44 protein-coding genes (1 of these 44 cut by a window edge) are annotated in these 50908 nt (G+C 71.6%); 16 read left to right on the top strand and 28 right to left on the bottom strand.

Annotated features, from left to right (window positions below):
- The 5 genes from kdpB to AB0D53_RS35175 form a co-directional block, all read right to left on the bottom strand.
- On the bottom strand, positions 1–1610 hold a 1610-nt coding region (gene kdpB / locus AB0D53_RS35195), incomplete at its 3' end, for a potassium-transporting ATPase subunit KdpB (RefSeq protein ID WP_362453361.1).
- Positions 1607–3274, bottom strand: a complete 1668-nt coding sequence (gene kdpA / locus AB0D53_RS35190; protein WP_362453360.1) for a potassium-transporting ATPase subunit KdpA — start codon at positions 3272–3274, stop codon at positions 1607–1609. The genes kdpB and kdpA, both read right to left, overlap by 4 nt.
- Positions 3275–3286: 12 nt before the next feature.
- The gene (kdpF, locus tag AB0D53_RS35185; protein WP_362453359.1) at positions 3287–3376 is read right to left on the bottom strand and encodes a K(+)-transporting ATPase subunit F; all 90 of its coding nucleotides are present in this window, start codon (positions 3374–3376) and stop codon (positions 3287–3289) included.
- Entirely contained in the window at positions 3373–3498 is a 126-nt protein-coding gene (locus AB0D53_RS35180) for a hypothetical protein (protein WP_362453357.1), read from the bottom strand. Before AB0D53_RS35180 ends, kdpF begins: the two co-directional genes overlap by 4 nt.
- 127 nt (positions 3499–3625) lie before the next feature.
- The gene (locus AB0D53_RS35175) at positions 3626–6145 is read right to left on the bottom strand and encodes a DUF4118 domain-containing protein (protein ID WP_362453355.1); all 2520 of its coding nucleotides are present in this window, start codon (positions 6143–6145) and stop codon (positions 3626–3628) included.
- Between the two features lie 572 nt (positions 6146–6717).
- Between AB0D53_RS35175 and AB0D53_RS35170 the strand changes: the two genes are divergently transcribed.
- Entirely contained in the window at positions 6718–6939 is a 222-nt protein-coding gene (locus AB0D53_RS35170; protein WP_362453353.1) for a hypothetical protein, read from the top strand.
- A gap of 85 nt (positions 6940–7024) precedes the next feature.
- The gene (locus tag AB0D53_RS35165; RefSeq protein WP_362453352.1) at positions 7025–8131 is read left to right on the top strand and encodes a hypothetical protein; all 1107 of its coding nucleotides are present in this window, start codon (positions 7025–7027) and stop codon (positions 8129–8131) included.
- A 206-nt stretch (positions 8132–8337) separates the two neighbouring features.
- Here AB0D53_RS35165 and AB0D53_RS35160 read toward each other — a convergent pair whose 3' ends face one another.
- The gene (locus tag AB0D53_RS35160) at positions 8338–9081 is read right to left on the bottom strand and encodes a GNAT family N-acetyltransferase (protein ID WP_362453350.1); all 744 of its coding nucleotides are present in this window, start codon (positions 9079–9081) and stop codon (positions 8338–8340) included.
- Between the two features lie 12 nt (positions 9082–9093).
- The gene (locus AB0D53_RS35155; RefSeq protein WP_362453349.1) at positions 9094–9951 is read right to left on the bottom strand and encodes a class I SAM-dependent methyltransferase; all 858 of its coding nucleotides are present in this window, start codon (positions 9949–9951) and stop codon (positions 9094–9096) included.
- A 168-nt stretch (positions 9952–10119) separates the two neighbouring features.
- Between AB0D53_RS35155 and AB0D53_RS35150 the strand changes: the two genes are divergently transcribed.
- On the top strand, positions 10120–11589 hold the full coding sequence (locus AB0D53_RS35150) for a N,N-dimethylformamidase beta subunit family domain-containing protein (protein ID WP_362453348.1): 1470 nt from the start codon (positions 10120–10122) through the stop codon (positions 11587–11589).
- Here AB0D53_RS35150 and AB0D53_RS35145 read toward each other — a convergent pair.
- Positions 11537–12286, bottom strand: coding sequence for an HAD family hydrolase (locus tag AB0D53_RS35145; RefSeq protein WP_362453346.1), 750 nt, complete (start codon positions 12284–12286; stop codon positions 11537–11539). The two genes, AB0D53_RS35150 and AB0D53_RS35145, sit on opposite strands and share 53 nt — an antisense overlap.
- 11 nt (positions 12287–12297) lie before the next feature.
- Positions 12298–13476, bottom strand: a complete 1179-nt coding sequence (locus AB0D53_RS35140) for a serine/threonine protein kinase (protein WP_362453345.1) — start codon at positions 13474–13476, stop codon at positions 12298–12300.
- Positions 13477–13789: 313 nt separating this feature from the next.
- Between AB0D53_RS35140 and AB0D53_RS35135 the strand changes: the two genes are divergently transcribed.
- The 4 genes from AB0D53_RS35135 to AB0D53_RS35120 all read left to right on the top strand — a co-directional run bounded on the left by AB0D53_RS35135 (position 13790) and on the right by AB0D53_RS35120 (position 18006).
- Positions 13790–15082, top strand: a complete 1293-nt coding sequence (locus tag AB0D53_RS35135; RefSeq protein ID WP_362453344.1) for an extracellular solute-binding protein — start codon at positions 13790–13792, stop codon at positions 15080–15082.
- On the top strand, positions 15072–15986 hold the full coding sequence (locus AB0D53_RS35130; protein WP_362453343.1) for a sugar ABC transporter permease: 915 nt from the start codon (positions 15072–15074) through the stop codon (positions 15984–15986). Before AB0D53_RS35135 ends, AB0D53_RS35130 begins: the two co-directional genes overlap by 11 nt.
- Complete coding sequence (locus AB0D53_RS35125; protein ID WP_362453342.1) at positions 15983–16840, top strand: carbohydrate ABC transporter permease; 858 nt, start codon at positions 15983–15985, stop codon at positions 16838–16840. Before AB0D53_RS35130 ends, AB0D53_RS35125 begins: the two co-directional genes overlap by 4 nt.
- Positions 16841–16905: 65 nt before the next feature.
- Entirely contained in the window at positions 16906–18006 is a 1101-nt protein-coding gene (locus AB0D53_RS35120) for a radical SAM protein (RefSeq protein ID WP_362453341.1), read from the top strand.
- Here the strand turns inward: AB0D53_RS35120 and AB0D53_RS35115 are convergent.
- Genes AB0D53_RS35115 through AB0D53_RS35105 form a run of 3 tightly spaced genes read right to left on the bottom strand, consistent with a single transcriptional unit; the run spans position 17988 to position 20612 of the window.
- Positions 17988–18965, bottom strand: a complete 978-nt coding sequence (locus tag AB0D53_RS35115) for a galactokinase (protein ID WP_362453340.1) — start codon at positions 18963–18965, stop codon at positions 17988–17990. The two genes, AB0D53_RS35120 and AB0D53_RS35115, sit on opposite strands and share 19 nt — an antisense overlap.
- A 5-nt stretch (positions 18966–18970) precedes the next feature.
- On the bottom strand, positions 18971–19495 hold the full coding sequence (locus AB0D53_RS35110) for an NUDIX domain-containing protein (protein ID WP_362453339.1): 525 nt from the start codon (positions 19493–19495) through the stop codon (positions 18971–18973).
- A gap of 31 nt (positions 19496–19526) precedes the next feature.
- Positions 19527–20612, bottom strand: a complete 1086-nt coding sequence (locus AB0D53_RS35105; protein WP_362453338.1) for an NAD(P)-dependent oxidoreductase — start codon at positions 20610–20612, stop codon at positions 19527–19529.
- 215 nt (positions 20613–20827) lie between these two features.
- Between AB0D53_RS35105 and AB0D53_RS35100 the strand changes: the two genes are divergently transcribed.
- A complete protein-coding gene (locus AB0D53_RS35100; RefSeq protein WP_362453337.1) occupies positions 20828–22471 on the top strand; it encodes a hypothetical protein in 1644 nt (547 codons plus the stop codon).
- Between the two features lie 30 nt (positions 22472–22501).
- Here AB0D53_RS35100 and asnB read toward each other — a convergent pair whose 3' ends face one another.
- The 7 genes from asnB to AB0D53_RS35065 form a co-directional block, all read right to left on the bottom strand.
- Complete coding sequence (gene asnB / locus AB0D53_RS35095; protein ID WP_362453336.1) at positions 22502–24349, bottom strand: asparagine synthase (glutamine-hydrolyzing); 1848 nt, start codon at positions 24347–24349, stop codon at positions 22502–22504.
- Between the two features lie 393 nt (positions 24350–24742).
- Positions 24743–25306: a GNAT family protein gene (locus AB0D53_RS35090; RefSeq protein WP_362453334.1), complete on the bottom strand. Its 564-nt coding sequence runs from the start codon at positions 25304–25306 to the stop codon at positions 24743–24745.
- 469 nt (positions 25307–25775) lie between these two features.
- Positions 25776–27527 (bottom strand): CocE/NonD family hydrolase, encoded by a 1752-nt coding sequence (locus tag AB0D53_RS35085; protein WP_362453365.1) that lies wholly within the window; start codon positions 27525–27527, stop codon positions 25776–25778.
- A 204-nt stretch (positions 27528–27731) separates the two neighbouring features.
- Complete coding sequence (locus tag AB0D53_RS35080; RefSeq protein ID WP_362453333.1) at positions 27732–28676, bottom strand: LD-carboxypeptidase; 945 nt, start codon at positions 28674–28676, stop codon at positions 27732–27734.
- A complete protein-coding gene (locus AB0D53_RS35075) occupies positions 28673–30652 on the bottom strand; it encodes a prolyl oligopeptidase family serine peptidase (protein ID WP_362453332.1) in 1980 nt (659 codons plus the stop codon). The genes AB0D53_RS35080 and AB0D53_RS35075 overlap by 4 nt, the downstream gene beginning before the upstream one ends.
- A 21-nt stretch (positions 30653–30673) precedes the next feature.
- Positions 30674–32017, bottom strand: coding sequence for a M20/M25/M40 family metallo-hydrolase (locus AB0D53_RS35070; RefSeq protein ID WP_362453331.1), 1344 nt, complete (start codon positions 32015–32017; stop codon positions 30674–30676).
- Positions 32010–32843, bottom strand: coding sequence for a M55 family metallopeptidase (locus AB0D53_RS35065; protein ID WP_362453330.1), 834 nt, complete (start codon positions 32841–32843; stop codon positions 32010–32012). The genes AB0D53_RS35070 and AB0D53_RS35065 overlap by 8 nt, the downstream gene beginning before the upstream one ends.
- Positions 32844–33048: 205 nt before the next feature.
- Here AB0D53_RS35065 and AB0D53_RS35060 point away from each other — a divergent pair, with 205 nt between their 5' ends.
- From AB0D53_RS35060 to AB0D53_RS35050, 3 genes are read left to right on the top strand one after another with little or no spacing between them, the layout of a single operon-like run.
- Positions 33049–33993: an ABC transporter ATP-binding protein gene (locus AB0D53_RS35060; protein WP_362453329.1), complete on the top strand. Its 945-nt coding sequence runs from the start codon at positions 33049–33051 to the stop codon at positions 33991–33993.
- Positions 33990–34964: an ABC transporter permease gene (locus AB0D53_RS35055; protein ID WP_362453327.1), complete on the top strand. Its 975-nt coding sequence runs from the start codon at positions 33990–33992 to the stop codon at positions 34962–34964. The genes AB0D53_RS35060 and AB0D53_RS35055 overlap by 4 nt, the downstream gene beginning before the upstream one ends.
- Positions 34965–35009: 45 nt before the next feature.
- Positions 35010–35411 carry a GntR family transcriptional regulator gene (locus AB0D53_RS35050; protein WP_362453326.1) on the top strand — a complete coding sequence of 134 codons (402 nt, stop codon included), beginning with the start codon at positions 35010–35012 and terminating at the stop codon, positions 35409–35411.
- A 65-nt stretch (positions 35412–35476) separates the two neighbouring features.
- On the opposite strand, the gene AB0D53_RS35045 is transcribed toward AB0D53_RS35050, so the two are convergent.
- Genes AB0D53_RS35045 through AB0D53_RS35035 form a run of 3 tightly spaced genes read right to left on the bottom strand, consistent with a single transcriptional unit; the run spans position 35477 to position 37634 of the window.
- The gene (locus tag AB0D53_RS35045; RefSeq protein ID WP_362453325.1) at positions 35477–36031 is read right to left on the bottom strand and encodes a DinB family protein; all 555 of its coding nucleotides are present in this window, start codon (positions 36029–36031) and stop codon (positions 35477–35479) included.
- Positions 36032–36063: 32 nt separating this feature from the next.
- On the bottom strand, positions 36064–36987 hold the full coding sequence (locus AB0D53_RS35040; RefSeq protein WP_362453324.1) for an alpha/beta hydrolase: 924 nt from the start codon (positions 36985–36987) through the stop codon (positions 36064–36066).
- A complete protein-coding gene (locus tag AB0D53_RS35035; RefSeq protein ID WP_362453322.1) occupies positions 36984–37634 on the bottom strand; it encodes a TetR/AcrR family transcriptional regulator C-terminal domain-containing protein in 651 nt (216 codons plus the stop codon). The genes AB0D53_RS35040 and AB0D53_RS35035 overlap by 4 nt, the downstream gene beginning before the upstream one ends.
- Positions 37635–37681: 47 nt before the next feature.
- On the opposite strand from AB0D53_RS35035, the gene AB0D53_RS35030 reads away from it, so the two are divergent.
- Positions 37682–39118, top strand: coding sequence for an amidase (locus tag AB0D53_RS35030; RefSeq protein WP_362453320.1), 1437 nt, complete (start codon positions 37682–37684; stop codon positions 39116–39118).
- Between the two features lie 31 nt (positions 39119–39149).
- Here the strand turns inward: AB0D53_RS35030 and AB0D53_RS35025 are convergent, their stop codons facing one another.
- From AB0D53_RS35025 to AB0D53_RS35005, 5 genes are all read right to left on the bottom strand, one after another.
- Entirely contained in the window at positions 39150–39656 is a 507-nt protein-coding gene (locus AB0D53_RS35025; protein WP_362453319.1) for a DinB family protein, read from the bottom strand.
- Positions 39657–39717: 61 nt separating this feature from the next.
- A complete protein-coding gene (locus tag AB0D53_RS35020) occupies positions 39718–40461 on the bottom strand; it encodes a class I SAM-dependent methyltransferase (protein WP_362453318.1) in 744 nt (247 codons plus the stop codon).
- A 111-nt stretch (positions 40462–40572) separates the two neighbouring features.
- Complete coding sequence (locus tag AB0D53_RS35015; RefSeq protein ID WP_362453317.1) at positions 40573–42990, bottom strand: SpoIIE family protein phosphatase; 2418 nt, start codon at positions 42988–42990, stop codon at positions 40573–40575.
- A gap of 189 nt (positions 42991–43179) precedes the next feature.
- Entirely contained in the window at positions 43180–45630 is a 2451-nt protein-coding gene (locus tag AB0D53_RS35010) for an MFS transporter (RefSeq protein WP_362453316.1), read from the bottom strand.
- 188 nt (positions 45631–45818) lie between these two features.
- A complete protein-coding gene (locus AB0D53_RS35005; RefSeq protein ID WP_362453314.1) occupies positions 45819–46262 on the bottom strand; it encodes an SRPBCC family protein in 444 nt (147 codons plus the stop codon).
- A gap of 149 nt (positions 46263–46411) precedes the next feature.
- On the opposite strand from AB0D53_RS35005, the gene AB0D53_RS35000 reads away from it, so the two are divergent.
- The 3 genes from AB0D53_RS35000 to AB0D53_RS34990 all read left to right on the top strand — a co-directional run bounded on the left by AB0D53_RS35000 (position 46412) and on the right by AB0D53_RS34990 (position 49823).
- Positions 46412–47452: an Rv2578c family radical SAM protein gene (locus AB0D53_RS35000; protein WP_362453312.1), complete on the top strand. Its 1041-nt coding sequence runs from the start codon at positions 46412–46414 to the stop codon at positions 47450–47452.
- Between the two features lie 152 nt (positions 47453–47604).
- Entirely contained in the window at positions 47605–49209 is a 1605-nt protein-coding gene (locus AB0D53_RS34995; protein WP_362453310.1) for an alpha/beta hydrolase, read from the top strand.
- Between the two features lie 56 nt (positions 49210–49265).
- Entirely contained in the window at positions 49266–49823 is a 558-nt protein-coding gene (locus tag AB0D53_RS34990; protein ID WP_362453309.1) for a GNAT family N-acetyltransferase, read from the top strand.
- 16 nt (positions 49824–49839) lie between these two features.
- Here the strand turns inward: AB0D53_RS34990 and AB0D53_RS34985 are convergent, their stop codons facing one another.
- Positions 49840–50421, bottom strand: coding sequence for an adenylosuccinate lyase (locus tag AB0D53_RS34985; protein ID WP_329817581.1), 582 nt, complete (start codon positions 50419–50421; stop codon positions 49840–49842).
- A 360-nt stretch (positions 50422–50781) separates the two neighbouring features.
- On the opposite strand from AB0D53_RS34985, the gene AB0D53_RS34980 reads away from it, so the two are divergent.
- Positions 50782–50908 carry the 5' end (the start) of a 3-hydroxybutyryl-CoA dehydrogenase gene (locus AB0D53_RS34980; RefSeq protein ID WP_362453308.1) on the top strand. 1655 nt of this gene lie beyond the right edge of the window, so 127 of the gene's 1782 nt are visible here — the first part of the coding sequence; the start codon lies at positions 50782–50784; the stop codon falls past the right edge of the window.

Below are 50908 nucleotides of genomic sequence, written 5' to 3'. Positions count from 1 at the left end.
TTGCCGCCCCCCTGCTCGCGCTTGATGAGCGCCATCTTGTCCTCGGGGGTGGCCTCGGCGAGGAAGTCGTCGACGCCGGCCTCCTGGGCGATGGCGCGCGCGGTCAGCGGGTTGTCGCCGGTGATCATGACCGTCTTGATGCCCATCCGGCGCAGCTCGTCGAACCGCGCCCGCATGCCCTCCTTGACGACGTCCTTGAGGTGGATGACGCCGAGGATGCGGGCGCCGGGCGCGTCGCCGCGCCGGGTCACTTCGCCGACGACCAGCGGGGTGCCACCGCTCGCGGAGATGCCGTCGACGATGCCGCCGACCTCTGCCGTGGGGTGGCCGCCGTTGTCACGGACCCAGCGCATCACGGCCGTCGCCGCTCCTTTGCGCAAGGACAGGTTCTCCTGAGGATCGTCGAGGTCGACACCGCTCATCCGGCTCTGGGCAGTGAAGGGTACGAACCGGGCCTGGGCCAGCTCTCCTTCGCTGCGTCCGCGGAGCGCGTACTGCTGCTTGGCGAGGACGACGATCGAGCGTCCCTCGGGCGTCTCGTCGGCGATCGAGGACAGCTGGGAGGCGTCCGCGAGTTCCTCGGTGCTCACACCGTTCACCGGGAGGAACTCGGCGGCCTGGCGGTTGCCGAGCGTGATGGTGCCCGTCTTGTCGAGCAGGAGGGTATTGACGTCGCCCGCGGCCTCCACCGCGCGCCCGGACATGGCCAGCACGTTGCGCTGCACGAGCCGGTCCATGCCCGCGATGCCGATCGCCGAGAGGAGCGCACCGATCGTCGTGGGGATGAGGGCCACCACGAGGGAGACAAGGACGACGATGGTCTGCTCCGCCCCTGCGAAGACGGCGAAGGGCTGCAGGGTCGCCACCGCGATCAGGAAGATGATCGTGAGGGATGCCAGCAGGATGTTGAGCGCGATCTCGTTCGGTGTCTTCTGCCGCGCGGCCCCCTCCACGAGTGCGATCATCCGGTCGATGAAGGTCTCCCCCGGCTTGGAGGTGATCTTCACGACGATCCGGTCCGAGAGGACCTTGGTACCGCCCGTGACGGCCGACCGGTCGCCACCGGACTCGCGGATCACCGGTGCCGACTCGCCCGTGATGGCCGATTCGTCGACGCTCGCGATGCCCTCGACCACGTCTCCGTCGCCGGGGATGATCTGCCCGGCCTCGACGACGACGTGATCACCCAGACGGAGAGCGGCGCCCGGGACTTCCTGCTCCGCGGCGTCGGTCGCGCCCGGCCGCCAGCCGGTGAGACGGCGGGCCGTGGTGGTCGTCCTGGCACGACGGAGAGTATCCGCCTGGGCCTTGCCGCGTCCCTCGGCCACTGCTTCGGCGAGGTTGGCGAACACGGATGTCAGCCAGAGCCACCCCGTGATCACCCAGGCGAAGACACTGGGTGATCCGATGGCCGACAGTGTGGTCAGTACCGCCCCGACCTCCACGACGAACATGACAGGGTTGTGGACCATCACACGCGGATCCAGCTTGCGCAGGGCGTCGGGGAAGGACGTCAGAAGCTGCCCGGGATCGAGCAGTCCGCCCGAGACCCGGTGCTGCTGACGCCCGGCGCCCGGCGGGGTGGGAGCGGGAGTGGCGGTCGTGGTCATCGGTGCAGGCCTTCCGCGAGGGGTCCGAGCGCGAGCGCGGGGAAGTAGGTCAGACCGACGACGATAAGGATCACCGCGCTCAGCAGTCCGACGAACTGCGGCCGGTGCGTGGGCAGGGTGCCCGCGGTGACCGGAACGGGTTGCTGTCCCGCGAGCGAGCCGGCGAGCGCCAGGACGAACACCATCGGCAGGAACCGGCCGACGAGCATGACCACACCGAGCGTGGTGTTGTACCAGACGGTGTTCGCGCTCAGCCCTGCGAACGCCGAGCCGTTGTTGTTCGCAGCCGACGCGAAGGCGTACAGGACCTCGGAGAAACCGTGCGGTCCGGAATTGAGCATGGCCGCCCGCTCTCCCGGGAGCGCCATCGCCAGCCCCGCGCCCACCAGTGCGACGACGGGCGTGGTCAGGATGTAGAGCGACGCGAACTTCATCTCCCGGCCCCGGAGCTTCTTGCCCAGGTACTCGGGGGTCCGGCCGACCATCAGTCCGGCGACGAAGACCGCGACGATCGCCAGGATCAGGATCCCGTAGAGCCCGGATCCGGCGCCGCCAGGTGCGATCTCCCCCAGCATCATGTTGAAGATCGTCATTCCGCCGCCGCCCGGCGTGTACGAGTCGTGGGAGGAGTTGACCGCTCCGCACGACGTGAGTGTGGTGGACACGGCGAACAGGGCCGAGGCCCAGATCCCGAACCGCGTCTCCTTGCCCTCCGTCATTCCGCCGGCCGCGTGACCGGCGGTGCTGCTGACGCTGTGCAGTTCGTTGGCGGTGACGACGGCGACCGATGCGCCCCAGATCAATGCCATCACGGCGACGACGGCGTACCCCTGGCGGTTGTCGCCGACCATCGTCCCGAAAGTCCGCGGGAGCGAGAAGGCGATGACCAGCATGAGGTAGATCTCGATCAGGTTGGTGAGGGCGTTGGGGTTCTCGAAGGGGTGCGCGGAGTTCGCGTTGTAGAAACCACCGCCGTTGGTGCCCAGTTCCTTGATGGCCTCCTGGGAGGCCACGGGGCCTCCGGTCAGGCCCTGGTGCCCGCCCGCGATGGTGGTGATGTCGTGGATTCCGTGGAAATTCTGGACGGTACCGGCAGCCACCAGAACGATCGCGAAGACGAAGGCCAACGGCAGCAGAACGCGAAGCACAATCCGTGTCAGGTCCACCCAGAAATTCCCGACACGATCGGTCTTCTTCCGGTTGAAGCCCCGGATCAGTGCGGCGACGACGGCCATGCCCACGGCCGCGGAGACGAAGTTCTGCACCGCCAGGCCCGCCATCTGGACCAGATGCCCCATCGCCGACTCACCGGAATACGACTGCCAGTTGGTATTGGTGACGAAGGATGCCGCGGTGTTGAACGACTGGTCCGTGGAAACCGGCTTCATTCCCAGGGACAGCAGGAGATGGTTCTGCAGACGCAGAAACGCGTACAGGAACAGCACCGATACGGCCGAGAAGGCCAGAATGCTCCGCAGGTAGACCGGCCACTTCTGGTCGGCGTCGCCGTCCACTCCGCCCGCCCGGTAGATCAGGCGCTCGGCCCGCCCGTGGTGATCAGCGGTCAGGACGCGGGCCATGTAGCCGCCCAGCGGGCGAAATGAGAGACCCAGCGCGATCACCAGGGCAAGTACCTGGAGCCAGCCCGCGAGGGTGTCGTTCATCCGGGATCTCTCCTAGAACTTCTCGGGGAAGATCAGACAGACGACCAGGTAGATCACGAGGCACGCGGCAACGGTCAGGCCGACGGCGTTTTCCACGTTCACAGGCGTCCGACCCCCTTGGCGACCAGGCCGATGAGGGCGAACACCACTGCCGTGAGGCCGATGTACGCGATGTCCGACATGCGCGAAGCACCCCGCAGAGTCATGAGGAACGGGAATTTCATGCCCTCCCGACCGGCATACGGAGTTGGTCCGGAGACGAGATGGATTCAATTCTGACGCTATATCAGTTGGCGCCGCGATTGCCCCGCAGCCCTGTGCGCCGATGGGATGACGGCGAAAGGCGTGTATTCACTCGTCACGGCCGGTTGTCGCGGTGCGGTCGGACGCGGAACTCGGAAAAGCGAGGATCACCGCGAAGCCGGGGCTCTCAGCGGCCGTCTCCAGGGTCCCGTCCATGGCCTCGGCCAAGTCGCGCGACAGCCGCACGGCCAGGCTGCCGGCCCTGGGACCCGGAGCCCGCAATGGCTCGGGGCCCACTCCTCGGCCCCGGTCGGACACACCGTCCTCCACCCGGATCCTCACGTGGCCCGCGTGGACCTCGGCGGTGACGACGGGAGGCCGGTCCGACGGGCTGTGCCGCAAGGCATCGGCCCCCAGAGCGGTCAGCGCGCGGGTGAGAAGAGCGGCGTCGGCGATCACGTCCGGCAGGCGCTCCGGCAGGCGCACGATGATCGAGTGGCCGCCGGGCCCGAGATCGTCCAGGGCGGCACCCAGCATCTCGTTGAGGTCCACCGGGCGGAGGTAGAGATCGAGTGCCCCGGCGTGCAGACGGCTCACATCGTCGAGGTCGGTGACCAGCTGCGCCGCTCGGTGCACCGCCGCGCGGGCGGTTTCCAGCAACTGCGCCTCCTCCGGGACCGTCGCGCCGGCGCTGCGGCGCCGCAGGCGCACGAGCGACTCCTCGGCCGTGTGCAGCGGAGCACGCAGATCACGTCCTGCCGCGAGGAGCAGGGATGCCCGGGTCCGTTCGGCGTCGGCGAAGGTGTCCGCGCCACCGGAACACCCGCTGATCCGCCCTCTCGCATGTGCCAGACCCAGTTCGGCGGCGCACGCGGCGAGAACGCGCCGGTCCTGCGTGCTCAGTCCCGAGCCGCGCACGGCCAGCGTGAGATCGTCGTCGACGGGGCTTTCCACATCCGCCTCGTAGGGCTTCTCCGGTGGCCGCTCCCCGGCGCTGGCGACCACGTACCAACGGGGCACGGGAGATGCTTCCGGATCCCTTTCGAGCAGGCTGATCGAACTGAGACCGAAGTTCTCCCGGATCTGCTCCACCAGTGCCGTCAGATCCTGGCCACGCATCATGGCGGCGGCCAGGCGGCTCAACGCCCTCGCCTCGGATGTCGCGCGTACGGCCTGATACGTACGCCGGGCAGCCGTTCCCGCTGCCGTGCCGACGAGAGCGGCCGTGGCGACGAACACCACGAGCGCGACGATCGCGTCGGGGCGCTCGACGGCCAGCGAGTGCACCGGGGCGATGAAGTAGTAGTCGGCGAGCAGCGCGGCGGCGACGGCGGCGAGCAGTGCGGGGTAGAGCCCTCCGACCAGGGCGACCACGACGACGGCGAGCAGATAGAGGATCAGGTCGCTGGAAAGGTCGAGACGGCCACGCACCGCGGTCAGCAGGAACGTCAGTGCGGGCAGCAGCACCACGGCGCCGGCCAGCGCCGCCCAGTACCGTCTCGGGCCCGTGCCGCGGCTCGGACGCGGAAGCCTCGGCGCCGCGGACCCTGCCGCCTCCCTGTGGGTGACGATGTGCACGTCGATGGGGCCGGACCCCTTGATCGTCCGCTCTCCCACGCCGGCTCTCAGGAGGGAGGCGAGGCGACCGTGCCGGCTCGCGCCCAGCACGATCTGGGTGACGTTCTCCGCCTCGGCGAACTGGAGCAGGGCATCGACGACATCCTCGCCCGTGGTCTGGTGGAAGCTGCCCCCGAGCGACTCCACGAGGGTGCGCTGGGCGTCCAGTACCGCCGGTTCGACGCCGGCGAGTCCGTCCTCCAGGACCACGTGGAGGGCCAGCAGCTCGGTTCCGGGGGTACGAGCGCTGATCCGCGCGGCACGGCGGACCAGTGTCTCGCCCTCCGGCCCGCCGCTCAGGGACACCAGGATGCGCTCCCGGGTCTCCCAGGGAGCGACGATGCCGTGTTCCGCGCGGTAGCGCTGCAGCCCTTCCTCCACCCGGTCGGCCAGCCACAACAGGGCGATTTCGCGCAGGGCGGTGAGGTTGCCCACCCGGAAGTAGTGCGTGAGGGCGGACTCGATGCGGTCCGGCGCATAGATGTCGCCATGGACCATGCGGCGGCGGAGTGCCTCCGGCGGCAGGTCGACCAGTTCGATCTGGTCGGCCCGGCGGGCCACCTCGTCGGGCAGAGTCTCCCGCTGTGTGACGCCCGTGATCTGCCGTACCACGTCGTTGAGGGATTCGAGGTGCTGGACGTTGAGCGTGGTGACGACATCGACGCCCGCGTCCAGGAGTTCCTCCACGTCCTGCCACCGCTTGGCGTTGTGGGCCCCCGGAACGTTGGAGTGGGCCAGCTCGTCGACCAGCGCGACCTGAGGACGGCGGGCCAGCACCGCGTCGAGGTCCATCTCGGTGAAGAGCGCACCGCGGTGGCTCAGCGTACGGCGGGCCACCGTCTCCAGACCGTCGGCCATGGCCGCGGTCGGCCGGCGCCCGTGCGGCTCGACGAAGCCGACGACCACATCCGCGCCCCGCGCACGCAGCCGCTGCCCCTCGGCGAGCATGGCGTACGTCTTCCCGACCCCGGGGGCGGCCCCGAGGTAGATCCGCAACCGTCCACGTGCCACCGGAGGACTCCTGCCCAGGTCACCCCCGTATCGCGTGCGCGCCCTTCCATGGTGCGCCCGTCGAAGCCGTTCCACTCGACGACACCGGCGATGGGGCTGCTCTGTCGCCGGCACCGGGCCCGCAACGCCCGGACGGCCGATCGATGTCCTGCACCGTTCGCCTCGCCGCACGTCGGGAGCACAACGGTGGCCACCCAGCCCACGAGCCTCCGGGCCGCCGCGTGGGTGCAGGAGTGTGAGCAGGAGTGTGAGCAGGAGCGCCTCGCGGACCGTGAACGAGAGGTGAGCGGACGCGCTCCCCACGGTGGCCTCTGCCACCCGCGCCAACCGCTTCGAGCCGTGCATCCGCACGGCCGGCACCCCGGCTCGGCGGCGTGGCAGGGGTGACGCGACGAGTGCCTCGCGACGTGGCGGAAACAGCCTGGCCGGAATGGACCGTCACACGGTGCGAACGCCTGCCGTTCACTGGGTGGAAGTGGTACGGCGGACGAGAGGTGTTCACAGTGCGGCCCACCCTGAGGTGCCTGTTATTCACGGCCGGGACCGGCCTCGCGGTCCTCGCGGTGGCGGCCGTGCACAACATCGCCGCTCCTCCGCTCGCCGTCACCGTGTACGCCGATGCCGTCGTCGGCCTGTCCTGGCTCATCGCCGCCTTTCTGCTCCTTCGCGGTCACCGGTCCCCGGATGCGCCCGGCGACCGTGCCCCTGGTCCCCGCCACCACCGCGCCGTACGGTTCTCCACCGACGGTGAGCCGGCCGCCCGTTCCCACTGGAACAGCCGCCACCGCCACTGATCCGGCCAAACTCCCGGCACACCGGGGTCCGTCGGTCCGCGCTCTGCGACCATGACCGACGACCGCCCATGCCGAGGAGCGCAGTGTGACCAAGGTGACCAAGCCCCATGTGAGTTCGGCCGTCATGACCCACCCCGTACGCCTCGCCCAGGCCCAGGACCTCGCCGACCGGCTGCGGCTCGGCGGCCTCGCCATGGACCCGGCCCCGACGGGCCCGCCCTCGGCCCTGCGCACCGCTCTGGTCGCCTGGTCGGCCGCGGCCCCGGATGCCAGTCACCACCTGGTCGTCCAGGACGACGTCGACGCCCCCGCCGAGCTCCTGGAGATCGTCACCGCGGCCGCCGGCCGGTTCCCCGACGAAGCGCTGGTCTTCTACACCAACTGGCACGCCCGCAACGGTGCGGCCGCCCGCCTCGCCGCTCTCGCCGGTGCCTCCTGGGTACGCGCCGTTCCCGACGAGTTCACGCCCTCCCTCGCCGTGTGCCTGCCGGCCGGGAGCGCCGCCGGCTTCCGCGCGTACGCCCGTGACAGCTCCGAACGCCATGACGACGAGCTGCTCTCCGTCTTCTTCCGGGGGCACGGCCGGATGAGCCTGCTCGCCGTACCGAACATCGTCGAGCACATCGGCACGACCAGCATCAACGACCACGCCGCACAGGGCATCCGGCTCGCCGCCTGTCCCACCTCGGCCGCCGACGCCGCACCCCTGCTGGCCCGGGGTCGCGTCCTGGAGGAGCCGAGCTGGATCCCGTACATGCGGTACGGCGAGGGCTACATCCGGCTGGTCGGGCAGGAGCACGGCGACGACGGCGGGCGTGGCCACCACCGCTGGCCCGACGCGCTGCCCGCGACCGGCCTCACGCAGGACACGGTCCGTGCCGCGCGGGACGCGCATCTGCCCGAGGACCTCGCGGCGGAGGTGGCCCGGACCTTCGGCGGCGCGTTCGCGCAGGAGTTGTGGACCCACTGTCTGCTGCTCGGGCGGCAGGCGGCCCGTGCCTCCGGCCGCCTGGGGCCACTGCCGGACGGGGTGCCCGCCGACGCGCTCGACCGGCTGCGGCGCTCCGCCGTCGCCACCGCCGGACCCGCCGGACTGCCGCCCGAGCGCCGCCCCGAGGCGGGCCCGGACGAGGTCCGTACGATGGCCGCGTTCGCGTGGACCGCCGTCCACGCGGGAGAAGGTCTCGACTAAGGGCTGTCCCGTCATCCCTGGTGGATCAGCGTGCGGCGTCGGACGCGGTGCATCGCAAGGCGGAGGGACGCCCGAATACTGGGCGTATTCGGGCGTTCCGACAACGCGGCGAGGTGCCGTGGCTGGCGTCGCACGCCCGCCAGGGGTTACGGGAGCCCTTAGGGCCGTCCCGTCATCCCCGGAGAGCGTGCGGCCTCTCGTTCCGTTCAGGCCCGGTGTGTGATCCACACCCCCGGTTCCCAGTACGAGGCCAGGTCCCGTGCCCGGTCGACCTGGAGCGGCGCGAGGCCGCCGGGGAAGACGTACTCCCCGTCCTCCGGGAGGGCCAGGCCCGTCCAGCCCTCCCACTCGGCGACCGTCCCGCTGATCCGCGAGGAACGCCCGGACGCCGCCGCGAGGGTGCCGCCCGCACCCACCTGGGTCCGGATCCACGGGTCGAACGGCGTTCCGTCGTCCCGGGTCCATGCCGCGTACCGCTCGATCGGCACCAGCGGATAGCGGTCCTTCCAGGTGGGGCGCACCGGCACCAGGACCGTCGCGAGTCCGGCGCGCCGCGCCGTCTCCGCCATCGCGTCGAGCAGCACCTTGGACAGCCCCCGGCCCTGACGGTCCTCGGCGACCTCGATGCCCAGCGCGCACAGCGCGTCCGGGGCGCGCCCGGCGTCGCGGTCCGCGAAGGCGCGCGCGATCGAGTCGTCCAGTCCGGGGCCGAGGTCCGCCGCGGTGCCGTCCCAGGTGCGGGGCAGGGAGCGGCCGGCACCCGCGATCACGTCCTGCTCGTCGTCGTACAGGACGAACTGGAACTCCGGGAAGTCGTCGAACAGCCGGTTCCAGTAGTCGCCGTTGATGTCTCCGTGCAGGTTGTACTCGGGCACCACGCCGGCGAACCGCTCGGGGATGCGGTCCCACAGCTCGGGCCGTTCCGAATGACGTACCAGTGCCAGGGCCATGCCGGCTCCTTCCTAGGCGGGGACCTCGATGTCCCAGACGACGACGATCGGGAGGCCCTCCCAGGCGGCGCGGGCGGCGTCGGCGATGAACTCCTCGTACCCCCCGGGCGCGAGACGCCCGTTGAACAGTGGTTCGTGGCAGCCGCGCACCCGCAGTCCCGCCCGGCCGAAGGCCTCCAGGTAGTGGCTCGGCAGATGGACGTGGTTGCGGACGAAGGCGAGTTCCTCGGAGCCGTGCGCGAAGAGGCACTGTCCCTGGAGCGCGATGACGAACGGGTGCAGGTCCGAGACGATGATCCGGCCGCCCGGCCGGACCACCCGGGCCAGCTCCTTCATGCCGGGGGCGAGGTCCGGAAGGTGTGTCATGGCCAGCGTGCAGACGGCGAGATCGACGGAGTCGTCGTCGAGCGGCAGCCGTTCCAGGTGTCCGGCGCGGAACTCGGCGTCCGGGGCGTGCTCGCGGGCCTTGGCGATCATCTGCGGCGACTGGTCGACGCCGATGACGCGGTGGCCGTAGGCGGTCAGCGCCCTGGTCTGGCGGCCGGTGCCGCAGGCGGCGTCGAGCGCCACGCCCGGTGCGATCCCGTCCAGGATCGTGCGGACGACCGGTTCCTCCACCTCGATGTACGAGCTGGGCAGCGAGTCGTACACCGCCGACCAGGACGCGTAACCCGCCGCCGCGTCGAGCTCGCTGACCTGGGCCCCGCCGTCCGGGAGCTTCTCCTCGTCGAGGGCGAAGCGGCGGATCTCCGCCACCCGGTCCTGGAGGAATTTCTCGTCGCCGTCCACGGCGTGGCGCAGCAGCGCGAGCCCCTCGATCCCCAGCACCAGTTCCCTTACACGGAATTCACCGCGGAATTCATTGCTCATGCGAGCCCCTCACCGGTCGTCGGACGGCCGTGCCCTATTCCGGATTCCGCCCTACCCAGAAGGCAGGACAGAGAGTCGCGATGCACTCGCCGTGTCCGAAAACAGGGCGCGAATGGCCGGTTGGCGGCGCCGTTGTCGCACCCGTGGCGGCTGCCTAGCATGAGCGACATGATTGAGGGATATCTCGGACACGAAAGCGTCACCGTCGGCGGTGCAGTGACACTCCATCTCTCCACCGATGCCCCGCGGTTCCGTCTGCGCTTCTACCGGCTCGGCCGGGAACTCGTACCCGTCGGGGAATCCGGGGAGTATCCGGGTGCACAGCACACGCCGCCGGTTCATCCCGACGGATTACCCGGACTCGCCTCGCCCGCCGACGACTGGGACTGGCCGCCGCTCACCGTTCCCGTACCGGAGGACTGGCAGCCGGGAATCCATCTGGTCGAATTCGTCGAATGCGGCTCCGGTCACCCCCGGAATCCTCCCCTCCTCGGCACGGAGCAGCTCGAAGGGCATGCACGGGAGTTCTTCGTCGTACGCCCCCGCGTCCCCGGCAGCCGTTCCCGCATCCTCTACAAGAAGTCCACCTTCACCCGGCACGCCTACAACCGCTCCGACCGGCCCGGTCTGGAACGCGCCGTCAGCCTCTACGACCACCCCGTCCACCGGGCCGGCGGTGGTGATGAACCCCGAGGTCACAAGGTCAGCCTCCACCGCCCCGGGGGTGTGATCGACCTCGCCTACTGGGACACGCCGTTCATCGCCTGGCTGGAACGCCACGGCTACCCCGTCGAGTACTGCACCGACCTCGATCTGCACGAGGACCCCGGGCTGCTCTCCTCGTACGACCTCCTGCTCAGCGTCGGGCACGACGAATACTGGAGCGCGGCGATGCGCGCCCACGCGGAGCGGTTCGTCCGCGACGGCGGGAACATCGCCTTTCTCAGCGCCAACACCTGCTGGTGGCGGGTGCATCCGACGGACCGGAACACCGCTTTCGTCTCGGACACCGATCACCACGTCGGCGACGAATATCCTCATCTGCCCGCCACCGACCAGTGGTGGGCGCCCGTTCCGGACGGGGTCGGGAATCCGGAGAACGCGCTCACCGGGGTGAGTTTCCGGAACGGTGGAATGTGGCCCGCCACGGAATGGCCCGGCGACCGTCCCCGCGTCGGATACACCGTGCAGCACGCCGATCACTGGATCTACGAAGGCACCGGATTACGTGACGGATCCGACGGCGGAACAGCGGACCGACTGGGGGCCGGTACGCCTCTCATCGGATACGAATGCGACGGAGCCGCATTCTCTTACGACGCGAACGGAATCGCCCGCGCCACCGGGGAGGACGGAACTCCGGACTCCTTCCTCGTTCTCGGAATTCACGTCCTCGAACCGGTGCACGAGGATTTCCATCATTTCAAATGGGGTCACTGGAACGGCCCCGTGCGCGAACCGTCCATCAGCAGCCCGCGTGCCGCGACGATGGGCCTCTACACCGCCGGCGGCACCGTCTTCACCGCGGGCACCACGGACTGGCCCGTGGTCTGCGGACACGAACAGGACGCGGCCGTCGTCCGTGTCACCCGGAACCTCCTCGACCGGCTCCGCCACCGGAGTCCACTGCCGGGATGAGCTCCCGCAGACCGGTGATCCGCGCCGCCCCCTCCGGCAGGGGCGGCGCGGCACCGTCCACCGCCCGGTCGGGCCGCCACAGGTGCACCGCCCGCATCCCCGCCGCCAGCGGACCGAGCACATCGGGCACCCACATGTCCCCGACGAACAGCACCCGGTCCGCCGGCAGCGCGCAACGCTCCAGCAGCGTGCGGTAGATCAGCGGATGCGGCTTGCGGGCGCCCGCCCGCGCCGAGCCCACCACCACGTCCACGGCCCCGCCGATCCCCACCGCCGCGACACACTCCTCCAGGTTCCAGAACCAGTTGGAGCACACCCCGATCAGCAGGCCCCGGGCCCGCAGCTCCGCAAGCACCCCGGGCACATCCGGGTAGAGGTCGAGCCGGACCGCCTTCATCGCCCGGTCGAGCTCGGCGACCAGGCCTTCGAGCCCGGCCTCCGGCACACCGCAGGCCCGCGCCCGGCGCCGCAGCCGGTCGCGCTCCCACGTCACGTACGCCGTCTCGTCGGCCGAGTGCGCGGCGTGCTCCTCGCCCTCGCCGGGGCCCACCGACCACTGGTCGCCCCAGAGTCCGGCCTGCGCCGTCAGGCCCCGGCGGGCGAAGATGCCGCGGTGGTCCGGCGGCAGCGGCTCCACCATCCGTACGAGCGTCCCGTAGAAGTCGAGGACGACCGCGCCGATCCCGTCCCTCCCCACCGCGGATCCGCCTAGAACCGGCCGTACCGGTGCGGGAAGTAGTCCTCCATGGCGCCGTCCCGCTCGATGTCGACGGTCGCGCAGTGCAGCCCGCCGCCGAACGGCCCGACCGCCCTGAACGGCACCGGCACGATCTCGAATCCGTACGAGGACAGCTGCTCGGCGAGCCGCACCTCCTTCTCCTCCACGCACAGCGTGTTCGCGTCGAGGTTCAGCATGTTCCCGGCGAGCCACGGACTGCAGAAGGACAGCTTCGGCGGATGGTCCCAGCTGGCCGGCTGCACGGCCTCCACGATCTCCCAGTCGTTGAGCTTGAAGAACTCCATCAGCTCGGCGTCGGCGAGCCGCTCGCCGCAGTGCAGCACGAGGCCGGGGCGCAACGGCACCCAGGTCGCGTCGATGTGCAGCGGATGCGTGTTGGTCGAGGTCACCGCGTGCACCCGGTGGTCGGGGAAGTGGCGGCGCAGCCACTCGTAGCCGCTCCTGTTGGTGACGAACGACAGCTGAACGAAGAGGTCCTTGCCGAACCGTGCCACGTCCGCGGCGTCGAAGAGCGGCTCCGCCTCGGTGAGCACCAGGTCGTAGTCGCGGACCCGGGCCAGCTGCTCCTCGGTCGGCAGGTCGTTGTACGTGTCCCAGAACCCGGTCCTGTAGGAGGCGTCCGTGAGCCGCGGCTTGGGCGCGGCCTCCCAGCGCATCCGGTCGTCGGCGTCGAACAGGCTCTGCAGCACCGGCCGGTAGCACAGGTACTCGAACCAGCGGCTGCGGTACGACATGGTCGCTTCGAGGACCTCGTTGCCGACCGTGAGCAGCAGGTCCCGGGGCGGCATGCAGCCGAACATCGAGTCGTGCGACCACTCGGGCGTGGACACCTCCTGACTGAAGTCGACCGGGGTGGGGCGGTCCACCCGGATGCCGCGGCCGCGCAGCATGTCCGCGAAGTCGTCGAGCTGCTCATCGGCCTCGGCCACCATGTCCGCCGGCATGGGGCCGTACGTCCCCAGCGGGAAGCCGTCGTCGGGGTAGTCGCGGCGCACCGCGTGTTCGGGGGCCTGCACCACGGTGCCCTCCGCGCGGCCGACGATCACATGCCGCAGCGGGTCCCAGCCGTTCCATGCGTTGACCCGCACGGGGCGCTCGGAGCCGGCGGGGGCGGAGGTGTCGGACGCGGTGGTCGTCTGCTCGGTCACGTACAAGCCCTTCGATCGGGGTCGTGGAGTGCCGCAGGGGCTCAAACTGCGGGCAGCGCACCGTCACCGTCAAGAGCCACTCGGCTACGCACCGAGGCATTCGCGTCACCGTGGCCGGAGTGCGGCCCCGTCCCCCGGGCGGCCGATTGCATCGGCGCAGCGCAGCAGGGTGACGCTGGGCCCTTGGTGGGAAGCACACCGTTGTCTTCCGGCCGAAACTCCGTGTCGCGGCGGGGAGCCCCGGTCCGCGGGGTAGTGAGAAGACCGTTGCCCGAGTCCCGTACGTCTCGATGAATCCCGCACGGAGGAATCCATGACACTGCGTCTGCCCCGCCGATCCGGGATCCTGGGAGCCCTGTTGCTGTTCACGGTGGTGGGGTGCAGCTCGGGAGAGGGCGGCGCGCCGGGCGGGAGCGCGGGCGGCGATCTGAAGGTGTGGCTGACCGTGGACGCCCGCGAGAGCTGGCCGGAGATGGTCGCCTCCGCCAACAAGCGGTTCGCGAAGCAGCACCCGGGCGTGAAGGTCGATGTCCAGTACCAGCAGTGGACGACGAAGAACCAGAAGCTGGACGCCGTCCTCGCGGGCCGGAACGTGCCCGACGTGGTGGAGATGGGCAACAGCGAGACCACCAACTACATCGTCAACGACGCCTTCGCGCCATTGGATCCGAAGACCTTCGAGCGGTCCGGGCAGTGGCTGCCCGCGCTCGCCGACGCCTGTCGCCACGACAACCGGACGTACTGCGTGCCGTACTACGCGGGAGCGCGCGTCGGCGTCTACCGGACCGACTACTTCAAGGGCGCCGGGATCACCCGCGCCCCGCGCACCTATCCCGAGCTGATCTCCGACCTGGACCGGCTCAAGGCGAAGTACGGTGCCGGGGACCGCGGCTTCTCGGCCTTCTACATGCCCGGCCGCTACTGGTACGCCGCCATGGGCTTCGTCAAGGACGCGGGCGGTGAGATGGCGGTGGAGAAGGACGGCCGCTGGCAGGGTGCCCTCTCCTCGCAGAAGTCCGTCGCCGGGCTCACCGCCTGGAAGAAGCTCCTGGACGACTACTACGTCGGCGACCGGGCGAAGGACAACGGCGACCAGCCGGCCGTCGTCGGGCAGGGCAAGGTGGGTGTCTTCTACGGCAACACCTGGGAGGCGCAGGCCGCCGCCGACGCCCGTTCCGGGGGCGACCCGCGTCTCAAGGACAAGTTCGCCACCTTCGCCTTCCCCGGTCCCTCCGGGCAGCTGCTCCCGCCGTTCCTCGGGGGCTCCACCCTGGCCGTGCCCGCCAAGTCGCGGAACCAGGAGCTGGCCGCCGACTGGATCCGTCTGTTCACCGACGGCGAGTCGCAGCGGAAGCTGATCGCCGCCAACACCCTCCCGAACAACACGGTGCAGCTGGCCGACGTCGCCGCCGGTGGCATCAACGGTCCGGCCGCCCAGGCCGCCGCGCGCGGCTGGGTCACCCCGCTGGCCCCCGGCTGGACCTCGGTGGAGAAGTCCAACGTCCTGCCCGAGATGCTGGAGCGCATCGCCACCGGAAAGGCGTCCGTGCGGGACGCCGCGCGCGAGGCGGACCAAAGGATCGACGCGGTGATCAATGAGCGCTGATCCGGCCGGGCGGAGGCCGCGCCCCCGACTGCCCTATCTGCTGATCGCCCCGTCCTTCCTCGCCCTCGTGGTGGTCCTCGGCTACCCGCTGGTCGACATGGTGACCCTGGCCTTCCAGGACATGACCCGCAAGGAGCTGTTCAGCGGTGCGACGCCGCCCTGGGCCGGTCTCGGACAGTTCCGGACGATCCTCGGCGACGGGTTCTTCTGGACGGTGGTGGCCCGCACGGCCCTGTTCACCGTCGTCTGCGTCGCTCTCACCATGACGCTCGGCCTGCTCATCGCGCTGCTGATGCGGCGGACGTCGTCCTGGGTGCGGGCGGTCCTCGCCGGTGTGCTCGTCGCGGTGTGGGCGATGCCGGTGATGGTCGCCGCGGCCATCTTCCGCTGGCTCTTCGACGCGGACTACGGGCTCGTCAACTGGCTCCTCTCGACGCTGCCCGGCGTCGACCTCGCCCGGCACAACTGGTTCACCGATCCCTGGCAGGGCTTCGCCGTGATCACCGCGGTGGTCGTGTGGGGTGCGCTGCCGTTCGCCGCCGTCAGCCTGCACGCGGCGCTCACCCAGATCCCGCCGGAGCTGGAGGAGGCCGCCCTCATCGACGGCGCCCGCCCGTCCCAGGTGTTCCGGTACGTCACCTTCCCCGCGATCAAGCCCCTCTTCGTGATGGTCACCACCCTGATGGCGATCTGGGACTTCGGCGTCTTCAACCAGATCTGGCTGATGCGCGGCGGGCAGCCGGAGCGCGAGTACTACCTGCTCGGCGTCTACTCCTTCATCGAGTCGTTCGCCGTCAACCGCTACAGCACCGGGGCCGCGATCGCCCTGGTCACCGTCGTCCTGCTGCTCGCCGGTGCCGTCGTCTACCTGCGGCAGATGCTGAGGCTGGGTGAGGCCGAATGAGCGCGGCACGCAAGGGGCACGGAGCAGCGGCCGTACGCCGGCCCCGACGCCGTTACGACCTGCTGGGCCTCGTCGTGGCCGCCGTCCTCGGGTTCCCGGTCTACTGGATGGTGCTCACCGCGTTCCGGCCCGCGACCGAGATCCTCAGCCTGCCGCCCGAGTTCTGGCCGAGCAGTCCCACGCTCGGCAACTTCGCCCGCGCGATGGGTACGGACACCTTCTGGCCCAACGTCCGCTCCAGCGCGGTCATCGGCCTCGGCACCGTGCTCGTCTCCCTCGTGGTCGGGACCCTCGCCGCGTTCGCCCTGGCCCGTTTCCGCTTCGCGGGCCGCAAGGCCTTCGTCGTGGTGATCCTCACCGTCCAGATGATCCCGCTCGCCGCCCTGATCATCCCCGTCTACCTGCTGCTCAACGACGCCGGTCTCACCGACAGCCTCGGCGGGGTGATCCTCGTCTACCTCGTCTTCACCCTGCCGTTCACCGTGTGGATGCTGCACGGCTTCATCGCGGCGATCCCGGCGGAGCTGGAAGAAGCGGCGATGGTCGACGGCTGCGGCCGGTTCGGTGCCTTCGTCCGCATCGTCCTGCCGCTGCTCGCACCCGGACTCGTCGCCACCTCCGTCTTCGCGATGGTGCAGGCGTGGAACGAGTACGTCCTCGTCTACGTCCTGCTGTCCACCCCGGAGAAGCAGACCCTCAGCATCTGGCTGGTCTCCTTCCAGACCAGCTTCGGCACCGACTACGGCGGACTGATGGCGGGCGCGACGCTCACCGCCCTGCCCGTCGTCGTCTTCTTCCTGGCCGTCCAGCGCAAGATCGCCGCGGGGCTGGCCACCGGAGCGGTCAAGGGCTGAGCGACGCCCTGCCGGATCCGGTACGCCCCGCCGACGGACCCCGTACACCCACAGAGGAGAACCCTGTGACGCACGACCGTCTCGACCTCGTCTCCAAGCTGTACCAGCCCACGGGCTGGCCCCGGATCCTCCAGGCAGCCGCCGGTGAACCCTCCAGCGCCCCGCTCGTCGTGGACCTCGACCCGACCACGTTCTGCGACCTGGCCTGCCCCGAGTGCATCAGCGGAAAGCTCCTCAACCAGGGCCGGTTCACCCCGGAGCGGCTCGCCGCCCTCGCCGAGGAACTCGTCGCCATGTCCGTACGGGCGGTGGTCCTCATAGGCGGCGGGGAACCCCTCGCCCATCGCGGCACCCGCAAGGTCTTACGCATCCTCGGCGAAGCGGGCCTGGCCGTCGGGGTCGTCACCAACGGCACGATGATCCGGCAGAACCTCGCCGAGCTCGCCCGGTACGCCACCTGGGTCCGGGTCTCCGTCGACGCCGGCACCGCCGGGACGTACGGCCTGTTCCGGCCGGACCGCAAGGGCCGCAGCGTCTTCGACAAGGTCATCGAGAACATGCGGCTGCTCGCCGCCGAGAAGACCGGCGCGCTGGGCTACTCCTTCCTCGTGATGTCCCGTCAGGATCCCGGCGGGCAGACCGTCACCAACCACCACGAGGTGCTGCGCGCCGCCGAACTCGCCCACGACATCGGCTGCGACTACTTCGAGACCAAGGCCATGTTCGACGACGACCACCACATCGTGCAGGTCCCCGGCGAGATGCTGGCGTCCGTCGACCGTCAGCTCGCCGAGGCCGCCCGGCTGGAGAGCGAGAGTTTCCAGCTCGTCAACTCCTCCACCCTCACCTCGCTGCGCGGCCACGTCGGTGCCGTCCAGCCCAAGGAGTACGACCGCTGCCGGGTCGCCGAACTCCGCACGCTCATCACCCCCTCCGGGGTGTACGTGTGCTCCTACCACCGGGGCAACCCGCTCGCGAAGATCGGCGACGCCGTCACCGACGACCTCGCCACCATCTGGCAGGACGCGGACCGCCGGGGAATCGTCGACCCGAGCCGGGACTGCCGGTTCCACTGCGCGCGCCACCGCTCCAACCTGGAGCTGGAACGCATCGCCCGCGGAACCGGCGAGCTCCCGCCCGTGCAGGACTACGACCCCTTCCTCTGACCTCCCGCCACCGGCACCGGCTCCCGCCGGGCGCCGGGGGCGGCCGCGGTGGGCACGACCCGGGCGCCGGGATGGGAGACGCGCAGGGCCCGCGCGAGGCGGTCCACCGTCCCGGCCACCCCGTCCGCCGGGCAGACGCCGACCAGCGCACCGCCCCCGCCGGCCCCGCTGAGCTTCAGCGGCAGGCCGGCGGAGCGCAGTGCGACCGTTCGCAGCTCCTCCAGGAGCGGCGTCGACATCCGCTGGTGGTCCCTCATGGCCTCGTGGGCGCAGGTCATCGCGGCCCCGAGCGCCGCCAGGTCCCGGTGGCGCAGCGCCTCCCAGACCCGGCCCGAGGCCGCGTCGGCCGTGGACCGGTAGGCGGCCAGCGCGGGGTCGCCCGCCGCGAGCTGCGCCCGCACGTCCCGGATGTGGTGTCCGGTGTCCTTGCGGGTACCGGAGTCCACGACGACCACCCGCCACTCCTCGGGGAACTCCAGCCGGTCCCGTACCGCGGGGAGTCCGTGCTCGCGGCCGCCGAGGAGGAGCGCACCGCCCTCGACGACCGCCAGATGGTCCATGCCGCCGCCGTTGAAGACGGCGAACTCGAACTCGTACGCCCACTGCGTGATCGTGGCGTCGTCGACGCTGCGCCCGCTGAGGGAGACGTCGGCGAACGCCCGGAACAGCGCCACGATCCGTGCCGTTGACGACGACAGACCGCTGGCCGCGGGTGCCTCGCTGCGTACGGTGACGGCGGGCGGGCGCGGGCCGAGTCCGGGCAGCCGCTCACGCAGGAACGCCCACACCTCCCGCTGCCAGCCGTCCTCGGCCCCTTCCCCGGGCGCGGGGCCCGGACCGGTCTCCACGGTCGTCATCAGGCCGAGCGCGAGACTCACCGACCGGCCCCCGCCGAGCCAGTCCAGGTCCTCGCCGGACAGGCAGGCCCGGCAGGGCACCACCGCGCGTATCGGATCCATGGCGTTCACCGGGCTTGAAACCTGCCTTCCACACGGAAACTCTCGTACATGGACAGCACCACCTCCGTGGGCGGGTGCAGTGGCCGGGGCGGGGCGTCGAGCGGCCGGAACAGGGCCTGACGCACCTCGTCTGCGCCGGGCGACAGTTCCCCCTCCCAGCGCCGGGTGACGAAGCAGAGCGCGAAGCAGTGCGTCACGTCCCCGTTCGGGTAGGTGAGGGTGTGCACCCGGGGGTCGGAGAGCGTCCCGAACGCCACCAGGTCCTCCCGCTCCACCCGCAGGCCGGTCTCCTCGGCGACCTCGCGGACGGCGGCGTCGGTGAAGTCGCCGCCCTCCTCACAGGAGCCGGCCGGGAGCTCCCAGACCCCGGTGTCCGCGCGCTGCTGGAACAGTCCGCGGCCCTCGGCGTCGATCAGAAGCACCTGTGCGCCGGGCACCAGCAGCGTCCTGGAGCCGACCTGCCGGCGCAACGACCAGATGTAGGAACCCGTGTAACTCATCGTGTGCGTGTCGCCTTCGTCGCAGTCCATGCGCCCCACGGGCGCGTCAGTGCGCAGCGTGTCACGCCCCTTCCGGATCACCGGGCTCCTCGGCCAGCCAGCGTGGCATGGCCTCCGGCGTCTCCAGCAGCCACCGCACGTACCGGTCCACGCCCTCCGGGACCCCGATGCGGGCCTGCCAGCGCAGCAGCTCGCGGGAGCGCTCGACACAGGCGTAGCCGCCGAGCGGATCGCCCTCGGGGCGCGGGGTGACGATCCGCCGCGATCCGGGGAAGTACGGGGCGATCAGATCGGCCACCTCGCGGACCGAAGTGGGCCGGCCCGTACCGATGTTGACGGTCTGCCCGGCCATCTGTTCCTCGGTCAGGGCGAGCGCGGTGGCCTCGGCGATGTCGTCGACGTGGACGAGGTCGCGGACCTGGTTCCCGCCGCCGTTGAGCCGCATGGGCCGGCCGAGGCGCGCCTGGAGCGAGAGCCAGGGCACCATCCAGGAGTGGCTGCCCGGTTTGGGGATCTGGGGCTCGCCGTACACGGAGAAGTAGCGCACCACCGCGTACTCGGTACCGCTGGTGGCACCGAGCATCAGGCGGGTCTGGTGCTCGGCCCAGAGCTTGCCGTTGGCGTACACGGACACCGGGTCGAGCGGCATGTCCTCGTGGAAGACCTGCGGCCCCTCGACACCGGGCGCGCCGTTGCCGTACACGGACGCCGAGGAGACGAGGACGAGCCGGCGGACCGGGAACCGCGCGGCCTGCTCCAGGACGACCTGGGTTCCCTCGACATTGGCGCGGAAGGCGATGTCCGGACGCCGGGTGCAGGCCGCGACGTCCGCGTAGGCGGCCGCGTGGACCACGAAGTCGGCGTCCCGCAGCAGCGCCCCGACGGTGTCGGCGTCGCGGATGTCGCCGACGACCAGCCGTGCGCCGCTGCGCGCGACGCCGAAGGTCTCGTGGCCGGACTCGGGGTAGGCGTCCATGCGGTCCAGGACGGTGACGGCGCATCCGGCGCTCCGGAGCAGCGCGACCAGTCTGCTGCCGACGAGTCCGCCGCCGCCGGTCACGACGACGCGGGCATCGCGGAGCTTGTCGAGCCGGGAGCGGACGGTCTCCTCGGCGGCGACAGTGGTCGGGTGGGATAACGCAGGCATGAAAGCCTCTTTCCGGCGTCGGGGAGATGCACGCGGTTCATGGACCCGGCGTGCCGGGCCCAGCATCCATGGGCCCGTCGTCCGCCTGCCAGAGGGCCATTTCGGCACTCTTGCGGGCCGTCGGCACCGCCCGTACTGTCCGAATCCGGCTGGCGGACGGGCTCCGGACGGATGCTCCGGTGCGGTCCGGGCCGATCCGGACAGAGGGAGGACGTATGGCACGCCAACGGCTCAGCGCGGTGGTCATGACCCATCCCAGACGCCGGGCGGCGGCCGAGAAACTGGCCCTGAGCGCGCCTTCCGGCCTTCTGCGGGTCGTCATGGACCCCGACCCCACCGGCACTCCGTCGGTGCTGCGCACCGCTCTCGCCGCTTGGTCGGCGATCGAGGAAGGGGCCACACATCAATTGGTGGTCCAGGACGACATGGTGTTGTCCGAATCCTTCCTGGACCGGGTCCGGCTCGCGATCGAGGAGCTGCCCGACGCGGCGCTGGCCCTGTTCGCCCTCTGGGACTCCCGCAACGGGGCGGCCGTCCGGCTGGGGGCGATGGCGGGCGCCCGCTGGGTGGGTGCCGTCAACGAGTACTTCCCGTGCGTGGCGATCGTGCTGCCGCGCCGGATCGCCGAGGGATTCGTCGCCTATGGCAGGCAGCGGCTCGGCGGCTGGCCCGACGACATCCTGATGCACCGGTATCTCAGCGACCTCGGTGTTCCGCGCTATGTCGCCGTGCCCAGTCTCGCCGAGCACGAGGACCGTGGCTCGATCTCCGGGAACGCCTTCCGCGGCCCGCGCCGCTCGGTCTGTTTCGTACCGGAGGACCGGCCCGGGAAGGAGGGCGCGACCCTCACCGGTCTGTCGGTGCTGCCGTTCTTCAAGCACGGCGTCGCGCAGTGCGCGGTACGGGTCCCGGGCCCCGGCCCGGAACGGTGGCTGCACCTGGACGCCGAGCAGTACCTCACCGGTGCCGGACTGCCCGCCGCGCTGCTGCGCCCGCCCGGCGCCGCGTCGGCCGAGGCCGATGTGCGAGGGACCTGGCTGACGGCTCTGGCCATGGGCTTCGAGGCCGCCCACACCGGACTCGCCGCACCGCCCGCTGCCTCGGAGGCGTACGCGGAGGCGGTGGCGACGATCGGCCCGGGCGGCATCAGCAACGCCAGTACGGAGGACCACATCGCACGCCGCCGCGAGCCCCTGGCCGAGGTGGCGCGGCGGGCGCTGCTGGCCGGGCACGAAGCGGCCGCCGAGCACCGCGCCCGCCCGCGACGGCCGGGCGGCCTCGTCTGGCGCGGGGCGGCGACCCCGCTCGGCGAACATCTCGTGCGCAGGCTGGCCGACCGGCACGAGCGGTCCGCCGCCGTGATCGATCTGACGCGGCTGCAGGGCGCCGAACGGGAGGTGACGGTCCATCCGCAGGGCGCCCCGGCCCCGTACCGCCTGCGCGTGGGTGAGCTGTACGGTCCCGGCTGCTCGCGCCGCACGCCGATCGGCCGCATGGTGTGGGACGCGCTGCGCAGCCACCCGCTCGCGGCCGAGGGCGATCCGGACGCCGAGGTGTGGCCCGTGCACGTGAACGACCTCGCCGACGCGATCGGGGCGGTGCTGCGTGCCCGGCCGGAGCACCACGGCATCACGGTCGTCGCCGGGAAACCGTGCACGGCCGCCGAACTGGCGCAGGCCGTGCACGGTGCGGTACGGCCCGTGCCGGTACGGGCCGTGCCGGACGCCGAGCCCGGGTGGCACACTCCGGCCGGCACGGTGCGGCCCCCCGGCTGGACTCCCGCGACGGGCCTGGCACGTGGGCTGCACTCCTTCGCCCAGTGGCTCGCCTACGAGGGAGTGCTGCTCGAATCGGACTGACCCGTCACCGGGCGGTCCGGGGCGGCCCGCTCAGCCGAGGACGAGTTCGGGCTCGTACAGGTCCAGCCACGTGGCGAGGTCCAGGGTGCGTTCCAGGCCGCGGCGGGAGGCCGCGGTGATCTGCGGCGCGCCGTGGTCGGCGGCCTTGCGGAGGCGGTCGCGGTCGATGAGGTCGAAGACGCGGTGGTCCGGGCGGGCGAGCAGTGCGCGTGCCTGCTCCTGCAGCGCGACGGCGTACTTGGGGTCCTGGGTCGACGGATAGGGGCTCTTCGTCCTGTCGTACACCGAGCGGGGCAGTACATCGGCGGTGGCCTCGCGCAGCAGGCTCTTCTCCCTGCCGTCGAAGGACTTGAGGGCCCAGGGCGCGTTGTAGACGTACTCGACGAGCCGGTGGTCGCAGAACGGCACCCGGACCTCCAGGCCGACCGCCATGCTCGCGCGGTCCTTCCGGTCGAGCAGGACGCGCACGAACCGGGTCAGGTGGAGGTGGCAGATCCTGCGCATGCGGTACTCGAAGTCGCTCTCGCCGGCGAGCCGTTCGATGCCGGCGACGGCGGTCTCGTAGCTGCTGCGGATGTATGCCTTCAGGTCGAGGGCGCGGCCGAGGTCCTCGCGGAGCACCTCCGAGTCCTCGCCGAAGTCCTCGGCGTGCCGTACCAGCCAGGGGAAGGTGTCGGCGTTGCGGGCCCGTTCGTCGAAGAACTGGAGGTAGCCGCCGAAGACCTCGTCGGCGGATTCGCCGGACAGAGCGACGGTCGAGTGCTCCCGGATGGCCCGGAAGAGCAGATAGAGCGAGGCGTCCATGTCGCCGAAGCCCATGGGCAGGTCCCGGGCCCGGATCATCCGGGCCCGTACCTCCGGGTCGGCGAGGGTGTCGGGGTCGAGCACGATGTCCCGGTGGAGGGTGCCCGCCTGCTGGGCCACGTCGTGCACGAACGGGGTGTCGGGGGTGGTGCGCAGTTCGTCGGCGACGAAGTTCTCGGTGCGTCCCACGAAGTCGACGGCGAAGGTGCGGACCTTCTCGCCGCTCTCGGCGAGCTGCCGGGCGGCGAGTGCGGTGACGGCCGACGAGTCGAGTCCGCCGGAGAGCAGGACGCAGCGGGGTACGTCGGAGACCAGCTGGCGGCGCACGATGTCGTCGAGCAGCGACCGTACGGTGGCGACCGAGGTGTCCTGGTCGTCGGTGTGCGGGCGGGTCTCCAGCCGCCAGTAGACGTGCCGGCGCAGGCCGCCGCGGTCCACGGTGACGACCGTGCCGGGCTCCACCTCGTGCATGCCGTCCCACACGGCGTGGCCGGGGGTCTTGACCACGGTGAAGAGCTCCCGCAGCCCGTCGAGGGTGACCCGGGGCCGGGCCAGCGGATTGGCGAGGACGGCCTTGGGCTCCGAGCCGAAGAGCACACCGTCGGAGGTCGGCCAGTAGTAGAAGGGCTTGACGCCCATCCGGTCGCGGATCATGACGAGCCGGTCGTGGCGGCCGTCCCAGATCGCGAAGGCGTACATGCCGTTGAGCCGCTCGGCGAGGGCCTCGCCCCACTCCAGGTAGCCGCGCAGCACCACCTCGGTGTCCGAGTCGGTGGTGAACCGGTGCCCGCGGGCGGTCAGTTCGTCACGGAGTCCGGTGTAGTTGTACGCCTCCCCGGAGTAGACCAGCGCGACCGTTCCCTCCGGTGTGTCGACGGTCATCGGCTGGCGCCCGCCGGGCAGGTCGATGATCGCGAGCCGCCGGTGTCCGAGCGAGGCGTGAGCGGCGGTCCAGGTACCCCGGTCGTCGGGGCCCCGGCAGGACATGGTCTGCGTCATCGCGTCCAGTTTCGCGACCTCCTCGGCCGCCCGCAGATCACGGTCGAAGGAGACCCAGCCGGTGATGCCACACATATGCGTCCTCCCGATCCGGTACCGCCCGGGAGCCTCGTACGCACGGTGCCGCCCGCATCCCGGGCGGTGTGCCGAGGTGGAGCCCGGCAGAACCAGTTGTATCTAGCATCTATATTACGAGCGTCCACCCGGGATTGCCTGCGGTCAACACGACCGTTACGTGGACGGGAAGGCGCACCTGCCGCTTTCGGCCGCGGCTTTCCGCTTCCCGTACGGGGCGCCGTGCCCCGGATCCCTTGTGGGAGCGGCCCGTGGGCCCGGCGGGGGTGCCGATCCGGCCATCGGTAAAGACTTGCTCAACCCGGGGTCGGCCGGTGGGGTGGACCGGCCCGCGCGCCGCGGTCCCCCGGCGTTCCGCCGGCACCGCGGCGCCCGGACCGGGTCCGGAGGCTGCTAGACGATCCCGTCGGTCATCCCTGCGGTGACGGCCCACCGCTCGTGGTCGCGCCAGGCTCCGTCGATGAAGAGAAAGTCCGGCGAGAAGCCTTCGAGGCGGAAGCCGGCCCGGCGGACGAGGGCGAGCGAGCCCTCGTTACCGGGCTGGATGTTGGCTTCGAGGCGGTGCAGACCGAGCGGCCCGAAGGCGTACCGCAGGACGAGGCCGAGACCTTCGCCCATCAGGCCGCGTCCTGCCGCGTGGGCGAAGGCCCCGTATCCGAGCGCACCGCACCGGAAGGCTCCGGCGACGATGTTGTTGATGTTGATGAATCCCGCGATCGCGCCTGCGGGTCCGCTCCCGTCGCCGCGTTCGCAGACGAGGAAGCCCGCCCTCGTGGGGTCCTCGGCCAGCCGGCCCGCGTAGGCGGCGTACGCGCGGATGTCGTCGGGCGGGAAGAGCCAGGGACGGTGCAGGTCCCGGCTCTCCCGCGCCCGGGTGGTGAACTCCTCGGCGTCGGCCTGCGTGAAGGGGCGGATCGCCGCGCGCCGCCCCTCGGCCAGATAGTCGCTTTCAGGCATCCGGCAACCCTAGGGCCTGCGGGCCCCGGCCCCTCCCGAACCCGGGCCCGGCCGTTCATGACACGGCCGGGGGCACGGGCACCCGGGCGACCGCGACCTCGCCGGTCGACGGATCGCCGTGGTTGTGGAGGACCGCGGTGCCGTCGGGCGTGAACACCGGGTGCGGATGCCGGGGGTGCCGGTCGGCCGACGTCCGGGCCAGGGCCGTCCGGGCGCCCGTGGCGATGCCGATGGTCCAGAACCGGTCCGGGGCCTCCCGGGCGGGGGCGCGGGGCCTTCGTCGCGGAGCGGGGCACGCCGCCGGCCGGCACCGGAGCCGGGGCCCGTGAACGCCCGACCGCCCGCATGACGCACGGGAGCGGAACCCACCGGTCGGCCGTGCTCGACGGCCACGCGCGATTTCGCGCGGGCCTGTCCGCGGGTGGTCGGGTCCGGACGGGCCCGGCCCGCCCAACCCGGCCCGTCCGCGTCACTTCAGACGGCCACCGACCACCGGAAGCTCCAGCACTCCGGTGTCCTCCGGCGCGCTGACCACGGTGACCGGCTTGATTCCCCGGTTGCCGAAGTACGCGCCGTCGCTCGCCGCGATCACGAATTCGAGCCGGTGGCCGGCTTCGTACCGGTGGACGATGCCCGGGAGCTGCACGGTGAACGAGCGGGTGACGTCCGGCACCCGGACCGGGGAGACCAGCCGGTTCACCAGTGTCCTGCCGCCGTCCGGGGCCACGTCGTAGACCTTGGCGAACAGTACGAGCCTGTCGGCGGCGTCGCCGCTGTTCTGGACCCGCTCCGTCTTCGGCGAGACGACCTTCAGGGTGGCCTTCGGCGCGCCGACCACATCGACGGGCGACGTCAGCGGGGCGCTGGTCCAGCCGAGGTAGGTACCCTTGGTGTCGTAGGGCTTGGCGTCGGGCAGTCCGAGGATTCCGGCCAGCGAGCTCTCCGAATGACTGGTGGGAATCAGCCAGTTCGCGTACTGGCGGCTGCCCCGGGTGACCTTGGACCGGTTGTCGACGAGCTTGCCGTCGCCGGACAGGTACACCTTCTGCGAGAGGGCCGGTACGGAGCCGGCGGTGCCGTAACCGCTCTGCCAGTCGCGGTAGTACGCGAAGTCGGGCCCGGTGTCGGTGTTCTTCCGGTGCTGGAGATAGCGGTCGAACCAGGCGAGGACGCGTTGTCCCACGTAGCTGGTCTCCAGGTTGCCCTTGCCCAGGTCGAGTTCACCGGGTACCTGCCCGCCGCTGTGGCCCCAGGACTGCCAGATCATCTTGGCCGTGGTGCCCTGCGCCTTGAGGGTCTCGTACGTGGCGGTGGCCTCGTTCAGGTTGAACAGGCTGTCGGTCTGGCCCTGGACGAGCAGTGTGGGGGCCTTGACCTTGCCGAGGTAGTCGACGGGCGAGACGCTGCGCGCGTAGTCGAGCATCTCGGCGGTCCGGTCGGCCGGGTAGCGGCCGGAGTTGAGCAGCCGGATGGTGTCACAGGCCCGGGACGCGAAGTGGAGGCAGCCGAGGCTGTTGAACCGGGACGGGTCGAGGCTCGCGTCGAGGACCGTCTGCCCCTCCCCCATCAGGTAGAAGCCATTGGTCCACTGCCACTTGAAGACCCCGGCGGTGTCGGACGAAACACCCTTGCGCGTACCGGCGTTGTTCGGGGCGAGGGCGTACGCCAGGTCGTTCCAGGTGATCAGCGGTACGAGGGCGTCGATGCGGCGATCGACGGCCGCGGTGGCCATCTGGACGGCGCCGCCGTACGAACCGCCGATCATGCCGACCCTGGGGTCGCCGCCGCCGTCCCGCGTGACGTAGTCGGCCCTGGTCCCGTCGTCGGCGGCGCGGGTCCCGGCGAGGAAGTCGATGAGCCCGGCGGCCGCCTTGCCGTCGACGGCCGGGTCGTCGAGGGTGATGAGACAGCCCGACTTGCCGAAACCGAGGCCGGAGTAGACGAGTCCGACATAGCCGCGGGAGGCGAAGGCCCTGCCGATGGCGTCGGTCGAGCCGTCGGACTTGCTGCCGCCGAATCCATTGGTGGCGAGTACGGCGGGAGCCGGGTGCCGCGCGTCGACCCCGGCGGGGCGGTACAGATCGGCGTCGACGGTGCAGGAGCGGCCGCCCGCCTGGAGGGTGAACTTCAGCGGGACGACGGTGTACGGGGACTGCTCGGCAGCGGTCGCCCGTGCCGCACCGGTGAGGACCAGCGGTGCGGCGAGCGCGGCTCCGGCCACGTAGGCGGCCGACTTCCGGGAGAACGTCCGATAGCCGGACCGGGGGCGGGAAACAGCACGCGACACGAGGACCTCCACACCGAGAGCACCTTACCAACCGGTAAGTAATGAGCGCGCTCATGCTGTGACACGTGTCATAGTGCTGTCAACGCTCAGGTCGGCGTTTCCTGAACGATGCTCAACTTCTTTACGATGCGCCGCCGTTCAGCTCAGCGCGGGCACCTCGACGGTGAGTGTGGCGGGGCCGCCGCCGGCCGGGGCGTCCAGCACGGCGGGCACACCGAGCGGAATCGTCAGCGTCGTCGGTCCGTGCCCGAAGCCCAGCTCCTCCACCACGGGCACGCCCAGCGGGCCCAGCCGGTCGGCGAGCACCGCCCGGACCTTCTCGTACGGGCCGCAGCCCGCCCAGGAGCCGCAGGCCACCCCGGCCACGCCGTCGAGCGCACCGGCCCGCAGCAGCTGGGTGAGGATGCGGTCGATGCTGTACGGGTCCTCCGTGGTGTCCTCGATCACCAGCAGCCCGCCCCGGGCCGAGGTCCGGACGTGCGGGGTACCGAGTTCGGCGGCGAGCAGGCTCACACAGCCGCCGTAGGTGATCCCGCGGGCCCGGCCGGGGACCAGCGCCCGCGCGGCGGGCAGGCCGAGGGTCCGTACCGATTCGGGCTCGAACAGGGTGGCCCGCAGGGACTCCTGGGTGTCCGGGTCCTTGAGGAAGGTCTCGGTACCGGCCATCGGTCCGTGCAGGGTGGCGAGCCCCACGCGCCGCGCGAACGCCTCGTGGAGCACGGTGATGTCGCTGTAGCCGATGAACACCTTGGGCCCGGCCGCGCGCATCGCCGCCCAGTCGACCAGGTCGACCATCCGGTGCACGCCGTATCCGCCGCGGGCGCAGATCACCGCGTCCACGGCCGGATCGCACCAGGCCTCCTGAAGGTCCCTGGCCCGCGCCTCGTCCGTGCCGGCGAGGTAGTCCAGCTCGGGGTGGACCGCACGCGCGTGCGGTGCCTCGACGGGCTCCAGGCCCCAGCCGCGCAGTACGTCCAGGCCCGCAACCAGCCGCTCGGCGGGCACCGGGCCGCTCGGTGACACCACGGCGATCCTGGCTCCCGGGCGCAGCCGGGCCGGGCGGGTCAGCGGTACGAGGGTCACTTCTTCAGCTCCAGCCGCGGTACGTCGGTGCGCTCGATCCCGAAGGTCTGTGCGTACAGGGAGAGTTCGGCCTCCAGCGCGCGGATCATGGTGTCGGCGCGCCGGAACCCGTGCCCCTCACCCTCGAAGGTGAGATAGGCGTGCGGGACGCCGCGTCCGTCGAGCGCGGCCAGGAACCGCTCGCACTGGACGGGCGGGCAGATCGGGTCGTCCAGTCCCTGGAGCAGGAGGAAGGGGGTGGTCAGCCGCTCGGTGCGGCCGGCCGGCGAGCGTTCGCGGTAGCGCTCGGGGACCTCGGCGAGCGAACCGACCAGGGACTCCAGATACTGCGACTCGAAGTCATGGGTCTCGTCGGTGCCCCAGCCGGTCAGGTCGAGGATGGGGTAGATGATCGTCCCGCAGGCGTAGACGTCGGTACCGGTCAGCGAGGCCGCGGTGGTCCAGCCGCCGGCGCTGCCGCCCCGGACGGCCAGCCGCCGCCGGTCGGCCGTGCCCTCGTCGGCCAGCGCCGCGGCGACGGCCGCGCAGTCCTCGACGTCGACGACACCCCACTGTTCGCGCAGCCGGTTGCGGTAGGCCCTGCCGTAGCCGGTGGAGCCGCCGTAGTTCACCTCGGCGACACCGATGCCGCGCGAGGTGAAGTAGGCGATCTCCAGGTCGAGTACGAGCGCGGCGTGGCCGGTCGGGCCGCCGTGCGCCCAGACCACGTAGGGAGGCCGTTCGTCCTCGGGGCCGGACCGGTCGGGACTGCGCGGCGGGTAGACGTGGGCGTGGATCTCGCGTCCGTCGGGGCCGGTGAAGGTGCGGTTCTCGGGCCGGGGGTAGTACGCGGGGTCGACGGCGTCCTGATGCGGTGCGCCGATGACACGGGTGCGTCCGGTCGCGGTGTCCAGCTCCACCACCTCGAACGCGCTGTGCGGGCTCGCCGCGACGCCGACGACCCGGCTGCCGTGCACGGCGAGTGTCTCGGCCCATTCGGTCCAGTCCCCGGCGACGTCGACCAGCTCGCCGGTCTGCGGGTCGAGGATGCCGAGCGTGGTGGTGCCCTTGCCGTGGATGGTGGCGATCAGGCCGTTGTCCAGCGGCCTGAACCAGCTGAGCCCGATCTTCCAGAGCGGTCCGGCGAACTCCTGCTCCCGGGGGCAGAGCGCTACGGCACCCCGGTGCGGATCGGCGCGGTACAGATTCCACCAGCCGCTGCGGTCACTGGCGAAGAGCAACTGCCCGTCGGTCCCCCATTCGATCTGCGGCACCGACTCCTCGGGGCCGCCGCCGACGGACCGGGGGCGGTCGAAGGTGCCGTCCCCGGTGACGTCCGCGAGCATCACCTCGGTGCCGTCCCACGGCATCCGGGGATGGTCCCAGGCGATCCAGGCGGCCTGCCGTCCGTCGGGCGAGAGCTTCGGCCCGGTGACGAACCGGTGGCTGTCGTCGGTGAGTTCACGTACCGCCGAGCGGTCGTCGGCGGCCGAGCCGTCCAGCGGCACGGCGGCGATCACCCGGCGCAGTTCGGTGGGGCCCTCGCCGGTGAACTCCTCCAGGACGCACCACACTTCGCCCCGGTCGGGGTGGAGCTGCGGGTCGGCCCAGCGCAGCCCGCCGCCGACGGCCGAGACCGGGGTGAGCGGCCGGGGCCCGTCGGGCCCGTCCGGGGCGTAGGCGTAGAGCCGCTGGTCGGCGAAGTGGACGAAGACGATCAGCGGGCCGCCCTCGGCCCGCCCGGTCCCGGCCCAGGGCACTCCGCCGTACTCGATGACCCGGCTCCGCACGTTCCACGGCGCGGGCAGCACGCAGTCGGTGCTCCCGTCCGCGCGGCGGCGGATCAGGGCGCGGCGGCCCGCCTCGGCGGGGCGCGGCTCCGTCCACCACACCTCGTCGCCGACGGCGCCGGCATACTCCGGGCGGCCGTCGCGGGAAGCGGCGAGCGCGGCGTCGATCGGCGACGGCCAGGTTCCGTAGGCCCCGGTGGGCAGCATGGTCGATTCCCCCTGTTGCGGTCAGGCAGTACGCAGATAGTGGTCGAGCACACGGACGCCGAAGTGCAGTGCCTCGACGGGGACGCGTTCGTCGACGCCGTGGAACAGCGCCTGGTAGTCGAATCCAACGGGCAGTTTCAGCGGTGAGAAGCCGTAACCGGTGATGCCGAGCCGGGAGAACTGCTTGGCGTCCGTGCCGCCCGACATGCAGTACGGCACGACGTGACCGGCCGGGTCGAAGCGTTCGATCGCGGCGCGCAGCCTGGCGAACGTCGGCGAGTCGACCGGTGCCTGGAGCGGGACCTCGCGGTGGTGGAACTCCCAGTCGATGTCGGGACCGGTCAGCCGGTCCAGGGTGGCGTGGAACTCGTCCTCGCCGCCGGGCACCATCCGGCCGTCGATGAAGGCGGTGGCGTGGCCGGGGATCACATTGACCTTGTACCCGGCCTCCAGCATGGTCGGGTTGGAGCTGTTGCGGACGGTCGGTGCGACCAGGTCGGCGGCTGGGCCGAGCTTGCCGAGCAGTTCGTCGACGTCGAAGCCGGGGGCGTCGAGGTCGGGGTGGATGCCGTGCAGCGCGGCGAGTTCGGTGAGCGCGGCGCGGACCGTCGGGGTGAGCCGGACGGGCCATTCGTGCTCGCCGATCCGGGCGACGGCGGCGGCGAGCGCGCTGACCGCGTTGTTCTTGTTGACCTTGGAGCCGTGGCCGGCCTTGCCGTGCGCGGTGAGCTTCAGCCAGGCGGTGCCGCGCTCGCCCGCGGCGATCGGGTAGAGCGGCAGGTCCGGTCCGGCGTGGAAGGTGAAGGCGCCGGATTCGCTAATGCCCTCCGTGCAGCCTTCGAAGAGCCCGGCGTGCCGGTCGGCGAGGAAGCCGGAGCCGTCGTCGGCGCTGGCCTCCTCGTCGGCGGTGTACGCGATCACGATGTCGCGGCGGGGCCGGACCCCGGCCCGGGCCCAGGCGCGTACGACGGCCAGGACCATGGCGTCCATGTTCTTCATGTCGATGGCCCCGCGCCCCCAGACGACGCCGTCGCGGACCTCGCCGGAGAAGGGGTGCACGCTCCAGTCGGCCGCCTCGGCCGGGACCACGTCGAGGTGACCGTGGACGAGCAGGGCGTCGGCGGACGGGTCGGTGCCGGGAATCCGCGCGACCACATTGGTGCGTCCGGGGGTCCGCTCCAGCAGGGTGGGTTCCAGTCCGGCGGCGGCCAGCCGCTCGGCGACGTACTCGGCGGCCGGGCGTTCGCGGCAGTCGCCGTCGCCTCGGTTGGTGGTGTCGATCCGGATCAGTTCGGAGGTGAACGTCACCGATTCGTCGAGCGCCTGCTGGTCGACGCTCTCCTGGGGACCGGTCGCCTCAGCCATACTGCTCCTCCACGGCGGACGACACGATCGTCGTCACCGCCTTGAACGTGCGGATACCTTCGTACATCGTCGCGCTGGTGTAGGAGACGCGCCGTTCGCCGCTGGGCGCCACGCCGGGGACGACGGTGGCCGCCTGGGCCAGGTGCTCGGCGTCGAACTCCAGCTCCACGGTGAAGGGTCCGCCCTTCACCGGTGTGTGCCGCACGGCGAGCGCGGTGGCCGCCTTGGCGGCGGCGCGGATGTCGGCGGCGGTACGGGCCGGGGTGCGGCAGACCGCCGCGTACCGCGACACGTAGTCCTTGACCGCGACCTTGCGGGCCCGGGGGGCGTAGCCATCGGCGTCCACACAGGTCAGGTCGTCGCCGGTGACGAGGACGACGGGCACCCCGTATTCGGCCACGACATGTGCGTTGAGCAGTCCCTCGCTCGCGCGGGTGCCGTCGAGCCAGACCCCGGTGATCGAGTTCGCCAGATAGGTGTGGGCGAGGACCCCCTCCGCGCCGGCGCCCGTGTGATAGCCGACGAAGGCGATGGCGTCGACGTCTCCGTGCTGGATTCCCTCGACCATGGAGAGGGACTTGTGCCGGCCGGTGAGCATCTGGACCCGGTCGTCGAGCCGCTCCAGCAGGAGATTGCGCATGGACCAGTGGGCCTCGTTGACGAGGACCTCGTCGGCGCCGCCGTCGTAGAAGCCGAGTGCCGCCGCGTTCACGTCGGAGGTGAACATGGCACGGCACCGCTCCCATTGGGGAGTGCCCGGCAGCACGTCGCCCGGCCACGTCACACCGGTGGCGCCTTCCATGTCCGCGCTGATCAGGATCTTCATGCCGGGCCACGGTACGCGCCCGTGAACCGGCAGGCCAGAGCCACAGAGACGTTCAATGGTCCAGTCCTCCGAAGAGAGTGCGACGCACACCCCGAACAGGTGCATCACGGACATCCACACGGGGTCCCACCGGGCGCTCCTTGACACTTTCCACTACCCCAGACCATGATTCCATTAATTGACTAATGGAATTGAGGCGAAGTGCATGGCAGACGCATTCACTCCGGACGGCGCCTTGGGCGCATGGGCCCTGGAGGCCCGTGGCCTGGGTAAGCGCTACGGTCGAGGCTGGGCGCTGCAGGACATCTCGTTCCGGCTGCCGGCCGGCCGGATCTGCGGTCTCGTCGGCCCCAACGGCGCCGGGAAGAGCACCCTGCTGGGGATCGCGACCCGTCAGGTCCAGCCCACGGAAGGTGACCTCCGGATCTTCGGCGTGCCCGTGGACGACCCCGAGGTGATGCCCAAGTTCGCGTTCCTCGGGCAGGACAAGCCGCTGTTCAAGCGGTTCACCGTGGCCGAGACGCTGCGCATGGGCGCCGAGCTCAACCCCGGCTGGGACATGGCCGCGGCGGAGCGGATCGTGCGATCGGGCCAGGTTCCGATGGACGCCCGCGTCGGCACGCTCTCCGGCGGGCAGCGCACCCGCGTCGCGTTCGCGCTGGCCTTCGGCAAGCGGCCCGATCTGCTGCTGCTCGACGAGCCGATGTCCGACCTCGATCCGCTGGCCCGCCACGACATGAGCACCCTGCTGATGTCGGAGGCCGTCGAGCGCGGCACCACGGTCGTGATGTCCTCCCACATGCTCACCGAGCTGGAGGACATGTGCGACTACCTGCTCGTCCTCGCGGGCGGCAGCATCCGGATGGCGGGCGACGCGGACGCTCTCGTCCCGGCCCACGCGCTGGTGACCGGGCTCGCCACGGACGCGGACCCGACCGCCGCGCTGGCCCCACACACCGTGATCGAGTGCCGCGTCCAGGGCCGGCAGTTCCACGCGCTGGTGCGGACGAACGGCCCCCTGTCGGGTGACTGGGTGGTCTCCGAACCCAGCCTGGAAGAGGTGCTGCTGGCGCATCTCCGCTCGCCGGACGCGCCCCCGTTGTACACACCCGGTGCCCGTACCGAGGCCGAAGGGAGCCACACCTCATGAGCACCACCCTGACCGACGCCCCCCGCACCGGGCGCGCCCCGCGGCCCCGCATGCTGCGCGGGCTGAGCTGGCTCGTGGCGCGCCAGCACCGGGCCGCCCTGCTCAGCCTGCTCGCGGTGACCGTCCTCGGCTCGATCTGGATCGTCTACGAGCGCAGCCACATGAAGGACCTCCTGGAGGCCGCGGGCTGGCCGGGGAAGGAACTGGCGCAGCCGACGTTCGACTCGGACGGCGTGGGTCTCGTCATGACCGTGCTGGGCGGACTGCCGCTGATCCTCGCCGTCTTCATCGGTGCCCCACTGATCGCGGGAGACCAGGAGCAGGGCACCGCGCAGCTGGTCACCACCCAGTCCGTGTCACGAAGCCGCTGGGTGGCCACGAAGTTCGCCTGGGTCTACGCGGCCGTGCTCGTGACCGCCGCGGTGCTCTCGGCGCTGTTCACCTGGTGGTGGAAGCCCTACCGTTCGGTGTTCTCCAGCCAGTGGTCGGACGGGTCGGTGTTCGATGCCACCGGCCCGGTGCTCCCCGCGCTCTGTCTCTTCATGACCGCCGCCGGCATCACCATCGGTGTGCTGGTGCGCCGTGTCCTGATGTCCATGGCGATCACCTTCGTCTTCGCCGGGGCCGCCGGGGTCGCCTGGGACATGGTGATCGTCCACCTCGCCCCGACCCGCACGATCACCTACCCGCTCGCCTCCGACATGCCCGCGCGGCTCCACGAGTCGCTGGAGGTGGACCGCTGGATCGGTTCCGCCGACGGCCATCTCTACGGCTGGGGCCTGTGTGCCAAGACGACCGAGGCGGCCTCCGACGCGTGCGTCGAGGAGCACGGCATCGTCAACAATGTGTACGAGTACCTCGGCTTCGACCAGATGCCGGCCATGCAGTGGACCGGGGCGGGCATCCTGCTCGCGGGCACCGCCGTACTCACCGCGTTCGTCCTGTGGCGGGTGTCCCGTCGCCCCCTCTAGGACCCGCCACCGCGGGTCCACAGGGTTCCGGCAGTCGAAGGGGAGGTGAAGGCAGTGGTCGTGTTCCGTATCGACCGGCGCAGCGGAGTGGCGACGTACCTCCAGATCGTGCGGCAGGTCGAACAGGCTCTGCGCATGGGCGCCCTGGAGGAGGGTGACCGGCTGCCCACGGCCGCTCAGGTGGCGGCCGACACCAAGGTCAACCCGAACACCACCCTCAAGGCGTACCGCGAGCTGGAGCGCGCGGGCCTCGCCGAGGTCCGGCAGGGGGCGGGCACCTTCATCACCCGCTCCCTCGTCCCGCCCCAGGCCGCCGCCGACTCCCCCTTGCGCGCAACACTCGTCGAGTGGCTGGACCAGGCACGGGCGCAGGGGCTCAGCGGCCAGGAGGCCGACGCCCTGTTCCGGTCGGCCTTCGCGGCGGTGTATCCGGCCGACGCCGGCTGAGGCGCGGCGCCGTACGCCTCGTGGACGAGGAGCGGCCGGCCCCGGGTGGGGGCCGGCCGTCGTCATCACGGTGCGGGGTAGTCGCCCGTGGCACCGTCGGTGCGTTCGCGCAGCAGGTCCGCGTGGCCGTTGTGGCGGGCGTACTCCTGGATCATCACCAGGTACACCCAGCGCAGGCTGACGGTCCGGCCGCGGCCGGCGTGCACGAAGGTCTCGTCGAGGCCGCGCCCCGCCACGGCGGCCCCGCACGCCTCGACCTCGGCGCGGTAGGCGGCGAAGTCGTGCTCGGCATGCGCGGCGTCGACGCCCTCGATGCCCTCGTCGCCGTCGCCGGGACCGGTGAAGACGTCGCCGATCGGCTCACCCGCGAAGCTCCGGCGGAACCACCAGCGTTCGATCTCCGCCATGTGCCGCACCAGGCCGAGGAGGGTGAGACCGGAGGGCTCGGCGGCGGTGCGGGCGAGCTGCGCCGGGGTCAGCCCGGCGCACTTGGTGAGCAGCGTCTCCCGGTGCCATTGGAGCCAGCCCTCCAGCATGACTCGCTCGTCCGCGGCGCCCGGGACGTTCAGCTGATCCCCGTCGGCCGTCGTACGTGCGATGCGGGGTGCAGTCCATGTCATGGCGGACATCCTCACACCACCGGGCCCACCGCTCAGGTCAGTTCGCGCAGGAGCGGTTCCGGGTCCGCGAGCAGGAACAGATGACCGCCGTCGGGGACGGTGCGCAGCTCGGCGCCGGGGATCTGCGCGTGCGCCCAGCGCGCCACCTCGACGGGGACGTTGCCGTCCGCCTCGCCGTGCAGGAAGAGGGTCGGTACGGAGACCGAGCCCAGCGGGTCCGGCAGCGGGCGGGAGTAGCCGACGAGGTCGGTGACGGCCGCGTCCACGCCCTGGCGCTCGCCCTCGGCGGTGTCCACCTCGGACAGGGCCCGGAAGGCGGGGGTGCTCATGATCAGCCGGTCGGAGCGGGGCCAGGCGTCGAGGTTCGGCTCGCGCCTGGTCCTCTTGAAGACGCCCTTCCCGGCGAGCATCGGCCGGGCGATCGCCGGGGCCCAGACGACGATCCGGTTCAGCCACTTGACCAGCGGGATCCGGTGCGCGTACGCCGAACGGGGCGCTCCGGGGACGGCGGCGCACGCGAGAATCAGCCGCGTGACCCGCCCGGGGTGCTTCTGGGCCGCCGAGAGCGCGTATCCGCCGCCGCCCGAGATCGCCACGAGCGTGGCCCGGTCGTGGCCGAGGTGGTCGAGCAGGGCCACGAAGTCGTCGTTCCAGCGGTGGAAGCCGCGACCGGGTACGGGATCCGTCTCGCCATAGCCCGGACGGTCCGGGAAGACCAGATGCAGGCCCGCGTCCGTCGCCGCCCGCCGCAGGGCGAGGCCTTCGTAGCGGCTGCCGGGGGTGCCGTGGAGCACGATCACGGGCGGGGCGGCGGGGTCGCCGTACGAGCAGTACGCGATGCGGCGCCCGCCCGGGACCGTCAGGCGGTGCGTCTCGGGCAGATCGGTCCCGGCCGGGCCGGTCCCGGGCCGCTCCGTCTCCGGCGTCTTCGGCAGGTCCTGCGGGGAGGGCGTCATCTCTGCTCCTCGTGGGATACGGGGGTGGCGGCAGCGGCGGCGATGCCGCCGATGAGGAAGTCGAGGCCGAAGGAGAACCGGCGGTCGTAGTCGTGGTGGTCCGCGAACACCGACGCGGCCCTTCGTTCCGGCGGCAGGTGGTGCAGTTCCAGATCGCCGCGGCCGAGGCGGATCGCCACATGGCCGGTGACGAAGTCGTGCAGGGTGCCGTACGCGTACGCGGCGGCCTCCTCGTCGAGCCCCGCGCCGCGCAGCGCCGCCACGACCCGGTGGGCGACGTCGTCGGCGCCGGGCCCGACGAGCGAGGCGCGGCGGTGCGCATCGAGGACGACGGGGTGCCGCATGAGCAGGTCGTGGAGGGTGTCCGCGAAGAGCCGGACGATGCCGCGCCAGTCCTCCGGCCAGTCCACCGACCGGGTCACCTCGCCGACGATCCGGGACACCAGTGCGTGCTGGAGCGCGTCGATGCCGCCCGTCGTGCGGTGGATCGCCATCGGTGACACGTGCAGCCGGTCGGCCAGCGCCCGGAAGCTCACCGCATCGAGCCCCTGGTCGTCGGCCAGTTCGGTCGCCGCGTCCAGGATCGCGCCGAGCGTCACCGCCCGGGGACGGCCGTTCTTGGGAGTGCTTGCCTTCTCGACCACCATGACCGCACCATATCGATACGCGTAACGAAACAGCAATGGGAGAACCCGTGACGGAGTTGCACGACCTCACCGCTCTTCAACTGGCCGCCGCCTACGAGCGCGGTGAAACGAGTCCGACCGAGGTGGTGGACCATCTGCTGGCCCGGATCGGGGACGGCGACCGGGTGGGGGCGTTCACCACCGTGTCGGCCGGTCCGGCCCGCACCGCGGCGGCCGAGGCCGAACGCGTCCTGCGCTCGTCGGACCGCGCCGGCCTGCCGCGCCTGTTCGGCGTACCCACCGCGATCAAGGACCTGGAGGCCACGGCAGGGGTGCGCACCACACTGGGCTCCGCACTGTTCCGCGACTGGGTCCCCGGGCACGACGACGAGATCGTCGAGGTCATGGCCGACGCCGGACTGATCAGCCTCGGCAAGACCACCGTTCCCGAGTTCGGGGCGGCCTGCTACACCGAGCCCGAGGTGTCCGCGCCGGCGCGCAGCCCCTTCGACCCGACCCGCAGCGCGGCCGGCAGCAGCGGCGGCGCGGCCGCGGCGGTCGGCGCACTGCTGGTGCCGATCGCGCAGGGCAGCGACACCGCCGGTTCGGTGCGCTCCCCCGCGAGCGCCTGCGGGGTGGTCGGGCTCAAGCCCAGCCGCGGGCTCGTCACCGCGGGCCCGGCCGGCAACGACGGGATGGGGCTCTCCGTACGGGGCCCGCTGGCCCGCACCGTGCGCGACACCGCCGCTTTCCTGGACGCGCTGACCACCCGTACCGGCGCCGGCACCGTGCATCCGCCCCGGGTCGAGAGCTACGAGCGGGCCTGTGACGCACCCGTGCCACGGCTCCGGATCGCGCTCGCCCAGGGATCGGTCTCGGGCTCCCCGGTGGATCCCGAGGTCGCCGCGGCCGCCGAGCTCACCGCCCGCACACTGGCCGGGATGGGCCATGAGGTGTTCGCCCGGGACCAGGCTCCGGACCCCGAGCTCACCGAGGGTTTCCGGGTGATGTTCACGGCCCTGGTCGGGTCCAGGACCATGGCGTTCGACGATGCGCTCCTGCGTCCGATCGTCCGCCATCTCCGTTCCTGCTCGATGAAGCTCACCTCGGCCGAACTGGCCGCCTCGATCGGTGTCGTGCAGGCCCGCGCCCGCGCCTGGGCGCTCGACCACGCGGACGCGGACGTGGTGATCACCCCGACCGTGACGACCCCGCCGACGCCGGTCGGCCGGCTGCGCGACGACGCGGACCCGGCGGCGGAGCTGGCCGCGATGACCGCGTTCACGGGCAACACCGTCCTGGCGAACGCCACCGGGTTCCCGGCCATCAGCCTTCCGCTGGGCTGGAGTTCGCAGGGCCTGCCGCTCGGGGTCTCGCTCACGGCCGGATGGGGCCGCGAGGATCTTCTGCTCGGTGTGTCGGCCCTGCTGGAGGAGGCCCTGCCATGGGCCCATCGCTACAGCGAGCGGGCCGAGGCGCGGACACCGGCGGCGGACCCGGCCTGACCGCCGCCGCCGGGCTCCGGGCGCGGTCCGGCTACTCGCCCCTGGCGCCGTCGATACGCTCCCGGAGCAGGTCCGCCTGGCCGTTGTGGCGCGCGTACTCCTCGATCAGGTGCGTGAGGATGTAACGCAGCGAGAACACCTCCTCGCCGTAACTCCCGGTGACATCGAGGGACTCGGCCGCTTCGACAGTGGCCCGGGAACGTGCGCACTCCTCGCGCCAGATCCTGAACGCCTCCTCGGTATCGGCGTCCGCCACATCGAACTCGGCGAACTCCCCGGGGTTCGGCCCGGGCCAGTGCGGCGGCGCCACCTCGTCGTTCAACACCCGCCGGAACCAGGAGCGTTCGACCTCGGCGAGATGCCGGACGAGCCCGAGCAGGGTCAGGTCCGAGGGGGGCACGGCCGCCTCCCTCAGCTGTGCTCCGGTGAGGCCCGCACACTTCATGGCCAGGGTCTCGCGCTGGTACTGGAGGAAGCCGCTCAGTGACGCACGCTCGCCGCCCACCTGCGGGGGCTTGTCCCTCGTGTCTTCAGGCATGGCGTCATCATGCCGAGCACGGCAGCCGCGCGCCCGCGATTTCCGCATCAGGATCGCCGCACTACCGCCGGTCCCCGTCCCGATGCTCGGCGAGCGCCAGCACGAACCAGCGTGACGGCAGCTCGACCCGGGTGCCGTCGGGCAGGAACTCGGTCTGGGCCAGGGCGGTCGCGCCGGCGGCCAGCGTGGTGAGGCCGGCCTCCTGGAGCAGTCGGCGGACCTCCTCCTCCGTGGCGCTCGCGGGCTTGAGCCCGTGGGCCAGGACCCGGCGCAGCTTCTCCGGCGGGCCGTCCGGGCCCTGCGCCACCTGCTGGAGCACATCCTTGGAGGCCGGGGTCGGCTCGACGACGAAGGCCCGTCCGCGCTCCCCCACCAGCGCCGCGACCGCCGCGGCGACGGCGGGCCGCGCCTCGGGCTCGCTCTGGTGGATCACCGCGCGCATATAGACGTTGGTGTCACCGATCCGCTTGCGCAGGGCCGCCACCGCGTCCGCGTCGACGAGGTCGAGCTGATCGAACTCGGCGACGCCTGCGGGGTCCGCGCGGCGGGCGTGCCCGATGGCCGCGTGCGAGAGGTCCACACCGATCGCGCGGGCGAACCGGGTGGCGAGGTAGCGGGTCTGGGTGCCGTTGCCGCAGCCGAGGTCGACGACCGGCAGCGAGGGATCGGCGTACGGCAGCAGCAGTTCGGTGTGGGGTATGGCGGTGAGGGAGGGGTCGGAGTCCCAGATCGCCTCGCCGGGTGTGTCCGAGGTGGCGGACCAGTAGCCCTCCCACGCCTCGCGGTATCGCTGTGACACGTCCATGCGCACTCCCGGGTCCGTTCGTCCAGCCGTGTGCTGTTCAGGACCGGACTACCGTCCCGGGACGGCCCCGGCAAGAGCGCGCACGGTATCCGGCCTCTCGGGGTGGCTCCTTCACCAGGTGTGCGACCGGGGGCGCGGGATCCCGCCGAGTGCCTGTTCGAACCAGACGGTCTTGCCGTGCGCCGTGGTGCTGGTGCCCCACTCACGGGCGAGGCTGCTCACCAGGAGCAGGCCGCGGCCGGACTCGTCGTGGGAGGCCGCGTCGAGCAGCGTGGCCGGGGCGGGTTCGTCGTCGCTGACCTCACACAGCAGAGCGCCGGTGCGGACCAGACGGAGCCCGATGTGATGGCTGCGGCCGTGCTTCACCGCGTTGGTCACCAGCTCACTGACCATCAGCTCCGCCGCCTCGACCGCGTCCGGCAGCTCCCAGTCGAGCAGCTTCCCTTGCACCAGGCGTCGCGCCCGTGCCACTTCACGCGGGTCCAGGGCGAGTTGCCATTCGGCGACATCGGCGTCCGGGATGCCGTTGAGCCGGGCCATCAGCAGGGCCACGTCGTCCTTGCGGCCGCCGCTCGGGTTCAGGGCCCGGATGATCGTGTCGCAGGCGTCGTCCATGGAGGCGGCGGGGTGGGCCGCCGAGGCGCAGAGCGCGGCGAGCCCCGCTCCGATGTCCTGGCCGCGGACCTCGACGAGGCCGTCGGTGCACAGGATCAGACGGTCACCCGGCCGCACCCGCACGGTCGCGGTCTCGAAGGCGACGCCGCCCACGCCGATCGGGGCGCCTGTGGGCAGCGTCAGGAGTTCGGCCCGGCCGTCCTCGGCACGGACGAGCACGGGCGGGATGTGCCCGGCATTGGCGATCTGGACCTCGGAACGGATCGGGTCGTAGACGGCGTAGAGACAGGTCGCCAGATGCTGCTCGCCGAGGCGCTGTGCCAGGTCGTCGAGGTTGCGCAGCAGTCGGGCCGGTGGCATCTCCATGGTGGCCATGGTCAGCACGGCGGTGCGCAACTGGCCCATCATCGCGGCGGAGTTGAGGCCGTGCCCCATGATGTCGCCGACGACGAGCGCGGTCCGGGAACCGGGCAGCTTCACCGCGTCGAACCAGTCGCCGCCGATCCTCCCGAGCCGGGCGCCGGGCAGGTAGCGGGTGGCGATGTCGCAGCCGGCCATCCGGGAGGGCACCTGGGGCAGCATGCTGTCCTGGAGGGTCTCCGCGACGTTCTCCTGGTAGGTGTACATGCGGGCGTTGTCGAGCACGAGCCCGGCGCGGGCGGCCAGTTCGGCGCCGGTGGTGCGGTCCATGTCGTCGAAGGGCTCGCGGTCCGGGCGGCGCATCAGGACCATGAAGCCGAGGACCACGTCGCGGGCCTTGAGCGGGACGATCAGCAGGGAGCGGTGGGTGATCAGCGGGCGCAGGTCGCGTTTCTCGAACTCGCCCGAGATCCGGTTGCTCATCTCCTCGGTGACGTGCGGGACGAGGACCGGTTCGCCGGTGACCATGCACTGGAAGAACGGGGTGTGTTCGGGGAAGGCGATCGACTCGCCGACCGGGACGGTGTCGTCCCAGCGGCCCGGTTCGTCGTTGTGCTCGACCCAGACGCGGTGCCAGACGGTGGTGACGTCGGGCGGCCCGTCGGGGAAGCCCTCGCCGGCCAGGACGGCGGCGCGCAGATGCGTTCCGGCGAAGTCGGTGAAGCGGGGTACGGCGGCGCTGGTGACCTCGCGGATGGTGCGTTCCAGGTCGAGGGAGGTGCCGATGCGGCCACTGACCTCGTTGAGGAATTCCAGCCGTTCGCGGACCGCCGCGTATTCGAGGTCCAGCTCGGGGCGGGGCGCGGAGCGCGCGGGCGGTCGGCCGGATTCGCTCCGCGGGTCCTGGGCGGGGTGCCGGGAGGTGCGTCGCGGCACGCCCCAGTCGGGGGTGACCGGGACCTGGCTGCGGTGGCTGAACTCCAGGACGGGATAGCCGAGTTCGAGGACCTGGGCGACGATTCTGGTGGCCTCGCCGACACTCATGCTGGGCAGGATCTCGGGCAGCCGGCCCGCGAGCTCCCGGTAGCCGGGGAAGTCGGTGTGGAGTGCGAAGGCGGGGGCTACCGTCCCGGTGTCCCGGCCGTCGCCCCCGCCCAGCCGGCCGGCGTCCGCGGCGAGCACCAGGAGGCGCTCGGCACCGGGGCCGACCAGGGGATAGGCCCACCACAGCACGTCGATCCGGCCGCGCTCCGGTTCGTCCAACCGGGCCCGGCCCGCCGCCGGGTAGGAGAGGCTCCCGCCCGGTGCGCCGTCGAGTTCGGGACCGAATCCGGCGCCCTCCTCCGCCCTGCCCAACACACCGGATACCGGCAGGAGTTCACCGGCGGGACTGCCGACCGCAGCCTGTCTGGTGACGCCGAAGAGCCGTCTCGCGCCGCTCGACCAGTGGGAGACGAGCCCGTCGCCGTCGACCACCGCGACGGCCAGCGGCACGCGGCCCGTCACGGCGTCGGACGGCAGTGGTGTCCGCTGCGTCGGAACATCGTGGTCCATGGGTGGAGGGCTCCTTCCCCACCGCAACGTTCTGCGGTTCGTGACTCCACGGTACGGCTCCGTGTCCGGCGCCCGCCGGTCATCGGCCCAATCGGCCCCGGGTGGTGCGCCGGCGCACCGGACGCGCATCCGGGGTCTCGCGGCGGGCCGGCCCGGCGGACCCCGGCCGTCCCGCCGCCTCCCCGACGGTCAGTCCTCGTGCCCCAGTTGGAGGTCGCGCTCGGTGCGTCCGCCGCCCGCGACCTGGAGGACGGTGGCGACCGGCGGGTACCCGGCCGCGATCACCGTGTACTCGCCGGTGGACAGGTCCACGAACCGGAAGGCCCCGTCGGGCCCGGTGGTGAGGGTGTCGACCACATTGCCCGCCGCGTCCAGGAGGGTGACCCGGGCGTCCTCGACGGGCCGGCCGCCGCTCGCCCGTACGATGCCGCGCAGCACCGCGCCGCCGGCGAGTTCGATGTCCTGCCGGGTCTCCCTGGCCGCCTGCACACTCACCGGCAGTGCGGCGGGCCGGAAGGCGGGGGCGCTGGCGGCGAGGGTGTACTCGCCCGCCACCAGCTCCGTGATCACATAGCCGCCCTCGCGGCCGCTGCGGGTGGACGCGACGACCTCGCCGCGGACATCGGTGAGGGTGACGGCTGCATCGCGCACCGGGATGCCGTCGGCGGTCAGCACGGCCCCGGCCAGGCGCCCGGCCCCGCCGAGCACCACATCGAGCTCGACGGGCCGTTCGCCGACGGTGACGCTGACGGCCTGCGGCTGGTGTCCGCCGGCCGCGGCGATGAGGACGTACGAACCGGCGCCGGGCACGCTCAGCGCGTACCGTCCGTCGTCACCGCTCGCGCCCCGTCCGACCTGTTGGCCCTGGACGTCGATGAGGGTGAGGGCGGCGCGCGGCACCTTCGTGCCGTCGGGGTGCTGGACGCTGCCGCACACCGGCACGCCCGACAGGTAGACGGGCGGCGGCACGGCGGCCTCGGTGGTCGTGGTGGTGCGTGCGGCCGGCACGGTCGCGGACTCGGCGTTTTCGGGGCTGTGGTGGGACACCAGCGGTTTCTCCTTGAGGAAGAAGGCGAAGAACAGGCCGAGCGCGAGCACCGGCACGAGGTAGAGGAAGATCCGCGGCATCGCGTCGGCGTACGCCTGGACATAGCTGTCGCGCAGCGCGGGCTCCATGGCATGGACCAGCTGCGGGGTGATCGACTCGGGGTCGGGCAGATCGGCGCCGGACGGCAGGCGGACGGCGAGCGCGTCCGCGAGGCGGCCGGCGAAGAGCGTTCCGAAGACGGCGGCGCCGACGCTGCCGCCGATCTGCCGGAAGTAGTTGTTGGCACTGGTGGCGGAGCCGATGTCGGCCGGCTCGACGGAGTTCTGCACGGCGAGCACCAGCACCGGCATGATCAGCCCGATCCCGATGCCGAGCACGGCCTGCGCGATGCTGTACTCGTAGCGCGGGGTGTCGGTTTCGAGGCGGGAGAGCAGCCACATCCCGACCGTCGAGACCGCGCCGCCGACGATCGGGTGGATGCGGTAGCGGCCGGTGCGGGAGATCATCTGCCCGGAGACGACGGACGCGATGACGATGCCGCCCATCATCGGGAGCATCAGCAGTCCGGATTCGGTGGCCGTGGCGCCGTCGACCATCTGGAGGAAGGTCGGCAGATAGCTGGCGGCGCCGAAGAGCCCCACCCCGACGACCGCCCCGACGAGCGCGGTGACATTGAAGATCGAGTCGCGGAACAGCCGCAGCGGGATGATGGGTTCGGCCGCCCGGTGCTCGACGACCAGGAACAGCAGAGTCGTTCCGGCGGCTCCGGCCCCCAGCCCCAGGATGGTGCGCGATCCCCACGCGTACTCCGTACCGCCCCAACTGGTCAGCAGCACCAGACAGGTGGAGGCGGCCGCGAGCAGCAGCGCGCCCAGGACGTCGAGGCGGGGCCGGACGGTGGGCCTGGGGAGTTTCAGCACGACGGTGATGACGGCGAGCGTGACCAGGCCGAAGGGGACGTTGATGTAGAAGCACCAGCGCCAGGAGGCATGGTCGGTGAAGAAGCCGCCGAGCAGTGGGCCCGCCACGGACGCGAGGCCGAACGCGGCGCCGATGAGCCCCATGAACCGGCCGCGTTCCCGGGGCGGCACGACATCCGCGATGATCGCCTGGACCCCGATCATCAGCCCGCCGCCGCCGACGCCCTGGACGGCGCGGAAGGCGATCAGCTCGTCCATGGTGCGGGACCAGCCGGCGAGCGCGGAGCCGACGACGAAGACGACGATGGCGAACTGGAAGACGCCCTTGCGGCCGAAGAGGTCGCCGAGCTTTCCGTAGATCGGCAGGCCGATCGTGGAGGCGAGCAGATACGCGGTGACGGCCCAGGACATCTTCTCCAGGCCGTGCAGCTCGCCGACGATCTTCGGCAGCGCGGTGGCGACGATCATCTGGTCGAGCGCCGCGAGCAGGAGTGTGAGCATCAGCCCGAGGAAGATCAGCCGGATGCTGCGGGGGCTGGTATCCGGGGCGCCGGGGGCCCCGGCGTGTGCCGGTTCCGTCTCGGCAGGGCGTGGCGGGGGTGGTGCGGCGGCCGTCCGGGCGGTCCCCGTGCCGCCCGGCTCCTCCTCCAACAGAGTGATCCCACCCACCACGTGCCGCTCCCCTCGTCGCATCTGCGCCGCCCATTTCTGCCATTGCGAAAGAAGGGAGAGCAAACGCGACGGGGGGCGCCGGCGGCGCACTCGGGGGGCTTATCCCCCGGTGAGAGCCACTACGGCGCACCACCGGGCGGGCCGGGAAAACCACCCGAACCGGTGAGGCCGGTCAAGTGCGGGGCGGGCTACTTCTCGACCTCGGCGGCGAGGTTCTGCAACAGCTCGTCGTAGATCCGGCCGAGCCCCTTGGGCGCGAAGGTCCTCTCGAAGAATCCGCCGATGCCTCCGGCACCGTTCCAGACGGTCGAGACGACGGTCTTCGACCGGCCCTCGCCGGCCGGCGTGACGGTCCAGGTGGTGACCATCGAGGAGTTGCGGTCCTTCTCCACGAGCTGGCCGTCGGTGGGCTCGGTGACCTCCAGCAGACAGTCGCGCACCCGCTTGCTGGTGGCCTGGAGCTTCCAGTGGACGAGGGTGCCCTCACCGTCACCGCCCTCACGCACCTCGTACTCGCTGAAGTGTCCGGGCAGCACTGTGCCCCGGACCTCCTTGTAGTCGGCCAGCGCGTCGAACACCGTCTCCGCGTCCGCCGCGATGACTCGCTCTGTCGTGGCCTCGACCTGCGCCATGGCTGTTCCTCCAGCACTCGGTTGTTCGGGGGTGTGCTGAGCCAACCACCTCCGGCACGCCGCTCAAAATCCGGTGCGGGACGAAGGGGAGAAAACGATCAAGGGAACAAGTGTTCTATTCTCTGTCCAGTGCTACCGAGGAGGCGTCCATGCGCTGGGACAATCTGGTCGAGAACCCCGCCACGACCGGGGACAGCGCGCTCTTCACCGCCGGAGCGGTGACCACGCGCACCTTTGACACCCCCGAGTTCCGGGGGATCACCTTCCACGAGGTCCGGGCCCGCTCGATCGTGAACCGGGTGCCGGGCGCATCGCGGATGCCGTTCGAATGGACCGTCAATCCGTACCGGGGTTGTTCGCACGCCTGTATCTACTGCTTCGCGCGCAAGACCCACAGCTATCTGGATCTCGACACCGGCCTCGGCTTCGACTCCCAGATCGTCGTCAAGACCAACGCCCCGGAGCTGCTGCGCAGCCGGCTCGCGTCCGGCCACTGGGACGGCTCGCACATCGCGATGGGCACCAACGTCGACTGCTACCAGCGCGCCGAGGGCCGCTACCGCCTGATGCCCGGCATCATCTCGGCCCTGCGCGACCACGCGAACCCGTTCTCGATCCTGACCAAGGGCACGCTGATCCTGCGCGATCTGGAACTGCTCCGGCAGGCGGCCGAGGTCACCGATGTCGGCATCTCCGTCTCGGTCGGCTTCGTCGACGACGCGCTGTGGCGCACCGTCGAGCCCGGCACCCCCTCCCCCGGGCGCCGCCTCGACGCCGTCCGCACCCTGAGCGAGAACGGCATCGACTGCGGCGTGCTGATGGCCCCCGTCGTCCCGTTCCTCGGCGACCATCCGGACCAGCTGCGCGCCACGGTCCGGGCGATCGCCGCCGCCGGGGCGACCTCGGTGACCCCGCTCGTCCTGCATCTGCGACCCGGCGCACGGGAGTGGTACATGCAGTGGCTCGGGAACCACCACCCCCATCTGGTGCGGCGGTACGAGCGGCTCTACGCCGAGGGGCCCTACGCGCCCAAGTGGTACCAGCGCCGCATCACCCGGTACGTCCACGAGCTGGCGGCCGAATTCGGCATCGGGCCCTCGCACCGCGGCGCGGCCCGCCGGCTCCCCGTGCGGAAGGAACAGCGGGCACCGCTCGACGGCCCCGGGCCCACCCAGCTGACCCTGCTCTGATCCGCCGGCTCCGCCACGGAGACCCCGGCGGAGCCAACACGGGCAAACGGGTCAACTCTTGACACAACAGGTCCTTCCTGGCGCGAATGCGGGGAGCATGCGGCGGGGGCTGCGCCACCCGCAGCCGTGTTTCCCCCACCACGGGAGGCCATATGACGAAACGTCCAGGAATTCTGTTCGCCGTCGGTGCGACGGTCGCCGGTCTGGTGACCGCCGCGCCGTCCCCGGCAACCGCCGACAACGGCGCGCGGCCCGCCGCGACGAAGCTCGAATGGACCGACTGCGGCACCAAGTCCTATCCGCGGCTTCAGTGCTCATCGGTCAGTGCCCCGCTCGATCATGACGATCCGTCGGGCCGGCGGATCACCCTCGCGCTGTCCCGCATCCCGCACACCGCGAAGACCTTCCAGGGCCCCCTGCTCGTCAATCCGGGCGGCCCCGGGGGCAGCGGCCTGACCATGGCCGGATTCGTGGCGTCCTCGCTGCCGAAGGCGGTCGCCGCCCAGTACGACGTGATCGGCTTCGACCCGCGCGGCGTCGGCAGGAGCCGGCCGGCGCTGGACTGCGTACCGAATTACTTCGATCCGCTGCGCCCCGACTCGGTGCCGGACTCGCCCGGCGCCGAGCAGGCCAACCGGAACCGGGCCCGTTCGTTCGCCGAGGCGTGCGGGCGCGCGTACCCGGATCTGCTGCCCCACATGGACACGGTCAGCGCCGCGAAGGATCTCGACGTGATCCGCCGGGCCACCGGCGCCCGGCAGCTCAACTACTTCGGGTACTCGTACGGCACCTACCTCGGCGCGGTGTACGCCAAGCTGTTCCCGGACCGGGTGCGGCGCTTCGTCCTCGACTCGAACGTCGACCCGGACGGCGTCTGGTACGACGACAACATCGGCCAGGACTACGCCTTCGACGCCCGCCACAAGGCGTTCGCCGCCTGGGTGGCGAAGCACGACTCCGCGTACGGGCTCGGCACCGACCCGGCGGAGGTCGAGAGCGCCTGGTACGCGATGCGCGCGGCCGTCAAGGCGCGTCCCGCGGGCGGGGAGGTCGGCCCGAGCGAGCTGGAGGACACCTTCCTGCCGGGCGGCTACTACAACGGGTACTGGCCGCGTCTGGCCGAGGCGTTCGCCGCGTACACCAACGACGGCGACCAGGACGCGCTGGTGAAGGCGTACAAGAGGTTCGGCGCGGTCGACGCCGAGGGCGACAACGGGTACTCGGTCTACACGGCCGTGCAGTGCCGCGACGCCCAGTGGCCCCGGCAGTGGAACACCTGGCGCGGCGACAGCCGGAGGGTGCACGCCAAGGCACCCTTCTTCACCTGGAACAACAACTGGTACAACGCCCCGTGCGCCGACTGGCCGGTGGAGCCGCTCAATCCGGTGCGTGTCTCCAACAACGCGCTCCCGCCGGTGCTGCTCTTCCAGGCCACCGACGACGCGGCCACACCGTACGAGGGCGGCGTCACCCTGCACCGCAGGCTGCGCGGCTCCAGCCTGGTCGTCGAGCAGGGCGGCGGCAACCACGGCATCACGCTGAGCGGCAACGACTGCCTGGACACCTACCTGGCGGACTATCTCGCCAAGGGCACCGTCCCGCGCGGCGAGGGCAGCCGCGCCGACGCGGACGCGGTGTGCGCCAAGTCCCCCGACCCGCAGCCGCTGACCGGTGAGGCGGCGGCGAAGTCGGTACGGCGGGCGGCCTCCGGCAGCAGGGGCGCCGTCCTGCACGGGCTGCTCGGCTTCCGCGGCTGACCGGGCGGCCCGCCTCGCGTACGGGCCGTCCCGGCGGATGCGCCAGGATGGCCCGTATGACGACACGGACCGCGCCCACCGGAATACACGTCCGGGACATGACCGTCGACGACTGCGAGGCGGTCGCCCGGCTCCGGGTGCGCGGCTGGCAGGCGGCGTACGCGGGTCTGGTGCCGCAGTCCTACCTGGACGGCATGGACCGCGCCGTCGCCGAGGACGCGGAGCGTCGCCGGGCGTCCCTGGCCCGGGGCACCACGCTCGTGAACGTGGTGGCCGAACGGCCGGACCCCGGAGTGATCGGCTGGGCCTGCTACGGCCCGTACCGGGAGAACGGCGGGCCGTCGGCGCGGGGCGAGCTGTACGCGGTCTATGTGACGCCCGAACAGATCGGGACCGGGGCGGGCCGCGCCCTGATGGCGGAGGTCCTCGCCCGCGCCGCGGCCGACGGCTTTCCGGACCTGGCGCTGTGGGTGCTGAAGGAGAACGCCCGGGCCCGCCGCTTCTACGAGCGCGCGGGCTTCCGTCCCGACGGCGCCGAGGAGTCCTTCGAGGCGGACGGCGCGCTGGTGCCCGAGGTGCGGTACGTACGTCCCCTCGGCGGCCCTGCCGCCTGACGGGCCGGGCGCTTCCTCAGGCCGTGTCCAGCCGGACGAGCGCGTCGCGGGCCGCGCCGCCGAGCCTCGGGTGCGGCAGAGCGGCCGCCAGGAGCGGGCGGGCCCGCTCGTCCCCCAGCTGCCCGAGCCCCTCCACACAGGCGAGCGCCACCCGCCAGTGCGGATCGCCCGGGGCGAGCAGCCGTTCCAGGGTGCTCATCAGCGCCGGTACGGACTCCGGGGCGCGCAGCGCGGTGAGCAGCCGCACCGGGTGCAGGGCGTACGCGGTGCGCAGGGCGTTGGTCGCGAGGGCCGCGGCGGCCCGGGGCGTGCGGGGGTCGCCGAGGCGCACCAGGGCGTGGGCGGCGCAGACACAGCGTTCGGGATCACGGTGGTTGAGCAGCAGGACCAGCGCCTCGAAGGCCCGCGGGTCCCCCTCGCAGCCGAGCCGGAAGGCAGCCATCTCGCGGGCCCAGAGCGGGCGTTCGCGTTCCACCAGGACACGGGCCAGCTCCTCCCCGTCCTCGGTGGCGAGCAGTGCGCGGTACGCCGCCGACTCCCCTGCCGCGTCCGCCTCGTCAGCAAGCCGGTCCGCCAGTGACCGGAACTCCTCGTCCATGACCGTCAGCTTATCGGCGGGGACTCTGCGTATCGAGGGGCGGGAGAAATGTGGCGTGGGGCACAACGGCCTGGGGCTGGCGCGCTCGTTACCCGGCAGTTAATCTCATGTGAGCGGGATACGATCCCCGCTTGCTCCGGTGGCCTGGTGACGCAGCCACCCGGAGTGCTTGTCGGTTCGGCAGTTTTGCGAGACGTGACTCCGGGACAGAGTCCGTCGCCCCTTCCGGGTCCCGGCGTGCTCATCGCGCCCCGGCCCCGAGTACCACGACACGCAATTCCCGCACGTGTCGCGCCGGTTCTCCCTCTCAGTGCGCGCCGTGCCTCCTCACAGTCGTCACTCATTCTCTGGAGTCCCGTGATGGACATCCCTCTCAGCACCATCGCCGTCGTCGGTCTCGGCACCATGGGCACCGGCATCGCCGAGGTCCTGGCCCGCGCCGGCCACGAGGTCATCGGCATCGACATCAGCGAAGCGGCCGCCCGTC

Source organism: Streptomyces sp. NPDC048295 (genome assembly GCF_040652135.1).
Taxonomy (GTDB): Bacteria; Actinomycetota; Actinomycetes; order Streptomycetales; family Streptomycetaceae; genus Streptomyces.
Note: the sequence above shows the minus strand (reverse complement) of the source record. Positions and strands in the feature narration are given on the sequence as shown.

Bases quoted from the DNA above. Each gene is read 5' to 3' on its own strand.
- AB0D53_RS35015 (WP_362453317.1), bottom strand. From the start codon at position 42,990: ATGGACCACGATGTTCCGACGCAGCGGACACCACTGCCGTCCGACGCC.
- AB0D53_RS35115 (WP_362453340.1), bottom strand. From the start codon at position 18,965: ATGGATCCGATACGCGCGGTGGTGCCCTGCCGGGCCTGCCTGTCCGGC.
- AB0D53_RS35180 (WP_362453357.1), bottom strand. From the start codon at position 3,498: ATGAAATTCCCGTTCCTCATGACTCTGCGGGGTGCTTCGCGCATGTCG.
- AB0D53_RS35160 (WP_362453350.1), bottom strand. From the start codon at position 9,081: ATGGCCCTGGCACTGGTACGTCATTCGGAACGGCCCGAGCTGTGGGAC.
- AB0D53_RS35150 (WP_362453348.1), top strand. From the start codon at position 10,120: ATGATTGAGGGATATCTCGGACACGAAAGCGTCACCGTCGGCGGTGCA.
- asnB (WP_362453336.1), bottom strand. From the start codon at position 24,349: ATGTGTGGCATCACCGGCTGGGTCTCCTTCGACCGTGATCTGCGGGCG.
- AB0D53_RS35005 (WP_362453314.1), bottom strand. From the start codon at position 46,262: ATGGCGCAGGTCGAGGCCACGACAGAGCGAGTCATCGCGGCGGACGCG.
- AB0D53_RS35100 (WP_362453337.1), top strand. From the start codon at position 20,828: ATGGCACGCCAACGGCTCAGCGCGGTGGTCATGACCCATCCCAGACGC.
- AB0D53_RS35090 (WP_362453334.1), bottom strand. From the start codon at position 25,306: ATGCCTGAAAGCGACTATCTGGCCGAGGGGCGGCGCGCGGCGATCCGC.
- AB0D53_RS35125 (WP_362453342.1), top strand. From the start codon at position 15,983: ATGAGCGCGGCACGCAAGGGGCACGGAGCAGCGGCCGTACGCCGGCCC.
- AB0D53_RS35110 (WP_362453339.1), bottom strand. From the start codon at position 19,495: ATGGACTGCGACGAAGGCGACACGCACACGATGAGTTACACGGGTTCC.
- AB0D53_RS35000 (WP_362453312.1), top strand. From the start codon at position 46,412: ATGCGCTGGGACAATCTGGTCGAGAACCCCGCCACGACCGGGGACAGC.
- kdpA (WP_362453360.1), bottom strand. From the start codon at position 3,274: ATGAACGACACCCTCGCGGGCTGGCTCCAGGTACTTGCCCTGGTGATC.
- AB0D53_RS35065 (WP_362453330.1), bottom strand. From the start codon at position 32,843: ATGAAGATCCTGATCAGCGCGGACATGGAAGGCGCCACCGGTGTGACG.
- AB0D53_RS35045 (WP_362453325.1), bottom strand. From the start codon at position 36,031: ATGACATGGACTGCACCCCGCATCGCACGTACGACGGCCGACGGGGAT.
- AB0D53_RS35020 (WP_362453318.1), bottom strand. From the start codon at position 40,461: ATGGACGTGTCACAGCGATACCGCGAGGCGTGGGAGGGCTACTGGTCC.
- AB0D53_RS35055 (WP_362453327.1), top strand. From the start codon at position 33,990: ATGAGCACCACCCTGACCGACGCCCCCCGCACCGGGCGCGCCCCGCGG.
- AB0D53_RS35060 (WP_362453329.1), top strand. From the start codon at position 33,049: ATGGCAGACGCATTCACTCCGGACGGCGCCTTGGGCGCATGGGCCCTG.
- AB0D53_RS35035 (WP_362453322.1), bottom strand. From the start codon at position 37,634: ATGGTGGTCGAGAAGGCAAGCACTCCCAAGAACGGCCGTCCCCGGGCG.
- AB0D53_RS34990 (WP_362453309.1), top strand. From the start codon at position 49,266: ATGACGACACGGACCGCGCCCACCGGAATACACGTCCGGGACATGACC.
- AB0D53_RS35130 (WP_362453343.1), top strand. From the start codon at position 15,072: ATGAGCGCTGATCCGGCCGGGCGGAGGCCGCGCCCCCGACTGCCCTAT.
- AB0D53_RS34985 (WP_329817581.1), bottom strand. From the start codon at position 50,421: ATGGACGAGGAGTTCCGGTCACTGGCGGACCGGCTTGCTGACGAGGCG.
- AB0D53_RS35155 (WP_362453349.1), bottom strand. From the start codon at position 9,951: ATGAGCAATGAATTCCGCGGTGAATTCCGTGTAAGGGAACTGGTGCTG.
- AB0D53_RS35075 (WP_362453332.1), bottom strand. From the start codon at position 30,652: ATGCTGCCCACCGGGGCCTACGGAACCTGGCCGTCGCCGATCGACGCC.
- AB0D53_RS35105 (WP_362453338.1), bottom strand. From the start codon at position 20,612: ATGCCTGCGTTATCCCACCCGACCACTGTCGCCGCCGAGGAGACCGTC.
- AB0D53_RS35070 (WP_362453331.1), bottom strand. From the start codon at position 32,017: ATGGCTGAGGCGACCGGTCCCCAGGAGAGCGTCGACCAGCAGGCGCTC.
- AB0D53_RS35025 (WP_362453319.1), bottom strand. From the start codon at position 39,656: ATGCCTGAAGACACGAGGGACAAGCCCCCGCAGGTGGGCGGCGAGCGT.
- AB0D53_RS34995 (WP_362453310.1), top strand. From the start codon at position 47,605: ATGACGAAACGTCCAGGAATTCTGTTCGCCGTCGGTGCGACGGTCGCC.
- AB0D53_RS35135 (WP_362453344.1), top strand. From the start codon at position 13,790: ATGACACTGCGTCTGCCCCGCCGATCCGGGATCCTGGGAGCCCTGTTG.
- AB0D53_RS35040 (WP_362453324.1), bottom strand. From the start codon at position 36,987: ATGACGCCCTCCCCGCAGGACCTGCCGAAGACGCCGGAGACGGAGCGG.